Below are 57,671 nucleotides of genomic sequence, written 5' to 3' on the forward strand. Positions count from 1 at the left end.
AGACTCATAAAATCAGCAGGGTTTAGATATAAAGCCTATCCTGAGCAAATAGATTATAATATCAATCGCAACCTTAGCCAAAACAAAATGGAGAGAATACTCTCACTTGATTTTATCAAGCAAGGACGCAATATATTTATTACTGGTTCATCAGGAACTGGTAAAAGTTTTATCGCTACAGCTATAGGCTATCATGCTTGTAAAAATGGTATTAGAACGATGTATGCTAATATGTCAAAATTACTAGGGATACTTAAAGTCGCCAAGAATAAAGGAACGTTAGAAACAGAGCTAAAGAAGATAGAGCGATGTCGCTTGTTAATCCTCGACGATGCCTTCCTTGTACCTGTAGATGCAAAAGAGCGTCCTATATTACTTGATATTATAGAAGATAGGCATGAAAGGAAGTCGATTATCATATCTTCTCAACTTCCTGTGGACAACTGGTACGATGCAATAGGCGACCCTACCGTGGCAGATGCTGTACTAGATAGAATCGTGCATAGCTCATATCAAATAGAACTAACTGGAGAGTGTCTTAGAAAGATAAAAGCAAAGAATATTGGTAGGTAATAGCGAAATAAAATGACCCACCCGACCAGGGCATTTAGTGGGTCAATAATAAATCGTTTTACTGGGTCTAAAATACTTTGTCAGCGTGGGTCAAATTAGTGTGGCTTTTCCAAATGGTATGGTTTCCTCTTCATAGATGCCTTCTATTAAAACATCATCCTCTTCCATATCCTCGTCCGGTGTCTGATTGCCCCGTTTCATGTCCAACATATCCTGCGCGAACTGCCCGGATTCCTTGTCCTTGTACTTCTTGGCATATTTTTCCAGCAGTTCCCAGTCCTGACGGCTCATCGGGCATTTGAAAACGGCTCGTTCCACCTCGTTACAGCGCACCATGTCCGCCTTCACATCATCGGGAAGCGACCGGCATTCCTTGCAGATATGCCGCGAGTGTCCTTTGCCGCTGAATTGCTCGTTGGCTTTGTACTCGCTACAAATCCGACAGTAATGCCCCTGTTGTTTCTTCTTTTTCGCCACCATACCCCGTTATTATATCAACAGTTCTTTTCCTTTATCGGTAAGACGATATTTCTGCCGGGGATGTTTCGGATTTTCCGGGTAAATAGGCTCTACCAAATTCTGCCTTATGGCTGGATACAGATATAGTTCTAAAAAATTACTTTTGTCCTTTAATCCTATCACACACATAATCTCTTTGGTTGAAAGTGTCTGTGTGCCGATTGCAGACAACACCTTTTCCACCTGTGGGGTAACTGTGGGGTGACTGTGGGGTAACTGTCGGGTAATTGTCGGGTCGTGCCCCACAGTTTTTCGGGTATAGCGGAAAATAACCCATACACTATTTCCATCTGTATGAAACTCCGGATCGGGAATGCCGACACGCCGGCATTCGCTTATCATAAGCCCGATGCCTCGTCCCCAGCTTTCCAGAACCTCGCTTTTATACAGAACATTCGCAATAATCAGGTTTTGAGGTTCTGAATTATGCCCGCTCAATAACTTTTCCATTGTTATATCCGGCGGAAAAGTTCCACTGTTCTCAATCTCCACACGGTCATCATAGATGGCAATTCCTACCGAACTGCCGGGACGGTGGTATGAGCGGTGGCAAAGGGCATTTGTGCAGCATTCCCTCAATGCCTTGTAAGGAATCTCAAGCTCTTCCTCCCGATACAAGCCTTCAACTTTGCCCGAAAGGGAAAGATGCTTGAAAAAGAACGACATTGCAGTGTCCAGCAGTGTGTAGATATTGCCAGTGGTACGCTGATTGTCTATAAACTCGTCTTTTGTAGTTCCTTTGAAACGCGCCAACCGAAGCAGGCACTGGGGATAGAAGTAAAAATCACGACCGAACAAGACTGCGGAAGCATTATTCAGTTTTCCGTCATGTAACAGGTTGAATTTTTCGAGTATGGTCGGCAAATCCTCCCTTATGGTGGCTTCGGGTAGGCGACCGCACCGGATGCCTCCACGTACCGCTCCCATAATGGCATGTTCATCAAGGTCAGTAACTTTGATGTCGGGATTCGTCATCGCCTCCCAAGCGTATTTCCCACCTCGCTGCATAAGCAGTTGGTTATATACGTCTTGCGGCATGGAGGATGTCACGCTCTCCAATCGAAGATAAGCCCGTCCCTTATAGGAGAACGGACGCATATAACGTTGGCTGTCCGCAGACAAGGCTATCACACTCTTGTCTGTATTTTGGATACTGATATACGAAACTTCGAGTGTGGCAAATGGTTCAAAACGCCGGATGGCTTCCGCAATATCACGCTTCGTCTTGTCGCTCACTTCCTGCCCGATGATCTTTCCTTTGTCGGTCACACCGAACAACACCGTGCCACCTTCGCTGTTAAGGAAAGCGCAGAGCGTTTCCATGCCGCGCTCCAACTGCCCGGTGGTTTCCTTGAACTCCACCTGCCCGTTTTCCTTTTCGGCTATCAGTTGTTTTACTATATCGAGGTTGTCTATGTTCATATTCAATTCGTAACAATTGTACAAAGATAGCGTTTTTCGCTGAAATTCGGGGCAATAGCGCGCCGAAAACGCCCTTTTTCGTATAGATTTTACTCAAACGGGAGAACAGCATGATACCATTCTCCCGCTTATACCTGATTTTATCTTCTCATACGTTCCAGCTCTTCATCGCGCAGCATTCTCTCGTTCAGTTTCTCCTGCATCTTGTCGAGGAAATAGGTACGGCTTTCGTTTTTCCGACGTTTGATGTCGGTATAGAAGCGGTAGCAATCCTTCGACTCAATACCGAATATCTTGTAGAGAATCGGGGCGAGCTGTTTTAGCGGCATATTGCCGTTGTTGATACAGCCCATCTCGTCTATGCCGTAGATAAGTTCCACGAGGTCGATGGCGTTGCCCGTCCAAAGAAGGCTGGCGGTGGTTTCTGTTGCGTTGTTGGCGGATATTAGTGGTGGCACTTGGGGCGTGGCAAGGAATTTCTGCATCTTTCTTACGAAAGACAGAGCCTTGCTGACGTAGGCGGCAATCTCTCTTCTTTCTTCTGACAGATTACGCACCGGATGGTGCTGCAACTCGATTTCGATGTAGGCAAGCGCGATGACGGTAAGGTTCATGTCCATGCCGCCGTTGCACAGTTCTATTACTTGGGTGGCGAAAGCCGTGTATGCTTTTTCCATATTGCAGTCTCCGGCTTCGTTTATCCGGCGGAAGAACTCGGTTTCCGCCAATAAAAAATAATTCATGTCCTGTCAATTTTGAAATTTTACACTCTGTTTTCGGTATGCGCACATGAATATAATTGGCAAAAAAACGCGGCAGAAAACAAAAAATCCAACGCTCAATTTTACAAAGTGTTGTATTTCAGTGGTATAAAATTCAATATTTTTTCACAGGGACAAATTATCTCCGACTTAAATTGTTTGTAATCAGAACATTTATTCTATTCTTGAAAATAAAAATGTATGCTTGCCGCACATTTTGGCTATCTTGCTTTTTTATCAAGGATGTAGATAATGCGGCATACACCGTTGGGAAAACTTTTCAAAGAGGAAAGCGTCCAGTGTTGCTCTGGCAGAGCCGCCTTAAAAAAATGTCGTCCGCTTCCGGATATGAAAGGAACGGTGTATAGTATGATTTCATCCACAGCGTGCATACGCAGTAGTCCGTTTATATAGTCTGCCGTGTCCGGTGTGGCTTCCGCGAGGTAACGGATGTTTGTGCCGTCTTTTCTCCATTCGTGCAGCATTGAAATGGAATAGTCTGGTGTCACGCGGTAAAGGGCGTTCTTCCTGATTTCATCAAGACCGCAACGGTCAAGGCACAAATCCTGATGTGCTTTATAATATAACTCTGAAGAAAGACATCCGTCCATCGTCAGTACGGCGAGAATCTGAACTTTACCCATAATCGTTACCTTTCATTAGGCAAGGGCAAAAAAGTAGCGTGCAATTCACACTACCTTCAAGCGATGGCTCTGGTAAAGCCTTTACGGAGAGTACGTGAATGCACGCTATGCGTAAGCATAGCATAAGCATCACGCAATCGTCTCCGTAGTTCCAATTTACCAGATTTTCGCTTGAAACGCCTTGCGGTCTTATCCTATATGTTGGCGGCGAAAAGCTCCTGCCAATCGCCGTTTTTCTCAAATGTTATGCAAAGATAGCCAAATTCAGTGAATTACAGGCTATGATTGCTTGAATTTATATTTAAGTCCATACTCTTCAAGTTTGCTGTATAGTGTTGTCCTGCCTATTCCGAGCAGTTCGGCGGCGACACTCCGGTTGCCGTTTGCCTGTTTCAACGCACGCAATATCCGCTCCTTATCCTCCGCGTCATTGCGCAGGGCGAAGTTGACAGTAGAGGTCGGTTTCGTCACGGCAAGTTCCAGATGCTCTTTCATGACAACACCTTCCTGCGCCTGCAATACAGCACCCATAACTTTCTGCCGAAGTTCCCGCACGTTGCCCGGCCATGCGTGTGTCAGCAACGCTTTACGTGCTTCGGAACTGAACCCGCTCACGCTACACTCCAGCTCTCTGTTTGCCATATCACGGAAGAACTCTGCCAGCGGCATGATGTCTTCCTGACAGTCACGCAACGGAGGAACGGTTATCCCGAAGTCGTGCAGGCGGTACAGAAGATCCTGCCGAAAACGCTTTTCACTCACTGCCGCTTCCAGATCCTCGTTGGTGGCGGCGATGATGCGGACATTGAAACTCCTGTCTGCCTTGTCTCCGACCGGGCGATACCGCCTCTCCTGTATGGCGCGGAGCAACATCTGTTGGGTTTCCAACGCGAGGTTTCCTACCTCGTCCAGAAACAGCGTGCCGCCTTCCGCCTCATGGAAATATCCTTTCTTGGCACAATCTGCTCCTGTAAACGCTCCCTTGACGTGTCCGAAGAAGGCCGAGGGCGCAAGCTCTTTGGTGAGTGAACCGCAGTCCACCGCCACGAATGGCTTGACTGCCCGCTTGCTCTTGTCGTGCAGGTGGTGGGCAATATGTTCCTTACCCGTGCCGTTCTCTCCGAATATCATCACGCTCATATCGGTAGCGGCTACCAGCCTTATACGGTGCATGATTTTCTGAAATGCGGAACCGTCACGGGCGAACACAGGCATACGGCGTTGTCCTGCCTGACGTTCTTTCAGTATGGAACGGATCAGGGGGACAAGTTTATCCTCCACAAGCTGTTTGGGAATATAGTCTATCGAGCCGAGTTTCATGCTTTCCACGGCGGTATTAACTTCGGCGTAGTCGGTCATAATGATGAAGGGCTGCATCTTTCCCTCCTTTCGCATCCAGCGCAAAAGGTCAATGCCGTTACCGTCAGGCAGGCGCAGGTCGGCAACCACGATGTCATTATCTGTCGCCTGTTGTAGATGTTTCTTCGCGGTTGAGAGGTGGTAAGCCTTCACGGTGCGGTAGCCCTCCCGCGCCAGCATGTTGCAGACAAACTCGCAGTACACGATATTGTCTTCTACCACAATTATTGTTGTCTTATCCATCTTCGTATTTTCTCCTTTCCTCTTCTGCCAACCGGATTATTTCCGCTCCCTTATCCAGCACGGCAGTCACGGCATGGCTTAACGCTTCACCATCCGGGAGTACATCGCCATGAAGCAATCTGTAAAGTACATTTAGCGGTTGGTCGGCACGTAGCACCTCCCACGAGCTGCGCAGGTGGTGTGTCAGGGAATCCAGCTTTTGCAGGTCTTTTTCTGTTGCCGCTTCCCGTATTGTCTGCATCTCTTTTTCAGTTTCCGTCATCAACTTTTCCAGCATAACGGCTTCATTGCCGTAAGACAGCAAAGCTGAAAAATCCGGTTTCCCGTCCGGTGTTTCTTTTATGGCACACCTGTCGGAAACCTCCATCAACTCCGATATGGAGAACGGCTTGAACAGGCATCCGGCAAAGCCTTTTGCCAATAGTTCCCCTTTGTTACAACTGCCCGAAGCGGTTGCCACAACCACCGGGATTGTTGGTGAATTGCCCACGTTGGACGAACGCAACAGTTCCAGTAATTCGAAACCGTTTATACCGGGCATATTCAAGTCTGTCAGCAACAGGCTGTATTCTTTCTGGCGTATCATTTCCATCAGTTCCGCAGCATCGGTGCAAGTGTCGCAGTGTATTCCTTCTTGGGAGTACATCTCTTTCAGCATCAGAAGTAATACCTCATCATTGTCAATGGCGACAACATCATGGAATTTATTGTTATGATAAACAGGTGTATTGCTTGTATATCCAAGCTGTTCTTCAGCTTCCTGCATAGAAATTTCAACTGTGAAACGACTGCCTTTCCCTTTCTTGCTGTCCAAACGGATTGTTCCGCCAAGCATCGACACAATATTACGCATTATGGCAAGCCCAAGCCCGAAACCCTCCTTTGCGGCGGCATTTGATAGACGTTCAAACGCACCGAACGCTTGTTTCTGTTCCTCTTCTGTCATGCCTGTACCTGTATCTTCAACGACCAGTGTCAGAACTCCATTATCATATTCAGTAATCAAAGAAACACCGCCTTCTTCTGTGAACTTGACTGCGTTTGACAGCAGGTTATTCCCGATTTGTATTATTCGCTCTTTGTCGGTCAATACAATGGCATCGTGTCCAGTCTTCACGGACAAGGACAACCCTTTGTTCACTGCAACAGGAATGAACTCCGTTTCAAGTGTGTGCGTGATTGCAGAAATCCGGCAGGGTGACAGACGGGGCTGTTCCTTGCCGTTGTCCAGGCGGAAGAAGTCAAGCAAAGTGTTGAGCATATCCCGCATACGGTCGGAGGATTGCAGTATATTTCGGATATATTGCCCATTATTACCGCTATTGCATTCTTTCCGCAAAAGTTCGGTATAGCCAGTTATTGCCGTCAGTGGTGTACGCAACTCATGGGTAATAGTATGTACCGCTTTCTTTCGGGAGGTTATGAGTACCTCATTTTGTTGCACGGACTGTTCCAATTGCTCGATCAAATCCGTTGTCTTGCGTTTGTATCGTTTAATGTTCTTTGCATCACGGTGTATGATGATATAGGAAATGACCAACAGCAAAAGAACAAATCCCATCAAGCCGCCTATCTGCATAAATGATTTTTTACGCATCGCTGTTATCTCGCTTTCTCTATTTTGTAAATCAGATTGTACCTTCTTTTCGATTTGGCAAATCAATCCTTGCAGTTGTCTGTTAAGTTCTGCATTACGGGCAGCAAGACTATCGGCTTGTTCTGACAATCGACGGCTCTGCGCTTTCTGTTCGTTGACCATGTTTCTATTGGATGAACGGAGCGTAGTCGTTGTTGTCGTTGGCTTCGTTCCCTCTTTTTTGCCAAAGATGCCCAAGAAACCTTTTCGTTTTGGCTTTTTGGACTGTTCCTGCACACTTTTCTGCACAATAACCGGAATTTGATTGGCTATCTTCTTGTTAATAGATTGTTGTTCATCCATTAACCGGACTATCTGGAACATCTGTCGTTCCTTATCCTCTAAAAGACTGCGCACACTATCGATGCGCTCTGCTGGATAGGTGGCCTTGAAACGGCAGAGCATACTGTCCATTGCCATACGCCGTGCATGGTAATGCTCGATATCTTTATCGTTCCATTCCAGTATTGTTTCACCCAATAGAGAAAATTTTATCATTTGAATATTGATATTGTTTATTTCTTTTCGGAGCTCGTCTATTTTTTTATTGCCAAGTTCTAATGCTTCTATCTCCTGCCATTCATAGAGGCTATTATATGCCATACATCCGATAAGAATGGAGATAAGTATATATCCCAACTGTATTGCCTTATAGAAATTTCCTGACCGCTCCATTATTTTGATGACATTGATTTTTGGAACATGAATAAAAGTTTATCTTTTTCGTTCATGCGGATATTATCAGAATAATCGCCTTTTGTTATTTGATACCCGCATGGCTTGACCATAAAAACGCCTAAGCCCTTAGTGTATGAACTTACTTCTGAGGCGTAGTCTTTACTTGTATTTAATGGAACTTTCCCTTTAATATGACACCACTCATTATTGCAACTGATGTCTTCAATCTCAGACATCATTTTTTGCAAATCTGTAATAGCTTTGGAACTTGCCGCTTGGGGTATCTGCAACTCAAAATAGAGCATCGGTTCGAGAATGTCCACACCTGACTGTTGCAAGGCCAGCCTGAAGACATAAGGGGTCAGCTGTCTGAAATCAGCAGGTGTACTTACCGGGCTATAATACTCGGCTTGAGTAAAAGTTACTTTCAGATCAGTCACTTCCCATCCATGTAAACCAGATTGGCAAGACATACGAATCCCTTCAAAAACGGCATTTTGAAAAGAATGGTTCAGATAACCATAGGAGATGTCACTTTCGATTTGCAACCCTGTCCCTAACGGCAAGGGTTCAAGCGTCAGCCCTATTGTGGCCCAGTAAGGGTTGGGTGGCACTTCGATCTGAATAATCTTATTGACCTTTTTTACAGGTCGTTCTTTGTAGATAGTCTTGATCTCATCAAAATGGACCTTTACGGAAAATCGTTCTTCCAGCAATGTCTGTATGATTTCCTTTTGTGTCAAACCATATAACGAGATTTCCAATTCATCACTATATGAGTTTATGGAAAAGGACAAAGACGGGTCTTCAATCCACAATGTATTCAGAGCGGATATCACCTTGCTTCTCTCTTCGGACCTGTCTGGCCGGACGGAGGATTTGAGAGCGGGATGCTGATGAGATAACCCTTGAATCAAACAAGGTTTAGTACCTAAATAATCTCCGATTCGAAAATCTTCCATATCTTCTACAATCGCGATATCATTGGCCCCCACTTCATCAACATTTATCTCTCTGCCCTGATAAATAGTCTTTAGATTTTTAATCTTGATGAATTTTTCCGAATCGTTGATTCTTACAATGTCTCGAAGTCTCAGACTTCCGTCAATTATTTTTAGAAAACTTCTTTTATGTCCTTTGGGGTCATGCTCTATCTTATAGAGATAAGCTGAAAGTCTGTTTGAGACTGATTCTGGAGGAAGTATAAAAGAAGAGATGGCGTCCAACAACTCATTGATACCGATATTGAACATTGCTGATCCATGTAGTACCGGATAGACTTTGGCTTTTGCCACAAGATCGATTATCGTATTCCAATAATCAGCCGGTGAAATTTCGCTATCCGCCAAATATCGTTCTAATATATTGTCGTCATGGTTGCATACAAATTCTTTGTATTCTTCCTTTATATATGTTTGGGAGCAAATCGGATAAACCAATCCATCGACAACAGTTTGCATAAACAGGACATCTTGAGACAGATTTGTTTTTATATCCAGATACAAACGCTCTAAATTCACACCGTCACGGTCAATTTTATTGATAAATATAATTGTCGGGATTTGCAGTTTTTGTAAAGTATTGAACAGCAACTTTGTTTGCGCTTGTATGCCTTCCTTTGCGGATAAGATGAGGACTGCTCCATCAAGCATTTTGAATGTCCGCTCCACTTCCGCAATAAAATCCATGTGTCCCGGAGTGTCAATGATATTGCATTTCACTCCATTCCAGATAATAGATGTCGTAGAAGCCCGAACAGTAATTCCTCTACGTTTCTCTATATCCATAGAGTCTGTTATGGTGTCACCATTATCCACACGGCCGCACTTTTCCGTTGCTCCACTGGCAAACAGCAGATTCTCGGTTACGGAAGTTTTTCCTGCATCAATGTGAGCAAGAATTCCTAAATTTATAATATTCATTTGGATTAAGCAATAATATACTACAATAGATGCATTGTCGAAACGCACCTTTTAATACCTCCTCGTAGCATGTGAGAACTACAGGATTACTAACTCGTATTAATATGTATATTATTACTGCCGCATAACGATTACAAAATTACACAAAAAAATATATCTAACAAAAGTGGGAGGATTTTTTAACTTTTTACCATAGACATTTTATTAGGGAAGCGTAGGTTCAACTGGTAAGTACAAATAAGTAGAAATGTTTGAACAACAACGTTTTAGGAAGTTGAAAAAAATCAAGTTTCTCTCTCGGTATAACGTTTATTTTGGCCAATATCTTCTTTAGTTTGGCATTTGAGTATTTCCCATTCGTGTTCTATTTAGCTCCTTATTATGAGTATGTAGCAAGTTGCTTATCAAATTCAGCCTCTTTGAGGGTCAAATATGGTTTTGCAAATGGTGACTGACAAGACATAAACAAGGTCAGCAGGATTTTTTACATAAATGGACATGAATGTATATAACCTAAAATAAGAATAAATTTTAATAAGGGCTGCCCAAAAAGAAAAAAAATGCAGTTGCCATCCTACAGATACTTGCAGAAAGGATAAAATTTACTTTTAGACCTTTTGGGATAGCCCTTATTAATACTTCAGATAAAATTCCTAAGGTTATATTTTCAATCCTTTGGACCGGGTTTCCTCCTTGGCATACAGCCCCGGATGCCCAGTTATGGTGTGATTGGCGATAATACTTTCCGATGGATTGCGTATTTGCGGTGATGTATCTTCGGGATATTGCCTGATACCGTTTCGCACACCTTTCGCTTCCGGTTTGACCTGTTGCCCTTCATGCTCCTTTTCGGTGATTTCGGGTGTAGGCGGCGCAAGTTCCAGCTGTATCTTGCGGTCAAGGGCGGCAAGTTCGGACTTCAACTGTTTCAGTTCTTCCTCCTTCTTCCACACCTTGCCTGCTATCTCCTGCAACTGCGGTATCTCACGTTCCAAGACCTCATTCTTCGCTTTATACTGGTCGATGATGGAGGGGATTCTCTCAATCGCGTTGAGGAAGTTGCGGGCGGCGGCCAACGGGTCAGCCAGCGCCAGATGCCCGTTGTTGTAGGTGTACTTGTAGTTCCCCTCGACCACGAAGCGGTTGTCGGTAAACTCCAATCCCTCTTTGAGTATCCTTTCGCTGACCACCTTTATCGGGAAACCGTAAAACTCTCCAACCTGCGTGTACAACCCTCCGGTCGTGGCATTCTTGGCTATCTCCTGCAAACGCTTTCCGATGACTTTCTCATCGGCGGAATCCACTCCGTCCACCTTTATTATATTAAGGTGATTGCCCTCCTTGTCGGTCTGCACCACAGAGAGGAAGCGGTTCCAGTCCTCCGTCATGGCATCTATGAAAGCTGTGTTGTTGCCCAGCTCGCGGGTCTTCGATTCCAGCTTGAACTCCGAATCACGCTTGCCCTTGTTGAACGACTTGCGTTCCCCTTCGAGCGAGGCGATACGTTTTTCCAGTTTCGCCTTGTCCAGCAGGTCGGTGTTGCCGGATAGCAACGCCATATATTCCGAGAAGTTCATGCCCGATTTCTCGTCCATTGCCCCCTCGTCGATGGTACGCGCTTCCATAGCACCGCTTTTAAGCTGGCTGATGAAAGTCTGCTTGCAGTGCAGGAGGTTGAACTTGTAACTGTCCAGTGATTTTTCCACCGCGTAGATTATTACGTCCACGTTGTTCCCGGCGAAATGCTTGGCTATCTCGTTGCCTGCTCTAACTCCCCGTCCGTCACGCTGTTGCAGGTCGGACGGTCGCCACGGCGTATCAAGATGATGAATTGCCACACACCGTTTCTGTGCGTTCACACCCGTTCCGAGCATGGAGGTGGAGCCGAACAGCACACGCACCGTCCCGGCGTTCATGGCATCTATCACCGCCTTCCGAGCCTTGTCGGTCTTGCACTCCTGAATGAAGCGCACCTCGCTTGGCGGTATGCCGTAGTCCTCCGTCAGTTTGCGCTTGATTTCCGAATAGACGTTCCACCCATCGCCCGGCTGGTAAGTCCCCAAGTCAGAGAAAACGAACTGCGTGCCTTTCTGCGCGTCGTATTTTTGATAATACTCCGCGATTATTTTGGCACAGTGGCTCGCCTTGTTGTCGGGGTGGTCTTCGTAATGCGGGTCTATCATGCGCATGTCGAGTGCCATCTTCCGGGCATAATCAGTCATTAAGAATTAAGGGAAACAGAGGGAAACGCAAGGAATGTAACTATTTGAAATATCATCATTTAGCATTTCTCTGCTATTATAAGGGTAAGCGAAAACGAGCATCAAACGGCAGGAGTTCCGTTACCAAATCGTAACCCATCAAGGAAAAAGCAAAAAGGGGTTACGAATTGAAGCTAAACAACTGTTTCATAGGTTTTTATTCCTCATCTTTCATTTTTTTGCATCGCTCAGGAATACTTGTTCATCTGTACCTTTGCAAGCAAAGGAAATTTAGAAAAAACGACAGAAAAATGAAAGAAAACAAACTCAAAGTATCGTTCTTCGTTCAGGCGAAACGAACCGACAAGAAAGGACTTGTGCCTGTCATTGGGCGAATCTCCGTTGGCAGAACCCATTCGGGCTTCTCCACCAAGTGTAAGACTCCGCTCGCTCTTTGGGACAGTCGCAAGCAAAGGCTTATCGGCAAGAGTAGCATGGCTGTGTCCGTCAACCAGAAACTCGGTGAATGCACCGCACTCATCCACGCACGCTTTCATGAACTCAGCGAAAGAGAAGAATCCTTTACCGCCACAGACGTGAGGGATGCCTATCAGGGGCAAATCCACCGTCAGGCCTTGCTCTTGGAGAGTTTTGGGGAGTATCTCACACAGACAAAGGAACGTGTCGGTATCGACCGAGCCTTAAAGACGTTCAAACTCCGTACCTACCAACTCTCCCTGCTCCGTGAGTATGTACAAAAGAAGTACAAGGTAAGCGACATTCCCCTTTCACAGTTGGACAATACCTTTATCGAGGGTTTTGAGTATTATCTTACCATCGACCGCAGACTGAAACGCAGTAGCATATCGAGTACTTTGTCCACCTTGCAGACCATCGTCCGCATGGCGGTGAAGAAAGGCGTGCTGGACTTCTATCCGTTCTTGGGCTACAGTTACGAGCGACCAAAGGGTGAACCGAGAAGCATCACGAAGGAAGAACTTGAGCGCATCATCGACTTGGAGATTGAATGGGAGAACTACCGCATTGTCCGTGATCTCTTTGTCTTTTCCTGCTTCACAGGTCTGGCAATCTCCGACGTCCGTAATCTTCGGGAGGAAAACATCGTTTTGGAAGAAGGCGAACTCTGCATCAAGGGCAGGCGAATGAAAACCAAGACTCCGTATCGTGTACAAGTACTTCCTCCTGCTTGGGCGATAATGGAGCGGTACAGGGGAAAGCGTGCAGGCTTTGTCTTTGACGTTCCAACCACCGACGTTATCCTCAATGGCATGCACTATATACAGCGAAATATCAGTATGGAAACTCCGCTGACCTTTCACATGGCAAGACACACCTTTGCATCGCTTATCACGCTTTCGGCAGGTGTACCTATTGAAACGGTGAGCCGTATGCTCGGACACACAAATTTGAGAACAACACAAATTTATGCAGCTGTTTCCTCCGAGAGAATCCATCGAGATATGCAGAAAGTGCAGCAACGCATACAAGATACATTCACCTTAAAACTTTGACATTATGGCACGAAGCACATTCAAGACACTATTCTATATCAACCGTTCCAAACAAAAGAAAAACGGCAGCTGCCCGATTATGGGACGCATCACCATAGACGGTGAGCAGGTGCAATACAGCACGGGCAAGGAAATCGCTCCCGAACTTTGGGACAGTCGTAAGGGACGGTGCAAAGGAACAGGCGAAGAGACAAAGGAAATCAACCGCTATTTACAAAGCAAAGAGGAACAAGCCACAGCGAAGTATCAAGAATTAGTTTGGCAACGTGGCTATATCACCGCTGAGTTGCTGAAGCGTGAACTCATGGAAGAAGACAAGCCCAAAGGTTTTCTTATGGAGGAAGCACGACTATTTATTGAAGAAAAGCGTCCTTGCGTAGGACTGACGATTGCCAAGCCGACTTTTGCTAATTACATCTATGCAGCGCAGCTCATTAAGTCCTATCTGCGTGAACGCTTAGGTCAGGAAGATATTCGATATGCACAATTGGACTATGCCTTTATTGAGGGATTGGACTTCTACCTTAAATCAGAGCGCAACCTCTCTCTTGCCACTATTCAGATTGTGGTCATCTTTCTGCGGAAACTCGTCGGTATCGGACAGCAGAAGAAATACATCCGCGTCGACCCCTTTGTGGATTACAAGGCAGAACTGCCACACCGCACACGCAGGTATCTCACTACGGAGGAACTGCAACGGGTACTGCAAACTCCCATCATTGACAGGCAGTTCGAGCGAGCAAGACAATTCTTCCTTTTCTGTGCCTTCACTGGTTTGGCTCGTGTGGACATGCAACGGCTCAAACCGAAGCATATCATCCATAATGCAGACGGAACAGAGGAAATCCGCATCAAGCGGCAGAAAACAGACGTGGAAGCCATCATTCCACTCCTGCCCATTGCGGGGCAAATCCTTTCGCTCTATATCAAGGATAAGAAAGCGGACGACTTGATATTCCCCAATCTCACAATAAGGAAAGCATCCTTTGCGTGTGTAAACATCGGTCAGATATGCCGAATAGAGAAAGGCTTGACCTTCCATATGGCACGCCACACATTTTCTACCACGATATGCCTATCCAACGGCATATCAATGGAAACACTCAGCAAGATGCTCGGACACAGCAATATCGGCACGACACAAATTTACGGAAAGATAACTGACCATAAGATACAAGAGGATATGACCGCACTCACTCATAGAGAGCATTCAGCCTTTGAAGGCTATTGTGAGTCGATTGCACGGCAGAATATGCCACTGCAACAAGCATAAGAAAGAAGTAATTATAAAACATATATTATTCACGATTGAGAAACAAACGATTATGAAACAGAATACCAAACAGGAACTGTCTTATTTTCGGTTGAAATTAAGAAGTTATATGAGTGAGCATCACCCCGAAAGATTGCACGACACGGAGTTTATCACCACACGGGCAGACATGGCTCTAACTGCTTACTGCGATGCAGTGGCACAAGGTTTTTCGCACCTCGAAGCAGAGAGCATAGCAAGTGAGGTATTGTATCAAGGTTTGCATTTTTCCAAGTACGACACGCTTGTATCCGTGTTGGAAAACGAGTTTGAGGGGGAACTGCCTGCTCCGCTCCCCGATATGCTCGCACCCATATTGTTGTCGAACAAGGCTATTCAAGCCACATTCGACAAGTTCGGTTTGACGGGCACATTTGCCGCAAGCGGACAATACGACCGTCTTTACACCGAACTCACAGGCACGATTGTGCTGCTCATCGAGAGCAATAACCTGCCAACGGTCAGACTGACGGAGGAAGCAAGCCCGAAGGCGTTGTAAGCAAAGGCGCACGCAAAGTCCCTGATGCCGTTTCTTATCGTGCAAATGTACAACGGCAGCCAATCTGCCCTGAAAGGTCGAGTCCTGCGGATGGAGAGAAGAATCTCCACCGCAGGATTTTTCTTTTTCAAGGTGGTATTACAATTTTCAATAGCCATGCGGTTGTATTCATCTCTCCCAACCTTGCAGGGCAGGGCTGCCGTAGAGAGTATAGGCACGACAAGAATACGGCATACTCAGGCTCTTTGGACGCAAGGCGTAACAACCAACAACAGATAGGAATAACGATAGTATTGTCAATCTGTTGTTTGTACAATTTGTTGTCCTGACTATCTGTTGTCAAAACTATCTGTTGTCATGACTATCTATTGTCAAAACTATATATCGTCAAAATAATCTATCGATAGTTCTACATATCGATTTGTCGAACTATCGAATTATCGATAAAACAACAAAATAATAAAAGGAACGAGCCGGCACCTCTTCTCATTACCGCAATCATACCATTCTTATACAGAACATAAGAGTTTTTCAGCAGCGACTCCAAATCTGATAAGGAAAGCTACCAGCCTTTGGACTTAAAGCTTATGAGCTTTCTATAAAAAGCTTATAAGCAATCTATGAAAAGCTTATAAGTAATCTGACAAAAGCTTATAAGTTATTTACAAAAAGCTTATAAGCTTTTTGCTAAAAGCTTAAGAGCTTTTTTAATGAAAGCTTAAGAGTTTTTCTGACTGACAGACTAACTTCTCTTCTTTTCCTTCTATATCCTTGCTTTTCTGCGTTGCTTTGTTCAATAAAGTTATACGCTTACCTTTGCACACAACAATAGTGGCAACAGACTGTATATGAGTTTGTTTGCCGAGTAACAATAACGTAATCAAAACAAAAAGAATGCAATGAAACTCATCATTATCGATCGCAAGGTATGGGAGCAGCACTGCTCCGACTTTGCAAACTTTATTCATCGTATCGAACAACTCATCGGCAATCCGCCCGAAAAGGACGAATGGCTCGACAACGAAGCTGTATGTCGCAGACTCGGTATCAGCAAGCGTACCCTGCAATCATACCGAGATACGGGAAAAATCCCTTTCTCAATGATTGGACACAAGTGCTATTACAAGGAGAGCGACATCACGGAGTTACTGAACGCAAACAATGAATGAACTATGGAAGAGAAAGAAATCATTACACAGCAAGACTCTCAAATGCAGATGTTTGCACAGTTGATGGAGGGTACTTTGAAGAAACTGGAGCGTTATTGTTCTACAGCCCGTCCGATGCTGGGCGGAGAAGTTTATCTTACAGGCGAAGATGTTTGTAAACTCTTACGGCTGAGTACCCGTACACTTCAGGACTATCGGGACAACGGTACGATTGCCTACTGTAAAATCGGCGGCAAGATACTCTATAGGCAGAGCGACATACAAGCCATGCTCGAAAGACATTATTACCCAATACACAAGAAGCCATGCCGACCATAGATGAAAAGAGAAAAGCCGTTTTAGAGCAAGCCATCAGAGATATGGGAAATTATGGCGTAAAACTCCGCAAGCCCGAGGAATTGCCCGATTTTGACCAGCCCGTAGATTATGAAGAGGAGAAGAAAAGATTTGAGCCTGTTAAAGTTGAGGAACAAAATGACGAGGAGAGTCACAAGGACTATTCTCAACCGTCCTATCAAAAAACAGAGTTGTCACCAACGGAGAGGGCTACTTCTACCGAAGAGAATCATCAACGAATGGGAAAAACAAGGGACAGGAAGCAATTATCCGAGTTTCAGGGGAAATATCTACGGCCCTTTCGCAACAGCCACCGCAAAGCCGTGTATGTATCAGAGGAAACTCAACGAAAGTTGGACTTCGTGGTGAGGAAAATCGGTGAGCAGGGAGCAAGCGTTTCAGGATATGTGGAGCAGGTGCTTCGAGAACATCTCGACCAATACAAAGATGATGTGGAAAGATGGCGGAAACTCTGAAGTACTGCATTCCTCGAATGCAAGCCTACGCTGAGTTACTGTATTCAGTGAATGCAGTAACACGGCATGGGCTTATAATCCCATTTTCTACATCAGCAAGGTGTGTCTTTGTGACACAAACTGCCGTTTGTACCACAAAGACCCTTGCCCCGAAGGGAGATTAAATCACTCCAAAGTCGTGATTAGAAGCACAAAAATAAGAGAATATGGCAAGCGATAAATCAAGGAAAAAAGTAGCGAAAAAGTATGGTGATATGCCCGACAAGTGGGACGATTGGCACGTCCGTTTACCAGACCTGAAAGACCAAATACGAGTGATAGACCTCTATCACAAATCAGGCTCAATGTCCAAGTCAGAGTTCGTGCGTGCAAGGTTATTAGGAGAGCATTTCAAGGTGATAGCGGTGGATAAGTCCGCCGTGGAGTATTATCGCAAGCTCTCTGAACTCACAGCCCAAGTACATAAAATTGGAGTGAACTACAATCAGGTGGTACGACTGATGCGCCTTTATACGGCAGAGAAAAGCATACAGACATTGTTGCGGGAGCTTATCGGTTTGACAAAAGAACTCACTGCCTTGCAAGAAAAAGCAGTGAGTTTAACCATTGACTATCGAGAGAGATAAGGAATGTGCGATGGAATTAGATGTCCCCAAGCATTTTTTGCAGCAGATTGCCCGATGAACTTACTATCTGAAAGTCTACCGTCTGGTTTTCCACAGATTTTATCTCAGTTACCTTGAAACGGCAAATAGCTTTCTGACGTTCCAAAGTGTCTCGGACAGGAGACAGGTCTCGTATCTGTCCTGCAAACGTTCTATAGGGAGATTGCAGATAAATCATTTGTCCGTTTACATTGTCGGGGCGTTTATTCTCGAACTTTAATAAGATGGTTATATCTGTGCTGTCCGCTGGTGTTGCGGTTGTTGCTCCGTGTACGGTAGCCGTACCCGAATATACTTGTTCATAGGGTAGGAAATAGGCTACGGCTAACAGACAAAGCAATACAGCCCCAATGGCGGTGATGCCGTATCGGACAAGTGAAGAGGGTATCTGCCCCACGATGCTGCGTACTTTCTCGCTGCGAAGTTCAAAACTCCGTTCTTGTTTCTTCTCTTCTTCCATATTAGTTGCCAAGTTCTAATTGATTCTTTACTAAGGCAAAATATTTACCACGTTTAGCAGTCAGTTCCTCGTGTGTACCTACCTCTACAATTTTACCTTCATCCAAAACTACAATTTGGTCGGCATCGCGAACAGTGGAAAGGCGGTGTGCCACTACTACAACTGTTTTTCCCTTGTAGAACTCCGAAAGCTTTTCAGTAATGGCTCGTTCATTGTTGGCATCGAGGGCATTGGTCGCTTCGTCCAAGAAGACGAACATTGGATTCTTATAAACTACCCTTGCAATAAGGATGCGTTGTCGTTGCCCTTGACTAATGCCTTGTCCGTCCTGTCCTATCATCGTGTTGTAAGCCAAAGGCAGGGCTTCTATATAGTCGGCTATGTTTGCTACATGGGCAGCATGACGGATACGTTCGATGTCGGGTTCATCATCAGATATGGCGATATTTCTCGCAATGGTATCGGAGAAGAGATATCCCTCCTGCATCACCGCACCGCATTGGCTTCGCCACCAGCCGAGGTTGTATTCACTCAAATTGGCATTGCCTATCTCGATGTTTCCATTCAGTGGCTCATAGAATCCCAAAAGGAGTTTTACGAGCGTGGTCTTTCCGCTTCCGCTTGCCCCCACGATTGCCGTTACCTTGCCGTTGGGAATGGAAAGGTTGATATTCGATAAAATATTTATCGGACTGTATATATCATATTTGAAGGATAAGTCTTTTATCATAAGGGAATGTCCTTTAGTATTTTTGTCCGTATAGGCGGTACGTGTCCGTTCGACATTTTCCTCGTTGGTCTCAGTGTGGATTTCGTTCATGCGGTCAAGGCTGATGCTTACGTCTTGCCATGAGTAGATGAACTGGATGAGCTGCTCCACGGGGCTGTTGAGCTGTCCGATGATGTACTGCACCGCCAGCATCATACCGAGCGTCATGTTTCCGTGTATCACGGCTGTGGCAGCAAGAACGGTGATTAAGATGTTCTTCACCTCATTGATAGTAATACTTCCTGCCTGTTGCACTTGTTGCAGATTGAGCGATTGCAGATTGACCTTAAACAGGTCGGCTTGTACGTCCTCCCATTCCCAACGTTTGCGCTGCTCGCACCCCTGCAACTTGATTTCCTGCATACCTCCTATGAGTTGGTAGGTTACATTACGGTTGCGTCCTGCCTGCTCAAAGTATTTGTAATCGAGCTGTCTGCGCTTTTTGAGAAAAAGGATAACCCAACCTGCATATAGGATTGTGCCGATGAGGAAGACGGCAAAGATTCCGAGGTTATAAACAGCCAAAATTCCCCCAAACACTAAGAAGGTAAAGAATGAAAAAAGTAGGCTCAGGCTACTTGATGTAAGAAATTGTTCTACTCTCCTATGGTCTTCGATACGTTGCAAGATATCACCCATTTGCTTAGTATCAAAGAACTTCATTGGTAATTTCATCAATTTTATAAAAAAATCAGAAACTAATGAAATGTTGATACGGGTTGAAATATGCAGAAGTATCTTGGAACGAATAAATTCATTAGTTGTTCGACTGAACAATAGCATAAGTTCTGCTAATAGAACAAGCCAGATAAAATTTATATCTTTCCCTCCAATTCCCATATCTACAATAGTTTGAGTAAGAAACGGAAAGATTAACTGTAAAAGCGAACCTATTAAAAGACTAATGATTAGCTGAAGAAAATAATATTTATATTTTCCAATATACTTATATAAGAATTTCAGATTCTTTGAATCCCCTTCTTGTACCATGTTATTATTATAAAAGGTGGGAGTAGGTTCAACAGATAGTATAACTCCACAAGGAATACCATTGTTTTCTGTACTTGCCCAATGTCGCTTAAAACTATCTATATCGTATTCGAGTATTCCTTTCCCTGGATCTGCAACAACAACCCCTCTTTTTTTATATTTACATAAGATGACAAAATGATTCTGATCCCAGTGTAGGATACAGGGATTTTTATAAGTCTTTAGTATATCAAGAGATACTATTTTCCCATTACATTTTAATCCTATTTTTTTTGCTAGTTCACTAATATCATACATAGAAACTCCACCTTTTGAACTTTCTAAGCTCTTTGATATTTGTTGTAGAGAATATTTTTTGCCATAGAAATGGCATAACATTACTAAGCATGCTGCTCCACATTGCATAGCGTCATGTTGCTTTATAAAAACAAAACCTGCCATTCTTATTTTGTTAATGAAATAGTAAAAAGCAACTCTCTTCCTCTCATGTGATAACTGTAAGCGTAGGTATTCATCATGTTAAAAATGGTGTAACTATAATACTGTTGATTGAAAATATTTCTCATATCAATACTGAAACGAAATGCTTTGTGTCTGTAACTGACCCCTGCATCGAAGATAGCCATAGTCTTGGTAAGATCTTGATACATTTCCTTTGTTGAAATATCTGCCATTGCCTTGAATTGCAGATTTGTTACAGGCTGTAATACCAAGTTGATATCATGTGTTTGCGACAAGAAAGATTTTGACACGTTTTGTACCTTTGTAAAGTTCTTTGAAAAGCTATAAGTATAATATAACTCCATAAAAGAAACAGGTTTGAATGAAACAGATGGAGCAACATTTAGACTGTTCCACGAATAGCTGTAAATCATACTGTTTTGCATCATCAAGCTCTTGCTGTGCATATAAATTCCGTACAGCGAAAACTTGGTGTTGATAGCTTTTACCTGTTTTGTAATATTGAAATAGGTATTAATATTGTCAGTGCCGTTAGGACTTAGTACCGGACATTCCTTAATCAATGTTTGCGACACATTCTGCGCCGACAATAAATTGTTATGCTGATGTGTGTAGCCTATACCAAAATTAAAAAAACATTTCTATTGGATATTTTAAATCGTAAATAGCATTGAGCGTAACACTCCTATTCTCACTCAAGATCCCTAAACTGTACCTTTGATAGTTCAGACTGGTTTGTATCGGTGCTGTTATAAAATCAGCCAAATCACCTATCTTGTTTGCAAAAGCCCCTTGAAGCCTTATCGTAGCTCTTGGTGTAACATTGTATAGAAAATAAAATGAAGGATTAATTACAAAGCTCCATTTCTGCTTCTTTAATGGAGTTGTTCCCTCGTTTTCAAAATCGATTCTTGTTGTAGCCAATGATACGCTTGCTTTGAAATTATATTTCCGTTGTGGGTGGGTATATTCATATTGTGGAGAGAATGAAAAATCTAATTCATTTCCCTTCACGAGGTTAAAGCCTGAATAGTCATCTGTTATCAAAGCTGAATTAACCCTATCGCTACGATATTGGAATGAAAGAGGAAAATATAATCGTGAGGCTCTTCTTTCATAAGTGGCAGAAATAGTTTCCTGATTCGTAAACTGTTTGCTGTCTGCACTTTGCAGAAAAGAGGCTACTCCTACGTCTGAAACACGAATAGTGCCATTAGGCATAGTAGTATAATTGAGAAGAGAAGAAAGACTCCAGCGAAACTTATTTGTTTTCCAACGTATGGAAAGATTGTTGGAAAACCCTAAATCGTGATATTTCTCATTTTGAAAGACCGAATTGCTATTGTTTTCAACTGTTGGCAATTCCGATTTTAAGAACAAAGCCACTGATGAAAACCGATTGGTGATATATCGTTTATCGCTATTGTCCTTGTATTCGATAGTCAGGGTAGGCTTGTGAAGTGTGAAGGCAGATTGGTATTGATAATCTTGCACTAATTCGTCCAAACCATTACCAAAAACATCTTATGATTGTAAGCATAGTTGCATTGGGAATAAGCATAGCCTACATTTGTTCTTAACGACTTGTTTTCCGACAGTTTGTTGAGTAGATTGAAACTAACAGAATAATCTTTGGGATGGATATACCTTTCTCTTTTGAGTGGTGCACTAGAAGAAGATAAGTTGCCCAATAGTTTTACACCGAAAGATTCTAACTGGTCGTTTAGAAAATGATTGATATTTTCATCGGTAGCAAACTCCCTTATGTTCCCTATCTTAAATGTTCCCAAAAGTTGCATACGCGATTTGAAGAGCATACCAGCTCCATTAGTTTGGTAAAGTCCTCCATTACTGCCTAAACCTCCAATGGCTTCATATGTCCCGACTGGTTTAAACTTGGCGTGCTTTGAAAGTTTTATATTTATTGCCACATCATCAGATAGCACGTCTTTGTCCATTTTGGCATCTTTATGATTATTCAACACCTGCACAGATGTAACGTAGTCTGCTGGGATATTGTTTGTGGCTACATTATATTGTCCACCAAGAAGATCCATTCCCTCAATGTAAAAATTGGAGATATCCTTTCCTAGATATTTTATACTTCCCGAACTAGTTACTTCTATACCGGGCAATCGCTTCATTGCATCTCTAAGCGTGTAATCGCCCTTCCCTGCGAAAGAACTCAACCGATAGGAAAGTGTATCGCCGCGCTGAATTATTTGTGGAGCCTTTACAACAACTTCCCTTAACTGCGTCTTTTTTTCAAGTAAAGTAATGTTCTTTTTTGTTTCTTTACTATCTATTACTAGCTTGGTTTTCTCAAACGAGATATGTCCGATAGAAAGTAGCACCTGCGTTTTAGAACTATTGTAGCTTAAAGCATAGCTTCCCTTCTCATTGGTAAAGCTATAGGCAATGGGCTTGTTATTTTCTAAAATCTGCACATTGGCATTGCTTATTGGCATACCATTAGAGTCCGACACAATTCCAGTTAACGTATAGTTTTTTTGAGCTTGTGCTTGCATCCAAACGAAAAGACAGAGAATATAAAGGAGTAATCTTTTCATCATTATTTAATCTCTAAAGGCACATAGCCATTTGTCCGTAGGCGTACTTGTACCCCATTGATAAAAACAGAGTTGCTTCCACCGTCGCCTTTTTCCACTCTCATGTCCGTAATGCTCTCAGTAGGGATGTTGGCTATCGGGTTTTCTTCAAAGTGATTTTTTGCCTTGATAAATTTTTCACGGCTGGTAGTAATGCTATTAGATATTTTAGGCGCAGTGATTGGCGTAGTACCTTGTCTAAACGTAATAGCTTTAAAGCGGTGGATTTTCTCGGTATCACAAGCATACATTATCAGTCCAGGCAATCCACCAAACTTCCAAGGTCCGAATTGGGATGGAATTTCTGATGAGAACCAGACATTCCAAGTACGTCCGCCATACTCTCCTACCGCTTTATTACATAGATAGCCGCATATAGTATCGATCTCTTCGGTAAGTTGCCATGAAATACCGTTCACCCCCTCTTGATAAAAATAAAGACTTGGAGGGATAACACTATACACGGAGATTGATTTGTCTGCTACATTTACAAAGGTAGTTTGGTCAAAGTAGTAGGCTGTTTTCACCACGCGCTCTTCTGCTTTCTTTACCTGCTCTTCGGTTGCTTGTCCTGTCTGCATCAAAGAGTCTAACTGAAAAGTAGCATAGTCGACAAACTTAGCGTGGATAGCATCAAACTGCAATATCGTTGTAAAAGTTTCTGTTTCGGCATTCGCTGTTTTTACAGTGTATTCGTAAATACATTCATAATTATTATTTGTTTTCTGAGCGAAAACTTGTAAAGGAATGAGTAAAAAGAGGACTAAATAATTCTGTTTCATAACTAACATGCATTAATAATATCTAATATAGTTATTCCTGATGGAAGTTTTTCTCCATTTAGGATATATGTAGGAGTTTCTCCTATATGATTATTTTTAAACCATTTATAATGTGATAATATTATATAATTTTTTGTGCTATCTTTGCTCTTATTTTTTTTGCAATAATGTTTTATAAACTTTTCTCTTCCAAAATAAAACCAATCAAAAATAAGTTTATCAATAGGAAGAGTAGGAGTATGAAGTGATAATAAAATACTGAAATCATATTTTTGCTCTTTTGACCAGCAAGCTACCACAAATTTCGTTTTAACAGTTCGACTAAGTTTTAATAAATTATAAGATTTAATGAATTCAACTCCACAAGAGTGACAATGTAGATTGATAACTATGGTTAAGTTGTTACTGGCACATTCCATTCCAAGTTCAATATCATGAGGAGCTTCGTCATAGATAGGCCCTTGTCGCTTATCATTTAACTTTTGCTTTATTAATTTTGTTTTACAGACATTTAAATTATATGTGTTCTCAAAGAGGGCAACAATATTTTCATAATATGGTCTATATAATGTTTCTATTAGAAGCAATAAGACCATAAAAATAACCGCTATCGCTATAACATCTATGAATCTTATACATCCTCCAAAAGTAAACTCTAAATTATAAAGAGCAAGAAATAAGACTAATATTTGAATAATTGTACAATAAGGGCATATTTTTTTTATCCATATCCACTGATAAAAAATGCTCCATAAACTAAATGGTATTGCTAAAATATAATATACAGAAAGTTCTGGATATAAAGTAGGAAAGAGCAGTGATACGACTATAGCTGTTCCAAAATATGAGATTCCTATATCTGATAAGTCTATCTTAAATATATTCTTTTTCGGTAAGTTACATTGAAATATATTTAAGATAGAACAGATATTAGGTTTCTCAAATGGAATAAAAGACTTATTGAAGAGTGTAATAGACGCATGGCATGCTATGATATTTACCCCAATATTTATTAACGTTTTTATTGAAAAGATAACTAAATGTTGCGCTGCTACTAAAATTAAAGTTAAAATAAAGAAAACAAAAAAAAGTGCGACTTTCTCAAATGCACGTTTCCTGTTTTTTTGATAAAAAGGCTCAATTGCTGTTTCTGTTTTTTTAGTTGTAATACAACTCCGTTCCATTGATTTATAAACTTTGTTCGCGATAGCCTCTTTTTACGAAAACCATCATGAATTAATACATCTGAGTATGTAAAATTTTCAATTAAAACGAACTTATAGTCAGTTAAATATGAAAGGTATGGAAGTTCTTGTTTGTCTATAGAATCTAAACTATCGATTTTTTTTGCATTTATTTTAATCCCATAATAAGATAATATCCTTGCATACCCTAATAGATTATCCCTATCAGGGTGAGTCCAAAAAATTCCTCTCAAATTCTTATTTGTAAAGGGTACTTTCAGTAGTCTAAGAATATAAGCTATTAATGTCACTTTTGAATTTCTTTTATTACAACATTCTTGCACAAGTCAAAGGCATTATTTTCTATTTCCACCTTTGGGGGTAGGATAACTAATCTTAATGAAATGCAACCAATAAAAGCTTGTATCCCTATCTTTTGAATAGATGCAGGTAAGGAAATTTCATCCAAACTTAAACAACGTGCAAAAGCATATTTCTCTATAGTTTGCAGAGAATTGGGAAGTTTTATTTTTTTTAATCCTTTACAACCTGCAAAAGTGCGTTCTTTTATTTCTATGATAGAATCGGGCAATACCAATTCCTGTATGCTTTCACACAATGTGAATGCCTTACCCCCTATATAAGTAACAGTATTTGGTATTTTTGAAATTGTAATCCTGCAACAATCCCAAAATGCCCCATATTCTATCCTTTTAAGATTTGGGGGCAGTGAGTCTAAACGTAAATTTTCGCACATATTAAAAGAATTTTGTCCAATAATTCTCAGAGAATTTGGCAGATATATATGATGTAGATTTTTACAAGTATCAAAAGCTCTTCCTTTGATTATTTCCACCCCTTCGGGAAGTATGACCGTTTTAATGTAATCGTTAAAAACAAAACAGCAATTTCCTATAGCCTTAACCTGTTTTAAATTATCTTCTTTAGTTAAATCCACTATACTATCTTTTCTTTCCCATTTTACAAGTTCAAGGACCCCTGTAGAGTCCGAGACCTCATATCCAAGTTTAGAGGTCTGACCTTTGACAAATTCAAGTGAGAAAAAAAATAACAAAAGGACTATAAATATTTTTTTCATAAAATGTATAAATTGAAAAAAACACGAAAACTGGTCAAAATTTAGTACTGACCAGTTTTCGTTACCTTGTCATTAACCCATTCCTGCAAACTCTAAGCATTCTTGAACGGAAGAAACTTGTTTTGTGCGTGTTGAACCATCTGTCTCTCTTACTGTGCATGGAAAACTTGCTTCACTTTCACGGTTATTACTTGTTAAATTTTCTGCACTTCCACCACGAATTGCACGCAAATCTTCGGGTTGCAAACATAAGTTTTCGGATTGTTTTTTGAATACTTTCATACTATTAATTTTTAGATAGACTCGAATATTATACATTCTCATTGATTCGCCGAGTCTGTTAACCGAAACAACAAGCTTTTATTTTTCTATAAAATAGAACCATTTAATCAATTCTTTTTTTATTCTAATTATATTTTGCAAATATATATATCTATATTGTTTATAACAAGAAAAATCAGTATTATTTTTAAAAAAATGTATTTTATGAGTATTTGCGGTATATTTGTAGTATCGTTTACTATTTACACATTATTTATAGTCTATATGGATACAAAATTAATTTCATTAAAAGATTTTGAAATTTCTCCTAACGAGAATGTCATTGAACGTAGCCAAAACTTCCAAAGTTATATAGACCAGATGGATCAGTTCGGCTGCAAGAGCTATTGGGTTATGGCAAAAACGGGAGTTGGAGCAAAAATGCAGATAGAGGGCTATGATGGTGAAGTTTCCGCATACATTTCCAATGATTACCTTGGTATGTCGCAAAGGACTGAGACCAAGGAGGCTGGCATAAATGCCGTCCTGAAATACGGTACAGGGGCAAGTGCCGCTCAAGCCATAGGAGGCTATTTAGACATCCATCAGCAGTTGGAACAAGGCATTGCAAAGTTCGTTGGTCAGGAAGATGCAATTCTCTTCTCATCTGGATTTGGTGCCAATGCAGGTTTGCTCCGTGCTATATTGGGAAAAAATGATATAGCCTACATTGATTCGTATATCCATACCAGTGCCACAAGTGGTTTAATTGGAACCAATGTAAAGCATATTGGACACAACGACATAGACTATCTTGACATGATCCTTGAACGGGAAACGGGAAAATATCAGACTCGATTGGTCATCATCGATGGGGTCTATTCCCAAAATGGAGATTTGTCAAAACTCCCGGAATACATTACAGTCTGCAAGAAGCACAATTGTCTCCTTATGATGGATGATGCCCACGGTATCGGAGTTATGGGAGAAAGCGGCAGGGGAACTGCCGAATATTATAATTGTCTGGGTCAGGTTGATGTTATTACAGGTACTTTCAGTAAATCCTTCGGGTGTGTCGGCGGTTTCGTTGCCGCGTCAGAAAAACTGATTCAGTATCTGAGATATTATGCTGACAGTAATGTCTTTTCCGCAGCAATGACTCCACAGGTTGCAGCATCTTCACTGAAGGCTTTGGAACTTATACAGACACGTCCTGAAATTCGCAAGAAATTGTGGACCAATGTCAATTATCTGCGCAAACGACTGACAGAGGAAGGCTTTGATATAGGCTGTTCGGTATCAGCAATATTCCCTATTATGGTTAGGGACAATAGAAAAGTATATGAAATAGCACGTGAATTACAAAAAAGATGTATCTTTGTAAGCGGTATCACATATCCTGCGGTAAGAACCAAGGAAGCACGGCTTAGAGTCAGTGTGTTGGCTTCACACGAAATAGTACAGTTGGAGCAATTGGTGACCGCCCTTGTGGAAATTAGAAAATCAACACCTTTTTAGATGGCAGAAGAAGAAAATAAACCCAAAAGATACAGAAGGACAAACGTCGATATACAGGCAGACATTATCAAGGCAGCAGAAAGTCTGATTAAGAAAAAAGGCTTTGCATCAATGTTGGTGACAGAACTCATTAAAAAAGCCAGAATAGAGCCGCTTGTTTTCTATAACAGATATGATAATCTTAGAGAGTTTTATGATGAATTCGTTAAGAGATACGACTATTGGTTTAAGGATATCCTAACTGGTGTTCAATTTCCAACAGATTCAGAATTGGGCTATATCAGTATTTTCAAGGATGTACAGAAAGCACTTCAAGATAAATCAGTGATGTTGGAACTGTTACGCTGGGAGATTGCTGAAGGAAATGAGACCACAGTCCGTACGGCCATGCTCAGAGAAATGCACACTTTACCTCTTGTCAATATCTATGAGGAGAAATTCAAGGACACTGGTATTGATATATCCGCCATATCATCCCTGATAATCGGTGGCATTTATTACCTCAACCTTCACAGAGAGCGTTCCAAATTCTCAGACATTGACTTGAATACGGAGCAAGGGCAGCAACGCATCGAAAAAGCCTTGGATACATTTGGTAAAATGATTTTCCATTTTCACGAACAGGTCAATTATAAGAGAGAAATCGCCAAACGTCTTAAGGAAAAAGGAATAAGTGATGAGATTATAAAAGAGTGCCTGATTTAATGAATACTTTTCATAATATCGCAGATGTGTCAAAACTAAGATATTACTGTCACAGTCTTACAATCTAAAACTAAACCTCTCTTAAAGACAATGAAAAGAGGAAAGAGTCATATCAGCACTTGAATGCAGCGTTTGATATGGCTCTTTTATATTTAACAGTTACAATTAGTATTACCGGGCAGCCCCTATTTTAGTTTTGACGCATTCTCTTTTTGCATCTTTACCTTTTGTACCATCACCGACAGAACTCTTTTCTCATTTTACACATCAAAATGATTAATTATGAGCCTTTTTGATAGCATAATAACAACACTAAAACTTGAATAAATAAGTGCCAATAGAATTAGATGTGAATATTTTAAGGTGTATCTACAATTTATTTCTCTAAAAATACACTGTTTTCATCAGAAAATATTATCTTTGCATTATCAATTTAAGTGCTCTTTGAAGTAATGCAGAATAAAGAAAGGGTAAGAAACTTGCTCGTTTCCAAATCGTAACCCATTTATCCTTTATTCATTCTTATTCTATTGATTATCTGAAAGATATAAATTTATTGAATCTTTTCCTCGCATAGTCCGTGGCGATAAGCATCTTCGCCTTTTCCTCCGTTTCCGAAAGCGGCAGTCTGCCCAACAGGGTGGCGTCGCCCGTCTTGGCGAATTGCATCAGCTTCTGTATGAAGTCCTCCTGCTCCGGCGTGGGCGGTATGTGGTGCAGTATCTCGTTTTTGTTGGGACGGTCCACGCCCACATCCTCCGCCGTGCGGTAGTCCGTGATTTCATTATAGAAGGCGGCAAGCTCCGGCACTTTGATGAAGTAGCGGAAACGCTCCTTCTGCACCACGTTGTTCGTCACGTTGAACTCAAAATCCGTTGTCTTCTTGGCAAATATCGCCGACCACGCATCAAAACATCGAATGTCCTGCCGTTCCAGCTCCTTCGGGCGCAGGTACTTGAACAGCAGGTACAGCTCAGTCAGCGAGTTGCTGATAGTCGTGCCGGAGAGGAAGGTCGCCCCCAAGTCCTTGCCCGTGCGCTCCTGTATGGTGCGGATAGCAAAGAGCATGTTCAGTGCCTTCTGGCTTCCCTCGCTGTTCCCCAATCCCGCCACACGGTCGTGGCGCGTGTTGAAAGTCAGATTCTTGAACTGGTGCGATTCATCAATGAAAATGTGGTCGATGCCCATCTGCTTGAAGTCCACCACGTCGTCCGTGCGTGACTTTATGGCGTGTTCCACCTTCTCCAATTTCGCTTCAAGGTTATGCTTGCGCTTCTCCAGACCTTTCAGCATCGCCCGCGATACGTTCTTTCCCTGCTGGCGCAGCACTTCGAGGTTTTCCTCCACCGTGTCAAGCTCCGCTTGCAGGATGCGCTGCTGCAACTCCGGCGACTGCGGTATCTTGCCGAACTGGTCGTGCGACATAATGACACAATCGTAGTCGTTGTTCTTGATGTTGTTGAAGAAACGCACGCGGTTGGCGGTCGAAAAGTCTTTCTCCGAAGCGTACAGAATCCTCGCGTTGGGATATGCCGCTTGATAGGTGGCGGCAATCTCCGCAACATTGGCTTTCAGCCCGATAATCATCGGCTTGTGCGCCAAGTTCAGACGCTTCATTTCATGCGCGGCGATGCACATTATCAGCGTCTTGCCGGTTCCAACCTCGTGGTCACAAATTCCGCCGCCGTTCTGTTTCAGCATCCAGACGCAATCCATCTGCGAGGGATAGACGCTCCTGATGCCCCGGCTTGCCAGCCCTTTCAGATTGAGGTCGGGAAAAGTCTGATGCGAGCCGTCATACTTCGGGCGCACGAAACAGTTGAACTTGCGGTTATACATCGTCGTCAGCCGCTCCTTGAACTGTGGCGACTGCTCTTCGAGCCATTCGGAGAAGCCGTTTCGTATCTCGTCAATCTTGGCGTTGGCGAGCTGTATTCCCTCGCTGTCGCGCACCTTGATGTCGTTGCCATGCTCGTCCCTGCCGATGGACTTCATCATGTCGGGACAGGTGTTGTGCAGGGCGTGTTTCAGAAGGTGCATGCCGTCATAGTTACGGTAATACCCCTTCACCAGAAACTCGTCCGTGATTTTCATGGTGCGGTAGCCGCACGCCACCGAAAACTCGTCCATGCTTGCAGAGTAGGCGATTTTCACCTCCGTGTCGAACAGCCGGCTCATGTAGGCGGCATAGACACCCGTCGGAATCCAGCGTTCCCCGAAATTGAAATCAAGGTCTTCAAAAGCGATGCGCGGCGGTTCGGCATCTTTCAGAGCCTCCAACGCCTGCTTCACCTCCGGCATACGTTCACTTTCGGGGTTTTCGCCCATCCAAGCCTCTATGCGTTCCGCTTTCTCTATCACGTTTCCGGCAATAAAGCGGTCCTTAATCTCGTAACCGGTTACGAGCGGATTGTAATAGATGCGCCCTTGCAGGGCTGTGAGCAAATCCTCCGCCGTACTGTCGGTTATCTCCCGCATATAGTCGAGATCGACAGTGCCGAACTTGTTGAGCGACGCGGACAGTGCTTCTTCGGGTGAGCCGACGTTGGCATGGCTCTCCACGGAGAAGGAAACGGGACGCTCGAAGATGTCCGCCTTGACAAACTTCCCGTTCTCCGCCCGTTCCAGCGAAAGGATGTCACGCCCGCCCGCGTCCATCATCACTAACTTCACGTTCTGCTTGGCGTTGAGGTTGCCGTAGCGCATGACAAACTCATCGTAACAGGTGTTTAGATGCTCTCGCCACGGGACATTTGCTTCATGCAGGTTCGATTCATAGCGGTACAGCCGCTCGTAGGCGTCACGGAGTAAAACATACTGTAACGCCTTCTCCTTCTGGTAGCCTTTCAGGTCGAGCGGCTGGAATGTCGCCCCGTATGGCGTGATGTCCTTCAGGTAGCCGATGTTATGACGCCCCCTGTCAGCCACCAGCGACCCTTCGCGCAGGTGCATCTCCGGCGTGCGGTGGTAGGCACGCGGCGAAAGGTCCACGACTTCTTCCTTCGGCTTCTCCGCTTCGATGTCGGGGAAAAGGGAGGTCGCCACCGCTTCCGGTGGGGTATCTGTAACGGCAGGTGCGGTGACTGCTTCCGGCTGTGTTTCCTCCTGCCGTGGTTGCTCACGGGGAGTGTCCGGCACGGCTTTCACTTCCATCTTTTCCGCCGCCGCTTGTTTCTCGTTATGCTGCCTTGCCAGTTCCCGAAGTTCCTTCCTGCGTTCCGGCGTCAAATCCATCATCATCTCGTAGAAGCCGTTGATGGGAGGATTGGTATCCCAGTCCAACGTGGCATAGATGTCGTCCGGGTCGGCAGGCTTGGCGGTGTTCTCCGTTTTAGCCTCCTTGTTCTCTGTTACAGTCTTAGGGGTGGTAGCCGTCGGCACAGCCGTAACATTTTGTGTGACATGCACCTGTGGCTTGGGTAGAACGCGCCTTGCCGAGCTTTCCTTTTTCGCCTCCTTTTTCTTTTTGGCGGTTTTCGGTTGTTGGCTGACTTCTTCCGTCATCCCCCAGAGATCGAGCAAGGATAGCTGCACACCGTCAGAATATTTCGGACGTGGCTCTATCTCCGGCTTTTCCTCTGTGGGTTGCGGTTTCTCCGTCGGAGTTTCCACCGCCTGCATCGAAGATGTTGTTTCCATCTTTATGGCAGTACGCTCCACCTCCTTTTGAACGGTAACTTTTTCTTCCGTTCCCGACTGCCGGATTGAACCCGAATACAGACGCATGGCGAGCCTGTAATGGAAATCCTCGTCGAGCATACGGTGCAAATCCCCGGCGATGCCTGCTGCCTTGCCCTCGTGCAGATAGACCATAGCGGGCTTCCCGTATGGGTCGGTGTCAAGTTTCGCCGTCGTATGCACGATGCGTTCCGGGTGGTGGATGAAATAGGCGTTGTCGGTCAGGTCGGTTTTCGTGTCCGTCTGTATTACGGTCATCAGCCGCTCGTCCTGCGACATTTCCTTCTTGCTGAGGTTCTTTTGCAGGACAATCAGGTCACTGCCCACTTCTGTCCCCGCGTTGTCCGTGAACAGGTTGTTGGGCAGGCGTATCGCGGATACCAGATCAGCCTTACTGAACAGCTCGTTACGCACGGAGGTCTTGGTGCTGTTCAATACCCCTTGCGAGGTGATGAACGCCACGATACCGCCGTCACGCACGGCATCCAGTCCTTTGAGAAAGAAATAGTTGTGGATGGCTTTCTGGGCGGAGCGTCTGCCGAATGAGTCGCTCCGCTGAAACTCAGGGTCGAACACGGCTATGTCTCCGAACGGAATGTTGGACACCGCCAAGTCGAAATAATTGTTGAACGGTCTTTCGATTTTCTCAAAACCGCAGGTGCGCGTTTTCTTGCCGGGATAGAGATGCCTCAGGATTGTACCCGTGAGCAGATCCTTCTCGAAAGCCATCACATCCGCATTGGGGTTGTGCCGCAGCATGGAATCCACGAACACGCCAACCCCCGCCGACGGTTCGAGCATACGGGCGGGGCGGACGCTGTAATCTGCCAGCACGTCCGCGATGGTGTCGGTTATCTCTTTGGGGGTGTAGAAAGCGGTCAGCACGGACGCTTTCAGCGAATCCACAAACCGCTTGTACTCTGTTTCGTCCTTGCTGTTCTCACGGATAAGCCTGTGCAACTCCACTGTCGGGGCGAACAGTTCGAGGTCGGATTTCGCCCACCGGACGGCATCCGTCAGTTCCTTTGCAGGGTTGAGGATACATTTCAGACCGCCGAAACCGCAGTACCTTTGAAGTATGGCACGCTCTTCGGTTGTCGCTGTCCTGTTTTCCCTGTCAAGGATGAATGCCGTCCGTATCGCCTCGATGTTGTCCCGCAGTTTCTGTTTGCGGTTAAACGCCATATTCCCCGATGTAAAGGACGGTTGCCCCCGTCAGCTCCGTGTAGAGCAGGTCGTAATCGGAAGACAGGGCGAAGTTGTCGTCCGAAAGGTCATAGACGGAGAACACGTTGCCGACAAGCGGCATGAGTTTCAGAATAAAGGCTTCTTGTTTCTCTTCCGGCACTTCGTCGAAAAACTCGCTCTCCACGACTTCACGGAGAATGGCGTACCGGGAATAGCGCAGCCCGCGCAGCAGCGTGTCCATCGCCTGCTCTTGCGCGCCATCGGCGGGATAGCCTTCGAGCCGCGCCTTTTCATACGTTTCGGCGGCACGGTCGGCCCGTTCCCGTATGAAAGCGGTGTCAGTCGCCTGTTCAAACTTGTTCGTGCGGAGGTAGTCCAGCAGGTACAGACCGTAATAGGAAAAGTCGGTCTGACCCTCGTTTTTCTTCTTGTTGTTCATTACTTTGGAGTTTAGTGGATTGATATTTAACGGGATAATTGATTGGAAAAAGGAAGAAAAAGGCACTCGGTATCCCTCCGAGTGCCACCACTAAATCCAAAGTATGAGTGTAATCCGGTATCGAAGAACAATTCATTACTCTGAACAAGTGGCAAAGTTAGTGCAAATCGAAGACAATACGAAAAAAACTTGTTTGTTTCTATTGTTGAGATGCAGCCTAACTTATCAAAAGTTAGTGATTATTTCCTTTTTTTCGGATAGGAAGACTTGCATTTCTTTTCCGGGAACACGAACGTCGTGTTATATTCCCCGTCAAAGGCGACTATGGCATCGAAGTTCTTGCCCTGCTTGCTCTTGAAGCCTTTGAGCGGCTTGGTGTGCCCGTCGGTGAGCAGGTCTTTGATTTCGTCGTCGGACAGGGTGCGTCCCGCTTTCTGCCGGAACACGGGCAGTCCGCACTCCGTGTTGTCGCAACGTACCACCTTGCCGTAGAACCGCATCCTGCCCGTGCCGCACTTGGGACACGCGCAGCCGGAATCACGGCTGCCGAAGAGCTTGTCGCACGAGAGCAGTTCGGAGGTGATTTCCCGTGTGTACGCCTCTATCTCCTTGCGGAAAGTGTCGGCGGGCAGTTCCCCGCGCTCGATACGTGCCAGTTCCTTTTCCCATTCGCCCGTCATGGCTACATCGGCGATGCGCATCGTCTTCACCACGGAATTGAGGGCGAGTCCCTTTTCGGTGGGAACAAGCGACTTCTTGCAGCGTTCCATGTAACCGCGCTTGAAAAGCGTTTCGATGATGGACGCTCGTGTGGCGGGAGTGCCGATGCCGCAGTCCTTCATCGCCTGCCGCAGCGCGTCGTCCTCAATTTCCTTGCCCGCTGTTTCCATTGCCGAGAGCAGGGTGGCTTCGGTATGCAGCGGCTTGGGTTTGGTCTTTCCTTCGGTGATGGAGGTGGCTTTCAGCGTGAGCGTGTCGCCATCCTGCCAGCCGGGGATGGTAGTTTCCTCCTTTTCCTCGCCATAGACGGCACGCCATCCGGCTTGCTTCACGACACTGCCTTTCACGGTGAACTCCACTCCGGCACATTCTGCCGTGACAGCAGTCACGTCCTTGACGCATTTTTCGGAGAATGCCTCTATCATTCGTCCGGCAATCATCTGATAAATGGTGCTGTCCTCTTTGGAGAGGAAGAGCGGTTTCTCTCCCGTGACGAGCAGGGCATGGTGGTCTGTTACCTTGCCGTCATCCACGCTACGGCGTGTCGGGATGGCTTTTGCCCGCACCTTGTCTTTCCATTCGGGCTGCGTGCCGATAAAGGCGAGTAGCTTGGGGATTTCAGCGAACACGTCTTCGGGGATGTAGCGGCTTCCCGTTCTCGGATAGGTTATCAACTTCTTCTCGTAGAGCTTCTGCGCGATTTCAAGCGTCTGTTCCGCCGTGAAGCCGTGCTTGGCGTTGGCTTCTTTTTGGAGCGTGGTCAGGTCGTACAGCAAGGGAGTTTCCTCCGTCTTCTCCTTACGCTCTGCTTTCGTTACCGTTGCGCTGCCTGCCGCCTTTACCTTATTATATAGCTCCGTTGCCGGTTCTTTCGACTTCCATTTCTCGGAGGATGAGAGTTTCACGACCTCGCCGTCGCAACCGTCTGTTGCGATATGGAGCTGCCAGAATGCTTCGGACGTAAAACGGCGGTTCTCCCAATAGCGTTCACACACCATCGCCAGCGTGGGTGTCTGCACACGCCCCACCGAATACGTGCCATGTCCGGCGGCTATGGATAACGCCTGAGTGCCGTTGATGCCCACGAGCCAGTCGGATTCGCTCCGCGCTTTGGCGGCGAGGTATAGGTTGTCGTACCTGCTGCCGTCTTCGAGGTTGCGCAGTCCCTCACGGATAGCCTTGTCGGTGAGCGAGCTGATCCACAGACGCACGAAAGGAGTGGTGCAACCCGTATAGTGGTAGAGGTAGCGGAAGATAAGCTCTCCCTCGCGTCCGGCATCGGTCGCCACGATGATTTGTTCGCTTGTGTCGAACAGTCTTTTGATGACTTTTATCTGCGACACCACGCCGCTGTCGGGCTTGTAACCTTTCTCCGTCCTGACCTGACGGGGGACGAGCGTGAATGTGTCGGGAATAATCGGGAGGTTGTCACGGACAAATCCGCGCACGCCGTAGCCGTCGGGCATGGCAAGCTGAACGAGGTGTCCGAATGCCCATGTCACGGCATAGCCGCCTCCTTCGAAATATCCTTCCTCTCTCTTTGTCGCGCCCACGATGCGGGCGATTTCACGTGCCACGGAGGGCTTTTCTGCAATGATTGTCTTCATGTTTTCTTGCTTTTTTGTTGATACTTTGGATTTTATTTTGGATTCAGTGGCGGACACGGGATTACATTTTCATGCCTTTGTTGTTCTTCTTTTTCGGCTTCTCCTGCTGCTGTTGCTGGCGGTCGTCCTTTGGGGCGGTCTGACCTTTCTGCAAAGGCTCTTTCAGGTTCTTTGTCGCCTCGTTGGTTTTGCCCTCGTTGTTCACCGCCACCTGTGTGCGGCTCTCGTTGGACGGGGCGACCTGCTGGGCGTTGTCGGGGTTCGTTTCGTAGCGGTACGGGCGGCCCTTCTCCGGGTTGAACTTGATATACATCGTGGCATGGAAGCCCTGCTTGTCGGTCACGTTCTCCAGTTTCACGGCTTTACCCGCCACGTAGTCGGCTTTCTGCTTGTCGGTGAAGTTCACGCCGCTCCATTTGCTGATGGGGCGGATGCTGCCGTCCTCGTTCATCCACGTGTTGCGGCGTTGCTCCTTCTTGGTCTGTGCGGCATTTTCCCCGCCTTGCGCCTGACTTTTCGAGGTGTCACCTTTGGCTTCCTGCGTCTGTGCGGTACGGGGCGACCTTCCGGTTCCCGGCACGAACTCCACGCCGCGCTGCTCCACGTTCACTTGAAGGGTGGTGACGAACTTCCTGCCGTCGTTGCGCTCGATGAGCTTGTCGCGCACGGGCAGTCCGGCGCGGAGCATGTCCTGCTCCTGTTTGGTGATTTCCGTCTTGCCGATGCGCTCCGGGATGCGCACCTTGTTTGCCGGAATGTCCGTGATTTCATTCGTCTTGCGGTCGATGCTGATGTAGGAGGGGATGATTTCGCCCGTTTCCCTGTCCACAATGTCCACGACCCTGCCGAGGTTGCCCGTTTCGCGCAGGTTCTTCCGGTCATCGTCGGAGAATTTGTGTTCCTTGTACTCATCTAACTTCTGCTCCTTGCGGATGAAGTGCGGCACGAGGCTGACATTTCCCTCGCCGTCCTTCTTGAAGGAGAGGCGGGCGTCCAGCTCGAATGATTCGCCGCCGAAGGTGGGCTTGACCTTTACCAAGTCGGACTTGCCGTAGTGGAGCATCTTCGTAAGGTCTCCGGACTTTTCAAGGTCGTCACGCTTCACGCCCCATCTGTCCTCCAGCTCCTGCCAGTTGATTTTGCTCTCGTTGATGGGTTGGTAGCCCTGTCTGCCCTGCGTCTGTTGCGGGCTTTCCTGCTGTTCTTTCTGTTGTTCCATGTTTTCCTGTTTTTGAGGTTCTTGTTTCTCTGTCTTTTGTGCCGCCATCTCTTCCTGCACCTGCTGTTGATAAGGGAAGGTGTCGATTTTGTGCGGTGCAAGGATTTGTTTGTTCTGGTACGGATGCTGAAGCAGGTCTTTCATCACGCCAAGCATGGAATCCACTTGGTCTGCCGCGATGCGGTAGAAACCGAAGCGGCTGGGTTCCTTGCACTGCCGGAAGAAGTTCTTGAAGAAGTTGTCCAGCACGTCGCCGTGTCGGTCGAATTGCAGGAAACTCTGCGCGTTCTCAGCTTTCGCAGGGGTACGCTTGGGTGTGTCGTCTGCATTCAGCCCGGCTACCACGCTGATCTCGCCCGTCTTCTCGTCACGGACTACCAGCACGTCCTTTTCGTCTTTTTTCTTTGCCATTTGAAAAATGTTTTAATGGGTTATTTATGAAAGAAATTATGGATACGAGCCTTGTAGAAGGCTATATCTTCTTTTTTGAAGTCCTTGATATGGTTGGAAAGGAATGTCAGCACATCCTCCTCGCTGTAATAGGTTTTCTTGCCCAGTGTCTTGTAGGGCAATGCGCCGACACTGCGGTAGCGTTGCAGTGTGCGCTTGCTTATCTGGAGCAGCATGCACAAATCCTGATTGTCGAAAAGGCGGATGCTTTCCGTGATAGTAGGCTGTTTCCCCTCAGCCTTCATCGCCAGCAGCAGTTCGTCCTGACGGTCGAGCCGTTCCATCAGCTTCTGCATCCAGCCCTCGAAGTTGTTTCGTGTGAGCAGTTCCATGACCTATGTCCTCCTTCCTTTTGGTTTGCCGCCAGTGCGCAGCGTGTGGTTGCGTTTCAATTCCTGCGGTGTCGCCGCGTCCTCGTTGACGGCACACGCTTCAAGCAGGCGGTCTATTTCCGACTGCCGGTAGCGGCATTTACCGCGAAGCACGACATAACCGATGCGTTGCTCGCTGCGCATACGCTGGAGGGTGCGGGTACTCACGTTAAGCAGGTGCGCCGCCTCGCGTGTGGTGAGCAACCTGTCGGGCGATGCCGCTTTCTTGTCGCCGGAGGCGGCACGGACGTGTGCCGCAATCTCCGCTATCTGTTCCGTCAATGACCGGAAGGCAGAACTTTCCATCGTTATCACTTTCATATTCAGTCCTTTATTTTTGTTTATTTTCATGAACATAGGCTGCGCCTCGGCATACCGTTCAAGCAAGTTTGACGCTCTACACTCGGCTTGCTCTATGTTTCTGCGACAAAATTCGGCAATAAACAAAAGGGGCTTTAACAACTCACTACGTGACTCACGTAAGATTTTTACGGAAGATGGCTCCGTAACCCGGTCAAACGGTGCAACAGGCAGCCTTTCAGCGGAAAACGGTACGTGTTAAGGGCTGCATCGTTACCTTTGCGGGCAAACCGATAATTGCATGAATATGGAAATAGTATCTATCGAGAAAAAGACTTTCGAGATGATGGTGGCGGCATTCGGCGCACTCTCGGAGAAGGTCGCCGCCCTAAGGCGCAAAAGCGACACGGGGCGCATGGAAAGATGGCTCACGGGCGAGGAGGTCTGCGGGCAGTTGAGAATAAGCCCGCGCACGTTGCAGACGCTGCGCGACAGGCGGCTTATCGGCTACTCGCAGATAAACCGCAGGTTCTATTACAAGCCGGAGGAGGTTAAGAGGTTGATACCGCTTATCGGCACGCTCTATTCGCACGGCAGATGATTTGATTTATTCACCCACTGAATCCGAAGTTATGATGAACGAGACCAACGATGTTTTTACGATGGAAGACGAGCCGATAGCCTCTGTGATGCAGGATATGCGCAAAGGCTCGAAATGGCTGTCTGTATTTCTGGAAAGTTACCGCCCTCCGCTGGACGGGGAACGTTACCTGACTGACGGTGAGGTGGCGGAACTGCTCCGTGTCAGCCGACGCACCTTGCAGGAATACCGCAACAACCGCGTGTTGTCCTTCATACTTTTGGGAGGGAAGGTGCTTTACCCGGAAACGGGGCTGCGCGAGGTGCTGGAAGCGAACTACCGCAAGCCGCTGGAGTGAGGCGGCCAACATGAAAAAGGAAACGGGCGACATTTTGTGGTGCTGCCCGTTTACTTTTTATATACTTGGGTGTTTTAATGACCTTAAAACCAGTTTTTTGATTGATCCAACCAATTTCTATCGTTAGAAATTCATATAGTTAATAAAAAGTTGTAACTTTGCATTTAACGCAATCTAAAAATTAATTGTAATGGCAATTTTAAACAACATTAAAAATGTACTATCAGAAAAAGGAGTTATGAGCAAATGGTTGGCAAAACAATTACAGAAAGATCCTGCAACAGTATCTAAATGGTGTAATAATCATTCTCAACCTGATTTGTACACATTTGTTCGTATTGCAAATTTGCTTGATGTTGATGTTCATGAACTTATTTGTCATACAAAAAAATAGTATCTAAAGGAATATAGATGTTTCACCATTTTTAAGCATGTAAATAAAGTGTATGAGCAATAAAATTTGGAATTTTGATATATTAGTTGATGATTGTTTTGTTAATTTTAATACAAAAAAGCAAGAAATAAATCCAGATCATAATGACAGGTTATTATCAGTTGCTAATGGCTTTGAAGATGGCAGTTGGAGATATCGTCAATTCAAAGAATTTGTTTTCAGTAATATTGCAGAAACAGCTTTGTCTGCACAAGAACGAGAGAAATTAATAGATAATGATTACGGTAGGCTTATTGAGGCTGCCAAACATTTACGACTTGTTGACAAAGAGCAGAATGGAAAGGGAAGTGAAATAGCGGAAATTATTCTATATGGCATAATGAAGAACCATTATAAAGCCTTATCTGCAATACCTAAAATTTTTTATAAACAGAATGATAATGATAATGCAAAGGGCTCTGATTCTGTACACATTGTAATTGACCCAAATGGAGGCTTTCAACTTTGGTTAGGAGAAGCTAAATTTTATAATTCTCTTGAGGATGCGCGATTATACGAACCAATAAATTCTGTTGAACAAATGTTGCGCAAACCTATTATGAAAAAGGAATGCGGAATAATGACCAATCTCAATGAACTTGATAAACAAATTGAAAACCAAACATTACTTAAAAAGATAAAAGAATGTTTCGATGAGAATACTTCCATTGACGAAATAAAACCCAAACTACATATACCTATTCTTTTATTACATGAATGCCAGATAACAGCAAGTACTACTGAAATGAGTGATGAGTATAAAAATAGTATTATTTCTTTTCATAGAGATCGTGCTCATTCGTTTTTTAAGAAGCAGATCAACAAGCTTAGTTCTGTTCATAAGTATTCGGAAATAAACTTTCATTTGATTCTTTTTCCTGTTCCTGATAAAACAAAAATAGTAAACTGGTTTATTTCACAAGCAAAAAAATCTCAAAAATGATGCAGACGAATGATATATATAATACATGTTTAGATATAAGTAATGTTCTAAATGCTGGTGATATAAGTAATGCAAGATCCAAAGTAATTACATTACTTCATGAGATTAATGGTACTAACAATAATTCATATATGGAATTAGTCAACCATCTTATTCGTGAAGTGGGGCTTTTACCGTATATTGATACATATACTGCATCTTGGGAAGATCGGTTTGTATGTGAAGTTTTTAAAGTTAATATTGGAGAAAGAAAACCTTGTGTCTTACATACTGCTCAATCACAGGTATTAAAGAAGTTATTAGAAGGGAAAAGCGTTGCGGTGAGTGCTCCTACAAGTTTTGGTAAAAGTTTTGTTATTGATGCATTTATTGCGATTAAACAACCAATTAATGTTGTAATATTAGTACCTACGGTTGCTCTTGCAGATGAAACAAGAAGACGAATTTGCCGAAAATTCTCTCATCAATATAAAATAATTACAACAACAGATGTAGAACTTGCGGAGAAAAACATATTGGTATTTCCGCAAGAAAGAGCTTTTGCCTATATAGATAAACTTCCTTCAATTGATATTCTAATCGTTGATGAGTTTTATAAGGCAAGTACAAATTTTGATCTTGAAAGAAGCTCCACTTTACTCAGTTCAATGGTAGAACTCGGAAAGAAAGCTAAACAAAGATATTATCTTGCCCCAAATATCCATGAAATAGAAGAAAATGTATTCACTGAAGGGATGACATTTCTGCGTATGGATTTTAAGACCGTTGTAACGCATGCATGGCGGTTATATAAAAGCAGACCAAAGAATGAAGATAAACAGAGTTTTAAGACACGTAAACTTATTGAATTAATAAATACAGGTATAGGTAAAGCTTTGATATATACCGGCACATATAAGGGAATTGAAGAAGTAACAACAATTCTTAACAGAAATTTATATAATAAAGACTCTGAACTGCTTGCTAATTTTTCTGATTGGCTGGAATGCAATTATGGAGAAAAGTATATTCTTAAAGATTTAGTCAAACATGGTATTGGTATTCATAATGGTCAGCTACATCGTTCTCTTAGTCAAATTCAAATAAAACTATTTGAAGAACAGAATGGGTTAGATTATTTGGTATCGACCTCGTCTATAATTGAAGGAGTAAATACTCAAGCAGAGAGTGTCGTTTTATGGTCAAATAAGAACGGGGCTCATAAGATTGATTATTTTACCTTTCGCAACATCATTGGACGCGCAGGCAGAATGTTTCGTTATTTTGTAGGTCGTGTCTATATGCTTGAAGAGCCACCAAGTCAAGAAAATACTAAATTGAGATTAGAGTTTCCTGATGATGTAGTAAAAAAACTTGATGGAAATGACCCCGGTATAAAATTGAATAATGAACAATATGTAAAAATTCAACGATATCAAGATGAAATGATAGAACTTCTTGGAACGGATATTTGGCATAGAATTGAAAGAATACCACAAATCAGAAGTTGTAAACCATCAATGTTAAAGATAATTGCGGAAAAATTGAAAACTGATTCCAATTGGCCAACAAATTGCGATGCTTTACAAAACAATAATACATGGGAATGGAGGGATGCTTTAGGAGATATCATAGAAATTTTGGAATATCATCGAAAAGGACATTTACGGTATTATGCATGTGCATGTAGTAATGGATGGAAAATGACTATAAAAGAGCTATATAACACAGTAAAAGATTATGGTATTACATATGAGGATATATTTACATTTGAAAGATATGTATCCTTTAATCTCTCATCTATTATTGCGGTAATTAATATTATACGTCAAGAACTTTATCCTAATTCCTCAAATATCGCCAATTTTGTATATAAAGCATCAAATGCCTTTTTACCTAAAATTGTATTTCAACTTGAAGAATACGGATTACCGAGGATGATTAGTAAAAAGATACAAAATGCAGGTCTTATAAATCTTGAAGACGATTCTAAAGAGATTACAATCGTTATACAGGAATTTAACACGATAGGAATTGAATACCTTGAACAAAAAATACCTAATCTCCATTCATTTGACAAATATATATTAAAACATTTTATGAACGGAATTCGTTGCATAACGACAAATCAAAAGAATTAAATAATAGCCATATTATTACCTCTATATTTTTTGAGATATGATATGGCTATTTAGATAAGGATCCATATAGAAATTCTTTCGTATAATTTTCATTTGATATCTTCAACAGTACGCAGTTTTTCCGTTCTGTATAAACATCACGTATGTTTGCCGCTTCTCTTGTGAGAGAACCTTTCCTACCAGCCACATGCGGAACAGGTAGGTGTTGTAGGTGTTCAGCCGAAAAGCAATCAGAATAATGATTTCAGGCGCGTACACGTCCGCGTACAGCCCGTTTTCAAGCTGCATGTAGCGGCACACCTTGTAGTCGTTCAGCACGTCAGACTTGCGGACGGCTTTGATGACGGCGTTCACTGCCGGGACGGTCGTATGGAACAGTCCGGCTATTTCGGTGGCGGTCATCCACACATCGTTACCGGTTACGCTGACCGCCTTGTCCTCTATGATGATTATGTCACGTTTCATGGCTCCTCTTTTTTAGATGGTGCAACCTGCAAATTCCTCGACGTTGTTTAACCTTGCGGCAAGGTTTTCCATATCCTGATTGAGTTTTTCTTTGGTTATCTTCGCGTAAATCTGCGTCGTCTTTATGCTCTTGTGTCCAAGCATGGAGCTGACCGTTTCGATGGGTACGCCGTTGGAAAGGAAAACTGTCGTGGCTGCCGTGTGGCGGCTTTGATGCCACGTGATATGCTTGGTGATGCCGCAACGCTTGGCGACGGCACGGATACCGGCAAGGCACGTGTTATAATGCGGAACGGGGAATATCCTGCCGTTCTCGCATAGCCCACGGTATTTGCCGATTATGCGGTTGGCGATGTCAAGCAGGCGGATGTTGGACACCACGCCCGTTTTCTTGCGGTTGATGTTTATCCACTCGTGTTCGTCGAAATAGGTACGGATATTCTCTTCCGTGAGGTTGCGCATATCCGCGAACGACAATCCGGTGAACGCACAGAACAGGTAGAGGTCGCGGTACAGTTCCTGTTTGGCGTTTTTCAGTTTCCCCTCCATCAGCAGGCGTATTTCGTCTTTGGTCAGGAAACTGCGTGTCGTTTCCTCCTTCTTGATTTCATACTCGCGGAACGGGTCGCGTGTCAGCCACTCGTTGTTGATGGCTATGAACACCATTGTCCGTAGCGGGCAGACGTACAGCCACACGGTATTGGTGCAGCAGTGCTTGTCCGTGCGCAGGAACATCTCGAAGTCGGAGATGAAAGCGGGAGTAAGCTCTTTTAGGGCGATGTCCTTCACATGGTAGCGGATGTCGAGGAACTCTTGCAGGTGCTTGTAAACGACACGGTACTTTTCCAGTGTACCTTTTGCTTTCATGCCTGCTTCCACCTGTTTCTCATAGTTCTCGTTGTGCCGACGGAACACCTGCATCAGCGTGTGGTAGCGGTGTTCCAGTCCGAGAAAGGCGTTCTTTACCTTCTCCGCCGTGACGAAGTTGTCACGCTCCATGATTTCCTGATAGTGTCTGTTGATGCGCACCCGCATCTTGTCAAGCATACGGTTCGTTTCGAGTGCCGCCGCGCTTCTGCCCGTGACACGTCCCCCTTTGGTGTCCCACAGCTTCGGATCGACACTCAACTTGCAACTGAACTGCGTCTGGCTGCCGTCCACCGTGATGCGTCCCATGACGGGAACCGTCCCGTCCTTTTTCACTACCTGACGCTTGAGGTAGTAGATTACTGAAAATGTACTCTTCATCGTTCTTAATTTTTGGATTTCAAAATTAGTTGGTGAAGAGTCCGGTGTCGGTACGCAAAACGGGGAGGAACGGCGCAATCTTTTTTCCGTAACCGTATTTGTTACGTGAGTTGTGGGTAACTCACTATAACATAGTGTCTTGTTTCGCCATTCGTACCCGTTTGTCGCATTTTCGGACATGGTTACGAACAAGTAACGTTGCGGCGTCAAGATTTGGCTTCGGCAAGGATTGTAATGGCTTCACGAATTATCGCCACTTTAACTAAAACCCTTGTAACTCAATTCTATCACTATATCTTTCCGCATTTCACTTTTTTGTAGTAACTTTGCGTCTGTAAACAGCATATTTACTATTATATATGAAAAGATATATCAAATACTTAGGTATTGCAGCGATAATTATCGGTATTCTGCTATTTGTTCTCCATGTCGTCCTGAATTATCATGGGAATGCACTCCTGTTCAGTGGCCTCACACTGGTTTTAGGTGGTATCGTCTTATTTGTAAAGGGTGAGGGTACTACTGCTATCCAACCCTCTAACGAGGACAAAGACAAGAAGTAACTATCGTTGTTATCATCACCTGAAAGCAGCCTTAGCAACTCCCCACATCATAACAAGCTCTAACTCGCTTATTCTACATCAGAGAAAAGAATCATACAAGCGAAGGAGTAGTAAAGACAGCTAAGCAGGAAAGAGACTTATCACCCCTTTATAACAAGAAAAATGTTTATTTCATTTTGCTGTCACTTTTAACATTTCGAGTCAACATCCTATTGGTCAACGAATTAGCAAGCCATAATATGTGACAGAAATGACAGGAAACTTCGTTTTAAAAAATCGTACATTACTTGTGTCCTATTCCTCTGAACAGGATTTTTCAACCGCTAAGCCTTATCTTGTCACCCAAGTTTTAGGATTTTCACCAAGTACTTCTGTCTGTTTTAACTTCGTTTTCACCCACCTTATTCATACAGTTTATCGGCAGTGAGAGAGCCTACGAAAAGTCAAATAAACTAAAAAGAAAGAGCACACAACGCCTATCTCTTCACATTACCTTCATGAAAAGAAATAATTATTTACGTGATAAGAAAGATTTTTCTTCATGAAAAGAAACGTTTCCTATCACGTAAATAATTCAAAATCATTGATTGAGTCGAGTCGACCAAACCTACTTTGTCACCGCCTTAAAGCTCATATCAAGTCCTTTAACACTGTGTGTCAATGCACCAAAGGAGATGAAGTCGACCCCAGCCTGTGCGTATGGAATCATCGTATCGAAGGTGATACCACCACTTGACTCCGTCTCACAGCGTCCTCCAACCATCTCAACAGCCTTACGAGTGTCCTCTGGTGTGAAGTTATCAAACATGATTCTGTCGCATCCTTCATGCAAGGCTTGCTCCAACTCATCGAAGTTTCTGACCTCACATTCTATCTTTAAGTCCTCCTTTCCATGTTCCTTACAATATTGCTTGGCCTTAGAGATAGCATTATGAATCCCTCCGCAAAAGTCGACATGATTGTCTTTTAGGAGTATCATATCAAACAATCCAATGCGATGATTCATGCCACCACCAATCTTAACGGCCTCCTTCTCCAACATTCTCATCCCCGGTGTCGTCTTACGAGTGTCGAGGACTCGCGTCTTCGTACCGGCATCTATCAGGGCTTGTTGGTACATGTGCGTCATTGTGGCTATACCACTCATACGCTGCAAGATATTGAGCATGAGTCGTTCGGTCTGTAACAGACTTTGTATCCTACCCTTTACTATCATCACCACATCCCCTGGCTTCACCCATGCACCATCTTCTATAAACACCTCAACTTGAAGTTCAGGGTCGAAGCGATAGAACACTCGTTTAGCAATCTCAACTCCTGCTAAGACTCCTTCTTCCTTTATTAGCAACTTGCTTTCGCCTATTGCGTCTGCAGGAATACAACAAAGCGTTGTGTGATCACCATCTCCAATATCCTCACTGAAAGCAAGTTCGATAAGTTTATCGTTAAGTTCTTCTACTGACAACATAATTATTTGATTAAATTATAAACCTAAACTCTTTGATATCTCCAACATCTTATGAATAGACTTCACGGCCTTCTTGCCCATCTCTGGCTCTACCTCGATAGCAGGCCACTCGTATTTCAGACAGTTATACAACTTATTCAACGTGACAAGTTTCATATACTCACATTCGTTACAAGTGTTATCACTGTCCTCCGCAGGGGCAGGAATGAATGTCTTATGCGGTGCCAATCGTTGCATCTCAACAAGAATACCACTCTCCGTCACCACGATGAACTCTTGAGCCTCATCTGTTACGCTATACTTCAGCAAGGCTGCTGTACTCCCCACCTTGTCTGCCAGACTGATTACGGCTGGTGGACACTCCGGATGAACGAGTACCTTAGCAGCAGGATGCTCGCTTTTCAGTTGTTGTATCTTCGTTGCAGAGAACTTCTCATGAACCTGACAAGCTCCGTCCCAAAGCAACATCTTACGCCCTGTCTGCTCGCTGATATAATGTCCTAAGTTCTTATCTGGCCCAAAGATAATCGGTGTCTCTTTTGGTAAAGACTCTACTATCTGTTTGGCATTACTACTTGTTACCACAACATCCGTCAAAGCCTTCGTTGCAGCCGTCGTGTTTACATAACTGATAACCGTGTGATCAGGATGCGCCTTAACAAACTTCTCAAACTCATCAGCGGGACAACTCTCTGCTAAAGAACAAGAGGCATTAAGGTCGGGAACAAGTATCGTCTTCTCAGGACAGAGTATCTTATTCGTCTCACCCATAAAATGCACACCACACATCACAATGATGTCGGCATCTGTCGATGCTGCCTTCTGTGCCAAGGCCAGACTATCTCCGACGAAATCAGCCAACTCCTGGATGACTCCCTCTGTATAATAATGTGCCATGATAAGTGCATTCTTCTCCTTACACAACCTACGTATCTCTGCCTTAACATCTACCCCTTCTGGGATAGCCTCGTCGATAAAGCCTTGCTCCAACCACTTTTCTTTTATCATCTGATTCTTAGTTATATGTTGAATAAACTATGGTATCTGTGTTTCTCCTTATTATTTATCTATCTTTTCTTCGCTCCTCTTGTCGTAAGCATGCTTCGGATAATCTACCGTATAATGCAGTCCTCGACTCTCTTTCCGCTCTATCGCTTGTCGTGTTATCAGATAACCAACATTAATCATATTACGGAGTTCGCATATATCCTTCGTTGCTTTAACACGCTTAAAGAGGTTCTCCGTCTCCTCATAGAGTAAGTCGAGCCTGTCCCACGCACGTTTCAAGCGTAAGTCACTACGAACGATACCGACATAATTACTCATGATTTCGCCCACCTCTCGAACACTTTGTGTTATCAAGACATGCTCTTCATTGGTCATTGTACCCTCGTCGTTCCATTCAGGGACATCCGTATTGAAGTCATACTTATCAATCATCTCGAGAGAATGAGCTGCTGCCGACTTAGCATAGACGGCCGCTTCTATCAGCGAGTTACTGGCAAGGCGGTTCCCTCCATGCAGTCCTGTGCACGAACATTCGCCCACAGCATAAAGCCGATGAATAGAACTCTCCCCATTTAAGTCTACCTTTATACCACCGCACATATAATGAGCACTGGGACAGACGGGTATGTAGTCTTTCGTAATATCTATCCCAACGCTCATACACTTCTCGTAGATATGTGGGAAATGACGCTTTGTCTCTTCCGCATCCTTGTGTGTCAAGTCAAGACAAACATGGTTGAGTCCGTGTATCTTCATCTCATGGTCGATTGCTCTTGCCACAATATCACGTGGCGCAAGAGAAAGTCGTTCATCATACTTCTGCATGAATTCCTGACCATCTGGCAGTCGTAACACCCCTCCATAACCCCTCATAGCCTCAGTAATCAGGAATGCTGGATGGGTCTCAGAAGGGTTATAAAGAACCGTAGGGTGGAACTGCACGAACTCCATATCCTTCACTGTACCCTTTGCACGATAAACCATTGCAATGCCATCTCCTGTCGCTATCACCGGATTAGACGTCATTGCATAGACAGCCCCAACGCCTCCTGTAGCCATGAGTGTCACCTTACTTAAGAAAGTATCAACTTTCTGTGTATCGGGATTAAGGATATATGCACCATAACATTCTATGTCTTGCGTCCTTCGCGTCACCTTTCTCCCTAAGTGATGTTGCGTGATAATCTCCACAGCATAGTGATTTTCAAACACCGTGATATGCGGGTTAGCCCTCACAGCCTCCATCAGTCCACGTTGAATCTCAAACCCTGTATCATCAGCATGATGAAGTATGCGAAAGTCACTATGTCCTCCCTCACGATGAAGGTCGTATGTTCCGTCATGGCTCTTATCGAAGTTAATACCCCAGTCAACGAGCGTTTGAATTGCTGAAGGCGCATTACAAACGACCTGTCTGACTGCTAAAGGGTCAGAGATATAGTCCCCTGCCACCATAGTGTCATGGATATGCTTTTCAAAATTGTCAACGGCAAGATTGGTAACAGACGCTATTCCTCCCTGTGCCTTAGCTGTGTTTGCTTCGTCCAAAGAGGTTTTACAAATCAATGCAACCCTACCCTTTCCACGATTGGCCACACTGAGCGCATAACTCATACCAGCTATACCACCACCGATAACCAAGAAATCGAATTTATGTATCATTTGTTTGTTAGTAAGATGTCTCTCTTTTAGTTGGTACAAAAGTAATAAAAAATACCATAACATAGGTAAGAAATGAGCATATATATTTACCTTTGCGTGTTAAAAGTTCCCCATCGCCTATTGACTATCACCGAGATAACTTATAAGAACGTTGAGAAAAGAAAAAGAAAGAACACCTAACACGCACACTGTAAATGTAAACATATTTCACCAATAACACCCTTCTTCTTTCGAGAGAGGGCCGAGAATGAGACAAGAAGAGGCCCTTCTACATTCGAGAACATGCCCTTCTTGCACATTGAAGACGCCCTTCTTGAAGCAAGAAAGGCGTCTTCTTCAACGCTGCAGATAACATACTGGTATCATGTATGTTATATTATTAATTACAACTAACATCATACTACTCTTTTGAGGGTACTTAGCTTAACACCCTGTAAGGGTTTTTCATGATTCTACAGATTTATCCAAAGATTGCGAAGGGATAAGTTCTATGCTTGTAAAGAATGTGTAGAACATTACTCAGAAAGTCGGATAGGCTTCTTATTGAGGTCCGGCCCTTATCATTCCACGACTTTATAAAGCAAGAAAAAACGCTATTCAATCTCCTAATCGAAGATAGAATAGCGTTATGTTTATAATGTTCCGTCTAATGATTTAAGCCGAAACAGGAATCTTACTCCTCGTCTGGCACAATGAGTTTATAGCCTTTACCATGGATATTGATAATCTCTATCTGTGGATCTGGCTTCAAGTGCTTACGCAACTTAGTAATATAAACATCCATAGAGCGGGCATTGAAGTAGTTATCATCAATCCAAATAGTCTTCAAAGCATAGTCACGTTGAAGAATCTCGTTAGAGTGTGCGCACAGTAAAGCGAGCAACTCATTCTCCTTTGTAGTAAGCTTTGTGGCCTTCTCTGGGTCGTTATCCAATGTAAGCAACTGTTTCTGTGTGTCGAAAGTAAAGCGACCAATATTGTACATGGTAGACTCCTTGGTCTTTTTACCCCTTACTCTACGCAGGATAGCCTCAATACGGAATACCAGTTCTTCCATTGAGAAAGGCTTTGTAATATAGTCATCAGCACCAATCTTAAAGCCTTCTAAGATATCTTCTTTCAGCTGCTTTGCAGTAAGGAAGATGATAGGAATCTCCGCATTAGCCTGACGCATTTCCTGTGCAAGGGTAAAACCATCTTTCTTAGGCATCATAACATCAAGTACACAGATATCATACTTGCTCTTTAAAAAGGTTCTGTAACCTACTTCACCATCAGGGCAAAGTTCGGCTTGGAAGCCTTTTGCCTGCAGATACTCACTCAATAGTGTTCCAAGGTTCTCATCATCTTCACACAAGAGAATTTTCAACTTATCGTCCATAATCTATACGTATTAAATTGTTTATATACTTTTATTTATGTTTCTTCGTCCTCCTCGTCACGTATAACGGGAAGTTTTATAACGAACTTAGTTCCTTTTCCGTACTCACTCAACACCTTTATCTCTCCTTCATGTAGGTCGACCATCTTCTTCACGTAGGCTAAGCCTAATCCAAACCCTTTCACATCGTGAAGGTTACCAGTGTGAACTCGATAGAACTTATCAAAGATCTTCTTCAGATTCTCCTTCTTTATTCCCTGTCCAGTGTCCCGTATAGAGAGGTAAAGGTTCTCGTTTGTATTCCATGTCTTCAAATAGACGTCTAATGGCTCATCTGGTTTAGCATACTTCACAGCGTTATCTAAGAGATTGAAGATAACATTCTGAAAGTGCATCTCGTCTACATACATGAGGGAATCGACGGCTTCTATCTCTGTGTACACCTTACCTCCCGTATGCTCAACACGCAGACTGAAAGAGTGGGCAATCGTCTCCACCATCTCATTAAGGTCTGTGTATTTCTTCTTTAGCACAGCCTTCTTGCGGTCGTACATACTCATCTGTAGCACCTTCTCAACCAGGAAACGCAGTCGTTTGGACTCATCATTGATGACGCCACCCAAGTGGTCAATCATCTTTGGACTCTTTACGAGTGTCTTATCATTCAACATCTGCGCAGCAAGAGATATACTTGCGATAGGCGTCTTGAGCTCATGCGTCATGTTATTGATAAAGTCGTTCTTTATCTCACTGTATCGTTTCTGTCGGAAGATAGTAACGATTGTAAAGATAAAGGTGACCAACAGTACGAAGGTGAAGATGATTGACGGTATCATAAACCGTACACTGGAGAAGATGTAGTTGTTCATTTGTGGGAAATGAACCTTTACTACGCCCATTCTATTTACTGGGTCGTTACGGAACAACACCTGAGAATAAGTATTCTCCTCGCCATCACTCACATAATCTGGACATCTATAGACTTCGCGTCCATCCTGTGTTGTCACCGTGAAGTGGTAAGGGATGTTGATACCATTGTTCATCATCTCTGCCTTTAAGTCCTGGTCTAAGAGCTTAAAGTTTATTCTATTGCGTAAAGGCTTGTCTGAAGCAGAATAGAGAATATTATAGATAACCTCCTCTAACATAGCTTTCTGATAGACATAACGATTACGAACAATCTCTTGCATATTCTTCTTTGTAGCAGACAACGTACTACTATCACTCCGTAAAATAGAACCTTTCGGGACCAAGGAAGGCTTTGATTGCTTTAGTTTTGCTTCAAAAGAAGTATAGACATCACCCTGGTTGTCTGTCGAAGGGGCTTGATGGGCCGGTGTAGCAGCAGCCTTATCAGCAGCTTGAGCATCGTTGTGTAAACGCTCAGTCTTGTTCACATCGTCCTCTAAATAACGAAGAGTCTCATTCAACTCCATGTTGCGAGATGCCTGATAGAGGGCACGGTTGACGGATTCGTCAAACTGTTCCTTCTTCATCTCAGCCATTTCTTCAATGTAGTTGAGCTGGAGCAGCAGCAAACCAAGGAACGAAAGTCCCATGATTATAGCTATTATCCATATCGTTTTCTTCTTCATTACTCACTGACTTATATGTAAACTGCTCATAAAGAAACTCTATTCACAGCACTATATCTTTATTTTCCGACTGCAAAGATAGGATTTCCTTAAATGTTTAACATCTAAAAGTTAAGAAATAACTCATAATTGATTTTAGTTAACTAAATACTACTTTTTAGATTAATAATTATCAAGTATAAACTTTTACATACTGTTTTGATTACTCCAAAAGATATACAAGAAAGTAAAAGAGCTAATAAAACATTTGTTTAGATTCACAAAACAAAAGTAAGTAAGTCTTTCTATAAATCAATAAAAAGCATTAGCTGAAAACAAAACGTTTATTCTTTATACAAAAAACACCTAAGAAAAATATTATTTTATTATCTTTGTAGAATCATTAAACCTATTGCCTATAAACAAAAATAAATTAATATGCTATCCAGTAAACATCTCTCACATAAGTTAATCTTTCATGTATTACAATATTATAATGATAATAATAACCTAACTTCTCATATTTTACCGATGTGTTGATGCCCAGCACGAGTGGTGATGATGGTAAACACCAAGCGTGTTGAGTGCTTAGTATACTATAAAAATAGCTATAAATATAACAAACCTCATGACAATTCAAAGATTACAAACAAGACCTTTCGCAACACACATCATCTTAGTTATAACTCTATTGTTACTGAACCTATCTAATCTTATGGCTCAACAGACCGTAACCTTTAGTATCCAACAACAAACAAAGGAACCTATTGATGCAGCAACAATTATCATTTCTGATCAGAAGACAGGAAAAGTAATTGCCAATGGACTAACTGAGACGGACGGAAAGTTTAATTACGCCCTTATTGATGGTAGTTATCAACTATACTGCGGAGCTATCGGATGCCGTGATACTACTATTCTTTTCTCCATTCCAAATAACCATTCCATTTATAACATCTATTTATATCCTGACGGTACAGAGCTGAAAGACGTTATTGTCACAGCTCGCAAACAACGCTCACTCATTAAAATGGAAAGTGGGAAGATAAGCATTTCTATTGCAGAATCCTATCTTGCTAACCTTGGCAACTCTTTAGATGTTCTGCGCCACACCCCAAGTGTAAGGCTTGATAATAAAGGAAATCTATCGCTTTCTGCCCTTGGTAATGCCGCCGTTTACGTGAACGGAAAACGCATACGACTTCAAGGTGAAACGCTTACAGCCTATCTGCGTACTATTCCATCTTCTAACATTGCAAGCATAACTACTTCAACCAACCCTGATGCAAGTTATGATTCAGAAGGAGCAAGTGGTATTATTGACATAAAACTAAAAGACAACAGCGAACAGGGACTTTACATCTCGACTTCTAATGGCATATCATTTTGGAATCACATACGACAAAGTTCTGATTTCAGTATGTCTTATAACAAACGAACATGGCAGTTAGGTTTCAACTATAGTCATAACATTGGACACTATGACATGGAATATGGTACTGATAGAATACAAGAAGGAGACCGAAACTTCTCAGAGACCGATGATACAGACAAGCGTAACACTTACGCAGGGGGACTAGCTTTTGTATTCCAACCTAACAAGAAACACAAACTTATGCTAAATGCATCAGTTGATGCCTTAACAGGTCCCGGAGTGACAGCAACAACTACTTGGATATATAAAGGTAGAGACACGCTTCATGAAATTCTTAAAGCAAGGAATGATTATACCAAACAAGAGAATACAAAATATACGACAGGCATAGGCTATCTGTTCAATATTACAGAACAGCAGACCATCACTGCAAATGCAGACTGGATTCACGTTGATGTTGTAAGTAATAACAATCAGCCTAATACGTTTTACTCTCCAAATGGAACATTACTAAGGGAAGACAACTATCCAGCTAAATCCAAGAAGAATATAAACATCATATCATCTGCTATTGACTATAAACTGAAGAATAGCCATGACGGAGAGCTCCTTACAGGTATTAAAGCTGCCAAGGTAGAAAGTAACAATCGCTTTGGCTTCTATGCAAAAGGTGTGCTTGACAACACAAGATCTAACAGGTTTACCTACCAAGAGTCAAATCTTGAAGGCTATATACAATATGCCCAGAAATGGAAACATATACAGGCAACTGCAGGTATGCGGATTGAATATATGCAGACTATCGGGACTTTAGAATCCTATTTGGACGGAAAACTGATGGAGGAGAATAAGAACAATCACACAAGACTCTTTCCTAATCTTTCTATCAGTTATAATCTTAACAACAAAGCAAAGCTCACACTTGCCTACAGTAAACGGCAAGACAAAGCAAGATACGAAGACCTTAACCCCATTGAATATCTGTTAGATGAACTAACCTATTGGAAAGGGAATCCATTTATTCAGCCACAAATAAATCATAGGATATCTTTAGATTACACAAAGAATAATCTTAGTGTAATGCTCTCTTACAATCAGCTAAACAATTATTTTACGCAACTTCCCGATGCATACAAGAAAGACTGCATAGTCATGACAACCAAGAATATTGGTAAACAGAAACAGCTGGCACTTGACCTTATCTATAACAAACGTCTCACCTCATGGTGGGATGTAAGTGCAAACATCGGTGCTTACTACTTTATCAACCATCTTGATTATGAATCTTATAGAGAAGACTACCGGCGCCCCTCATGCAATCTTTCACTTTCAAACGACATACAACTACCTGCAAAAGTTCGTATGGAACTGTCAGCAAGATACGCAAGTAAACGACAAGGCAGAAGTTATGAGGTTTTCAAACCAAGTGGAAGTATAGATATCGGACTGAGTAAACGATTACTCCGAGACAAGCTCTCCCTATCTTTGATGATTACCGACCTACTTCACACTGAGCGTTGGGACAGCTATGGACGCAAAGGAACATTAGAGTTAGACATTTGGGGACATAGTGAAAGCCGTCAAATTATCTTCCGTGTGCATTACAACTTCGGAAGTAGAAAATTTGAAACAAATAAGAACAAAGTAAAGGAGGCAGAACGTCTGTAATTATCTGCTAATTAAATCCCTTATGAGAAAGCTATCAACCCCTTTTGAAGAAACAGTCGACTGTTTTTAAAGAAATGGTCGACCGTTTTTAAAGAAATGCTCGACCGTTTTGCTTATGAACATTTTAAGACTATCTAATCACTACACAAGTAGATAAAAATTAGAATAGACAGAAAACTCTTCTACACTACAAAATCTCAATCCGTAGGCAAGATGTGCTCTGTGGGGTCAACTTAAAATGGTCATTGATACGAAGACCAAGGACCCAAAGGATGGTACCTGTGGCATCAAGGAGTACCAGTTGGTTACGTTTCTCAAAGCGGTTACGTTTGAGATTAGTGAGGAAATCACTCACAAGTTGGCTTCCTCGCATCCCAAGAGGAGTAAAGCGGTCGCCCTCCGCAACACGTCGTAAGGTCAAAGGGAAACGTATAGAAGAGGCATCAAGGTCGACGATTGTAGGATTCTTAGAGAAAGAAACGGTTGAAGATGGGGCCAACGTCCGCTCTGTCAGTCGAAGAGAAAGTTGCTCATCATAGACATAACGCCCCGTCTCGGGGATAACAAGCGTGCGAGGCTCACCTTCTTCACGAGGTAGAACCATAAAGAAACCACGGTCATGGGTGAGTTCATGCGTTGAAGAATACCATAACTGCCCCGTCTGCCCATCAAGGTGTGAGACCATCTCCGTTATCTGAGAAGATGAAAAACCGAGTGGCTTAAGAATATAAAAAAGGAGGTAAGCGGGCGAAGGAAATGCTCGAACAGTTGTCAAATCAAGTTGGAAAGGATGCTTACTCAGACTACTTTGACTTACAGAAGTCTCTGAACAGAAAAAGTGAACAGCTTTCCCCAAAGCCGCATGAAGCGACTCCTGCACAATAGCCTCTACATCCGAGAGATGATTAGCAGTAGTAAGAATAGCCTCCGTAACCGACGGATTAATCTCAGCCAACTGTGGAAGAATATTCAACCTAATCTTATTTCGCACCACATCATCCATAAGGTTAGTGCTATCGGTTACAAATGTAGATGCGTGTCGACGAAGATAATCCTCAATCTCATGGCGTGTCACGCAAAGCAAGGGACGTATAATGTCATTCTTCCGAGGACGAATACCCATCAAACCACTTAGTCCAGTGCCCCGAACAAGGTTGATAAGAATTGTCTCTACAGAGTCTTCTTTATGATGACCTACGCAGATACCTTCAGCTTTTAATGCTTCTTTCAATTGAAAGAAATAACGATAACGCAATTCACGCGCTGCCATCTCAATGCTCACCTTATGTAAGTCAGCATAAGACTGCGTATCAAAATGGACTTTATGGAGCGGTATATTCTCACGTTGACATAGTTCTTCACAGAACCGTTCATCCCTCATGCTCTCCTCACCACGCAGTCGAAAATTGCAATGAATAGCCTCAACACGATAACCTAACTCCTTGAGACATAGCAGAAGAGCAACACTATCGGCACCACCAGACAGCGCTACTAAATAAAGAGCATCTACCCGAAGCAGATGCTCAGAAGCTATGAATCGTTTTATCTTATTCAACATAAAGGACCAAACCCTTCAAATATTCGCCTTCTGGATGATAAATATTAATTGGGTGATCAGCAGGCTGATGAAGCTGATGGAGGATGCGCACCTTACGACCAGCTTGTGCGGCAGCCGTGAAGACAGCCTGTCTAAAATTGTCCTTTGTGACTACCTGCGAGCAACTAAAGGTAAACAAGATTCCTCCGGGCTTAATCTTTTCAAATCCTTTGACGTTCAATCGTGTATAACCACGCAATCCATTCTTCAACGCACTACGGTGTTTTGCAAAGGCAGGAGGGTCGAGAATGATAAGATCATACTTACCATCATGGTCGTCAAGATATTTGAAAGCATCCTCACAGATAGCCTCATGGCGTGAATCACGAGGGAAATTGAGTTCGACATTCTTGTTAGTTAGCTCGATAGCCTTCGCTGAACTGTCAACAGAATGTACCACTTCTGCCCCACCACGCATAGCATAAACAGAGAAGCCACCCGTGTAACAGAACATATTCAACACACTTCTT

The 57,671-nt window shown here is 43.6% G+C and carries 49 protein-coding genes and 1 pseudogene (2 of these 50 cut by a window edge); 17 read left to right on the plus strand and 33 right to left on the minus strand.

Annotated elements, in window-relative coordinates:
- A protein-coding gene (gene istB, locus HMPREF0666_RS09135) for an IS21-like element helper ATPase IstB (RefSeq protein ID WP_009012095.1) crosses the window boundary here: on the plus strand, positions 1 to 573 show its 3' portion. The gene continues 216 nt to the left of window position 1, outside the view; 573 of the gene's 789 nt are visible here — the last part of the coding sequence; its start codon lies off the left edge, out of view; it ends in the stop codon at positions 571 to 573.
- A 90-nt stretch (positions 574 to 663) separates the two neighbouring features.
- Here istB and HMPREF0666_RS09140 read toward each other — a convergent pair whose 3' ends face one another.
- The 8 genes and pseudogenes from HMPREF0666_RS09140 to HMPREF0666_RS09175 all read right to left on the minus strand — a co-directional run.
- On the minus strand, positions 664 to 1,053 hold the full coding sequence (locus HMPREF0666_RS09140; protein ID WP_009012096.1) for a hypothetical protein: 390 nt from the start codon (positions 1,051 to 1,053) through the stop codon (positions 664 to 666).
- A gap of 9 nt (positions 1,054 to 1,062) precedes the next feature.
- Positions 1,063 to 2,514 carry an ATP-binding protein gene (locus tag HMPREF0666_RS09145; RefSeq protein WP_002560993.1) on the minus strand — a complete coding sequence of 484 codons (1,452 nt, stop codon included), beginning with the start codon at positions 2,512 to 2,514 and terminating at the stop codon, positions 1,063 to 1,065.
- Between the two features lie 140 nt (positions 2,515 to 2,654).
- Complete coding sequence (locus tag HMPREF0666_RS09150) at positions 2,655 to 3,257, minus strand: RteC domain-containing protein (RefSeq protein WP_002560994.1); 603 nt, start codon at positions 3,255 to 3,257, stop codon at positions 2,655 to 2,657.
- A 239-nt stretch (positions 3,258 to 3,496) separates the two neighbouring features.
- Positions 3,497 to 3,919, minus strand: coding sequence for a dihydrofolate reductase family protein (locus HMPREF0666_RS09155; protein ID WP_009012097.1), 423 nt, complete (start codon positions 3,917 to 3,919; stop codon positions 3,497 to 3,499).
- Between the two features lie 279 nt (positions 3,920 to 4,198).
- Positions 4,199 to 5,521, minus strand: coding sequence for a sigma-54 dependent transcriptional regulator (locus tag HMPREF0666_RS09160; protein ID WP_002560996.1), 1,323 nt, complete (start codon positions 5,519 to 5,521; stop codon positions 4,199 to 4,201).
- Positions 5,514 to 7,832 carry an ATP-binding protein gene (locus tag HMPREF0666_RS09165; RefSeq protein WP_002560997.1) on the minus strand — a complete coding sequence of 773 codons (2,319 nt, stop codon included), beginning with the start codon at positions 7,830 to 7,832 and terminating at the stop codon, positions 5,514 to 5,516. The genes HMPREF0666_RS09160 and HMPREF0666_RS09165 overlap by 8 nt, the downstream gene beginning before the upstream one ends.
- Positions 7,832 to 9,757, minus strand: a complete 1,926-nt coding sequence (gene tet(Q), locus HMPREF0666_RS09170) for a tetracycline resistance ribosomal protection protein Tet(Q) (RefSeq protein ID WP_002560998.1) — start codon at positions 9,755 to 9,757, stop codon at positions 7,832 to 7,834. The genes HMPREF0666_RS09165 and tet(Q) overlap by 1 nt, the downstream gene beginning before the upstream one ends.
- Before the next feature lie 659 nt (positions 9,758 to 10,416).
- A pseudogene (locus tag HMPREF0666_RS09175) lies at positions 10,417 to 11,982 on the minus strand (helicase-related protein); the annotation flags it as partial.
- 287 nt (positions 11,983 to 12,269) lie between these two features.
- Here HMPREF0666_RS09175 and HMPREF0666_RS09180 point away from each other — a divergent pair.
- From HMPREF0666_RS09180 to HMPREF0666_RS09210, 7 genes are all read left to right on the plus strand, one after another.
- On the plus strand, positions 12,270 to 13,490 hold the full coding sequence (locus tag HMPREF0666_RS09180) for a site-specific integrase (RefSeq protein WP_009012098.1): 1,221 nt from the start codon (positions 12,270 to 12,272) through the stop codon (positions 13,488 to 13,490).
- A gap of 4 nt (positions 13,491 to 13,494) precedes the next feature.
- Positions 13,495 to 14,763, plus strand: coding sequence for a site-specific integrase (locus HMPREF0666_RS09185; RefSeq protein WP_009012099.1), 1,269 nt, complete (start codon positions 13,495 to 13,497; stop codon positions 14,761 to 14,763).
- A gap of 52 nt (positions 14,764 to 14,815) precedes the next feature.
- The gene (locus HMPREF0666_RS09190) at positions 14,816 to 15,301 is read left to right on the plus strand and encodes a DUF1896 domain-containing protein (RefSeq protein ID WP_009012100.1); all 486 of its coding nucleotides are present in this window, start codon (positions 14,816 to 14,818) and stop codon (positions 15,299 to 15,301) included.
- Positions 15,302 to 16,200: 899 nt separating this feature from the next.
- On the plus strand, positions 16,201 to 16,470 hold the full coding sequence (locus tag HMPREF0666_RS09195) for a helix-turn-helix domain-containing protein (RefSeq protein ID WP_009012101.1): 270 nt from the start codon (positions 16,201 to 16,203) through the stop codon (positions 16,468 to 16,470).
- Positions 16,471 to 16,473: 3 nt separating this feature from the next.
- Positions 16,474 to 16,788 (plus strand): helix-turn-helix domain-containing protein, encoded by a 315-nt coding sequence (locus HMPREF0666_RS09200; protein WP_009012102.1) that lies wholly within the window; start codon positions 16,474 to 16,476, stop codon positions 16,786 to 16,788.
- A complete protein-coding gene (locus HMPREF0666_RS09205) occupies positions 16,776 to 17,282 on the plus strand; it encodes a DUF3408 domain-containing protein (RefSeq protein WP_009012103.1) in 507 nt (168 codons plus the stop codon). The genes HMPREF0666_RS09200 and HMPREF0666_RS09205 overlap by 13 nt, the downstream gene beginning before the upstream one ends.
- Before the next feature lie 206 nt (positions 17,283 to 17,488).
- Positions 17,489 to 17,908 carry a hypothetical protein gene (locus HMPREF0666_RS09210; RefSeq protein ID WP_009012104.1) on the plus strand — a complete coding sequence of 140 codons (420 nt, stop codon included), beginning with the start codon at positions 17,489 to 17,491 and terminating at the stop codon, positions 17,906 to 17,908.
- A gap of 16 nt (positions 17,909 to 17,924) precedes the next feature.
- Here the strand turns inward: HMPREF0666_RS09210 and HMPREF0666_RS09215 are convergent, their stop codons facing one another.
- From HMPREF0666_RS09215 to HMPREF0666_RS09250, 10 genes are all read right to left on the minus strand, one after another.
- On the minus strand, positions 17,925 to 18,407 hold the full coding sequence (locus tag HMPREF0666_RS09215) for a hypothetical protein (protein WP_009012105.1): 483 nt from the start codon (positions 18,405 to 18,407) through the stop codon (positions 17,925 to 17,927).
- 1 nt (position 18,408) lies between these two features.
- Positions 18,409 to 20,607 carry a peptidase domain-containing ABC transporter gene (locus tag HMPREF0666_RS09220; protein WP_009012106.1) on the minus strand — a complete coding sequence of 733 codons (2,199 nt, stop codon included), beginning with the start codon at positions 20,605 to 20,607 and terminating at the stop codon, positions 18,409 to 18,411.
- A gap of 2 nt (positions 20,608 to 20,609) precedes the next feature.
- Positions 20,610 to 21,218, minus strand: a complete 609-nt coding sequence (locus HMPREF0666_RS18105; RefSeq protein WP_009012107.1) for a TonB-dependent receptor — start codon at positions 21,216 to 21,218, stop codon at positions 20,610 to 20,612.
- A 37-nt stretch (positions 21,219 to 21,255) separates the two neighbouring features.
- Positions 21,256 to 22,134: a hypothetical protein gene (locus HMPREF0666_RS18110; RefSeq protein ID WP_232214090.1), complete on the minus strand. Its 879-nt coding sequence runs from the start codon at positions 22,132 to 22,134 to the stop codon at positions 21,256 to 21,258.
- A complete protein-coding gene (locus tag HMPREF0666_RS18115; RefSeq protein ID WP_232214091.1) occupies positions 22,122 to 23,201 on the minus strand; it encodes a carboxypeptidase-like regulatory domain-containing protein in 1,080 nt (359 codons plus the stop codon). The genes HMPREF0666_RS18110 and HMPREF0666_RS18115 overlap by 13 nt, the downstream gene beginning before the upstream one ends.
- On the minus strand, positions 23,201 to 24,019 hold the full coding sequence (locus HMPREF0666_RS09235; RefSeq protein ID WP_009012110.1) for a GLPGLI family protein: 819 nt from the start codon (positions 24,017 to 24,019) through the stop codon (positions 23,201 to 23,203). The genes HMPREF0666_RS18115 and HMPREF0666_RS09235 overlap by 1 nt, the downstream gene beginning before the upstream one ends.
- A 2-nt stretch (positions 24,020 to 24,021) precedes the next feature.
- Positions 24,022 to 25,203, minus strand: a complete 1,182-nt coding sequence (locus HMPREF0666_RS09240) for a vitamin K epoxide reductase family protein (RefSeq protein WP_009012111.1) — start codon at positions 25,201 to 25,203, stop codon at positions 24,022 to 24,024.
- Positions 25,086 to 25,547 (minus strand): cysteine peptidase family C39 domain-containing protein, encoded by a 462-nt coding sequence (locus HMPREF0666_RS18680; RefSeq protein WP_083822538.1) that lies wholly within the window; start codon positions 25,545 to 25,547, stop codon positions 25,086 to 25,088. Before HMPREF0666_RS18680 ends, HMPREF0666_RS09240 begins: the two co-directional genes overlap by 118 nt.
- Positions 25,511 to 26,302, minus strand: coding sequence for a leucine-rich repeat domain-containing protein (locus tag HMPREF0666_RS09245; RefSeq protein ID WP_042856241.1), 792 nt, complete (start codon positions 26,300 to 26,302; stop codon positions 25,511 to 25,513). The genes HMPREF0666_RS18680 and HMPREF0666_RS09245 overlap by 37 nt, the downstream gene beginning before the upstream one ends.
- Before the next feature lie 72 nt (positions 26,303 to 26,374).
- Positions 26,375 to 26,584, minus strand: a complete 210-nt coding sequence (locus HMPREF0666_RS09250; RefSeq protein ID WP_009012113.1) for a hypothetical protein — start codon at positions 26,582 to 26,584, stop codon at positions 26,375 to 26,377.
- 264 nt (positions 26,585 to 26,848) lie between these two features.
- Between HMPREF0666_RS09250 and HMPREF0666_RS09255 the strand changes: the two genes are divergently transcribed.
- Both HMPREF0666_RS09255 and HMPREF0666_RS09260 read left to right on the plus strand, forming a co-directional pair.
- On the plus strand, positions 26,849 to 28,081 hold the full coding sequence (locus HMPREF0666_RS09255) for an aminotransferase class I/II-fold pyridoxal phosphate-dependent enzyme (RefSeq protein WP_042856247.1): 1,233 nt from the start codon (positions 26,849 to 26,851) through the stop codon (positions 28,079 to 28,081).
- Positions 28,082 to 28,786, plus strand: a complete 705-nt coding sequence (locus tag HMPREF0666_RS09260; RefSeq protein WP_009012115.1) for a TetR/AcrR family transcriptional regulator — start codon at positions 28,082 to 28,084, stop codon at positions 28,784 to 28,786.
- A gap of 534 nt (positions 28,787 to 29,320) precedes the next feature.
- Here HMPREF0666_RS09260 and HMPREF0666_RS09265 read toward each other — a convergent pair.
- From HMPREF0666_RS09265 to HMPREF0666_RS09290, 6 genes are all read right to left on the minus strand, one after another.
- Positions 29,321 to 33,649 carry an N-6 DNA methylase gene (locus HMPREF0666_RS09265; protein ID WP_009012116.1) on the minus strand — a complete coding sequence of 1,443 codons (4,329 nt, stop codon included), beginning with the start codon at positions 33,647 to 33,649 and terminating at the stop codon, positions 29,321 to 29,323.
- The gene (locus tag HMPREF0666_RS09270; protein WP_002561000.1) at positions 33,639 to 34,091 is read right to left on the minus strand and encodes a DUF1896 domain-containing protein; all 453 of its coding nucleotides are present in this window, start codon (positions 34,089 to 34,091) and stop codon (positions 33,639 to 33,641) included. Before HMPREF0666_RS09270 ends, HMPREF0666_RS09265 begins: the two co-directional genes overlap by 11 nt.
- Before the next feature lie 239 nt (positions 34,092 to 34,330).
- Positions 34,331 to 36,418, minus strand: a complete 2,088-nt coding sequence (gene topB, locus HMPREF0666_RS09275) for a type IA DNA topoisomerase (RefSeq protein WP_002561001.1) — start codon at positions 36,416 to 36,418, stop codon at positions 34,331 to 34,333.
- 61 nt (positions 36,419 to 36,479) lie between these two features.
- Positions 36,480 to 38,048, minus strand: a complete 1,569-nt coding sequence (locus HMPREF0666_RS09280) for a DUF3945 domain-containing protein (RefSeq protein ID WP_002561002.1) — start codon at positions 38,046 to 38,048, stop codon at positions 36,480 to 36,482.
- Positions 38,049 to 38,068: 20 nt separating this feature from the next.
- Positions 38,069 to 38,419, minus strand: a complete 351-nt coding sequence (locus HMPREF0666_RS09285) for a helix-turn-helix domain-containing protein (protein WP_004291454.1) — start codon at positions 38,417 to 38,419, stop codon at positions 38,069 to 38,071.
- 3 nt (positions 38,420 to 38,422) lie between these two features.
- Positions 38,423 to 38,779, minus strand: a complete 357-nt coding sequence (locus HMPREF0666_RS09290) for a helix-turn-helix domain-containing protein (RefSeq protein WP_002561004.1) — start codon at positions 38,777 to 38,779, stop codon at positions 38,423 to 38,425.
- A gap of 280 nt (positions 38,780 to 39,059) precedes the next feature.
- Here HMPREF0666_RS09290 and HMPREF0666_RS16665 point away from each other — a divergent pair, with 280 nt between their 5' ends.
- From HMPREF0666_RS16665 to HMPREF0666_RS09315, 5 genes are all read left to right on the plus strand, one after another.
- Positions 39,060 to 39,359: a helix-turn-helix domain-containing protein gene (locus HMPREF0666_RS16665; protein ID WP_019131010.1), complete on the plus strand. Its 300-nt coding sequence runs from the start codon at positions 39,060 to 39,062 to the stop codon at positions 39,357 to 39,359.
- Between the two features lie 31 nt (positions 39,360 to 39,390).
- Positions 39,391 to 39,696 carry a helix-turn-helix domain-containing protein gene (locus HMPREF0666_RS09300; protein ID WP_002561005.1) on the plus strand — a complete coding sequence of 102 codons (306 nt, stop codon included), beginning with the start codon at positions 39,391 to 39,393 and terminating at the stop codon, positions 39,694 to 39,696.
- A gap of 190 nt (positions 39,697 to 39,886) precedes the next feature.
- On the plus strand, positions 39,887 to 40,090 hold the full coding sequence (locus tag HMPREF0666_RS09305) for a helix-turn-helix transcriptional regulator (RefSeq protein WP_002561006.1): 204 nt from the start codon (positions 39,887 to 39,889) through the stop codon (positions 40,088 to 40,090).
- Between the two features lie 52 nt (positions 40,091 to 40,142).
- A complete protein-coding gene (locus HMPREF0666_RS09310; protein ID WP_009012118.1) occupies positions 40,143 to 41,072 on the plus strand; it encodes a DUF1837 domain-containing protein in 930 nt (309 codons plus the stop codon).
- Positions 41,069 to 43,192 carry a DEAD/DEAH box helicase gene (locus tag HMPREF0666_RS09315; protein WP_004355287.1) on the plus strand — a complete coding sequence of 708 codons (2,124 nt, stop codon included), beginning with the start codon at positions 41,069 to 41,071 and terminating at the stop codon, positions 43,190 to 43,192. Before HMPREF0666_RS09310 ends, HMPREF0666_RS09315 begins: the two co-directional genes overlap by 4 nt.
- A 102-nt stretch (positions 43,193 to 43,294) precedes the next feature.
- Here HMPREF0666_RS09315 and HMPREF0666_RS09320 read toward each other — a convergent pair whose 3' ends face one another.
- Both HMPREF0666_RS09320 and HMPREF0666_RS09325 read right to left on the minus strand, forming a co-directional pair.
- Positions 43,295 to 43,657 (minus strand): hypothetical protein, encoded by a 363-nt coding sequence (locus tag HMPREF0666_RS09320; RefSeq protein ID WP_002561010.1) that lies wholly within the window; start codon positions 43,655 to 43,657, stop codon positions 43,295 to 43,297.
- 12 nt (positions 43,658 to 43,669) lie between these two features.
- A complete protein-coding gene (locus HMPREF0666_RS09325) occupies positions 43,670 to 44,905 on the minus strand; it encodes a site-specific integrase (RefSeq protein WP_002561011.1) in 1,236 nt (411 codons plus the stop codon).
- 359 nt (positions 44,906 to 45,264) lie between these two features.
- On the opposite strand from HMPREF0666_RS09325, the gene HMPREF0666_RS09330 reads away from it, so the two are divergent.
- The gene (locus HMPREF0666_RS09330; RefSeq protein WP_009012119.1) at positions 45,265 to 45,468 is read left to right on the plus strand and encodes a hypothetical protein; all 204 of its coding nucleotides are present in this window, start codon (positions 45,265 to 45,267) and stop codon (positions 45,466 to 45,468) included.
- Positions 45,469 to 46,075: 607 nt separating this feature from the next.
- Here the strand turns inward: HMPREF0666_RS09330 and nadC are convergent.
- The 5 genes from nadC to HMPREF0666_RS09355 form a co-directional block, all read right to left on the minus strand.
- Positions 46,076 to 46,936 (minus strand): carboxylating nicotinate-nucleotide diphosphorylase, encoded by an 861-nt coding sequence (gene nadC / locus HMPREF0666_RS09335; protein ID WP_009012121.1) that lies wholly within the window; start codon positions 46,934 to 46,936, stop codon positions 46,076 to 46,078.
- A gap of 15 nt (positions 46,937 to 46,951) precedes the next feature.
- The gene (gene nadA / locus HMPREF0666_RS09340; protein WP_009012122.1) at positions 46,952 to 47,944 is read right to left on the minus strand and encodes a quinolinate synthase NadA; all 993 of its coding nucleotides are present in this window, start codon (positions 47,942 to 47,944) and stop codon (positions 46,952 to 46,954) included.
- A gap of 51 nt (positions 47,945 to 47,995) precedes the next feature.
- On the minus strand, positions 47,996 to 49,606 hold the full coding sequence (nadB, locus tag HMPREF0666_RS09345) for an L-aspartate oxidase (protein ID WP_009012123.1): 1,611 nt from the start codon (positions 49,604 to 49,606) through the stop codon (positions 47,996 to 47,998).
- A gap of 673 nt (positions 49,607 to 50,279) precedes the next feature.
- Positions 50,280 to 50,987 (minus strand): response regulator transcription factor, encoded by a 708-nt coding sequence (locus tag HMPREF0666_RS09350; RefSeq protein ID WP_009012124.1) that lies wholly within the window; start codon positions 50,985 to 50,987, stop codon positions 50,280 to 50,282.
- A 35-nt stretch (positions 50,988 to 51,022) separates the two neighbouring features.
- Positions 51,023 to 52,582 carry a sensor histidine kinase KdpD gene (locus HMPREF0666_RS09355; RefSeq protein WP_009012125.1) on the minus strand — a complete coding sequence of 520 codons (1,560 nt, stop codon included), beginning with the start codon at positions 52,580 to 52,582 and terminating at the stop codon, positions 51,023 to 51,025.
- Positions 52,583 to 53,189: 607 nt separating this feature from the next.
- Here HMPREF0666_RS09355 and HMPREF0666_RS09360 point away from each other — a divergent pair.
- Positions 53,190 to 55,604 (plus strand): outer membrane beta-barrel family protein, encoded by a 2,415-nt coding sequence (locus HMPREF0666_RS09360; protein ID WP_009012126.1) that lies wholly within the window; start codon positions 53,190 to 53,192, stop codon positions 55,602 to 55,604.
- A gap of 187 nt (positions 55,605 to 55,791) precedes the next feature.
- Here HMPREF0666_RS09360 and tilS read toward each other — a convergent pair whose 3' ends face one another.
- On the minus strand, positions 55,792 to 57,162 hold the full coding sequence (tilS, locus tag HMPREF0666_RS09365) for a tRNA lysidine(34) synthetase TilS (protein WP_009012127.1): 1,371 nt from the start codon (positions 57,160 to 57,162) through the stop codon (positions 55,792 to 55,794).
- Positions 57,152 to 57,671 carry the end of a class I SAM-dependent rRNA methyltransferase gene (locus tag HMPREF0666_RS09370; protein ID WP_009012128.1) on the minus strand. The gene runs 683 nt beyond the window's last position, so only the last 520 of its 1,203 coding nucleotides appear in the window; the start codon falls outside the window, past its right edge; it ends in the stop codon at positions 57,152 to 57,154. Before HMPREF0666_RS09370 ends, tilS begins: the two co-directional genes overlap by 11 nt.

This window comes from Prevotella sp. C561, assembly GCF_000224595.1.
Taxonomy (GTDB): Bacteria; Bacteroidota; Bacteroidia; order Bacteroidales; family Bacteroidaceae; genus Prevotella; species Prevotella jejuni.

What these genes read in the sequence shown, in the direction of transcription:
- HMPREF0666_RS09140 (WP_009012096.1), bottom strand. Translation starts at nt 1,053, where the DNA reads ATGGTGGCGAAAAAGAAGAAACAACAGGGGCATTACTGTCGGATTTGT.
- HMPREF0666_RS09145 (WP_002560993.1), bottom strand. Translation starts at nt 2,514, where the DNA reads ATGAACATAGACAACCTCGATATAGTAAAACAACTGATAGCCGAAAAG.
- HMPREF0666_RS09150 (WP_002560994.1), bottom strand. Translation starts at nt 3,257, where the DNA reads ATGAATTATTTTTTATTGGCGGAAACCGAGTTCTTCCGCCGGATAAAC.
- HMPREF0666_RS09155 (WP_009012097.1), bottom strand. Translation starts at nt 3,919, where the DNA reads ATGGGTAAAGTTCAGATTCTCGCCGTACTGACGATGGACGGATGTCTT.
- HMPREF0666_RS09160 (WP_002560996.1), bottom strand. Translation starts at nt 5,521, where the DNA reads ATGGATAAGACAACAATAATTGTGGTAGAAGACAATATCGTGTACTGC.
- HMPREF0666_RS09165 (WP_002560997.1), bottom strand. Translation starts at nt 7,832, where the DNA reads ATGGAGCGGTCAGGAAATTTCTATAAGGCAATACAGTTGGGATATATA.
- HMPREF0666_RS09180 (WP_009012098.1), top strand. Translation starts at nt 12,270, where the DNA reads ATGAAAGAAAACAAACTCAAAGTATCGTTCTTCGTTCAGGCGAAACGA.
- HMPREF0666_RS09185 (WP_009012099.1), top strand. Translation starts at nt 13,495, where the DNA reads ATGGCACGAAGCACATTCAAGACACTATTCTATATCAACCGTTCCAAA.
- HMPREF0666_RS09190 (WP_009012100.1), top strand. Translation starts at nt 14,816, where the DNA reads ATGAAACAGAATACCAAACAGGAACTGTCTTATTTTCGGTTGAAATTA.
- HMPREF0666_RS09195 (WP_009012101.1), top strand. Translation starts at nt 16,201, where the DNA reads ATGAAACTCATCATTATCGATCGCAAGGTATGGGAGCAGCACTGCTCC.
- HMPREF0666_RS09200 (WP_009012102.1), top strand. Translation starts at nt 16,474, where the DNA reads ATGGAAGAGAAAGAAATCATTACACAGCAAGACTCTCAAATGCAGATG.
- HMPREF0666_RS09205 (WP_009012103.1), top strand. Translation starts at nt 16,776, where the DNA reads ATGCCGACCATAGATGAAAAGAGAAAAGCCGTTTTAGAGCAAGCCATC.
- HMPREF0666_RS09210 (WP_009012104.1), top strand. Translation starts at nt 17,489, where the DNA reads ATGGCAAGCGATAAATCAAGGAAAAAAGTAGCGAAAAAGTATGGTGAT.
- HMPREF0666_RS09215 (WP_009012105.1), bottom strand. Translation starts at nt 18,407, where the DNA reads ATGGAAGAAGAGAAGAAACAAGAACGGAGTTTTGAACTTCGCAGCGAG.
- HMPREF0666_RS09220 (WP_009012106.1), bottom strand. Translation starts at nt 20,607, where the DNA reads ATGGCAGGTTTTGTTTTTATAAAGCAACATGACGCTATGCAATGTGGA.
- HMPREF0666_RS18115 (WP_232214091.1), bottom strand. Translation starts at nt 23,201, where the DNA reads ATGATGAAAAGATTACTCCTTTATATTCTCTGTCTTTTCGTTTGGATG.
- HMPREF0666_RS09235 (WP_009012110.1), bottom strand. Translation starts at nt 24,019, where the DNA reads ATGAAACAGAATTATTTAGTCCTCTTTTTACTCATTCCTTTACAAGTT.
- HMPREF0666_RS09240 (WP_009012111.1), bottom strand. Translation starts at nt 25,203, where the DNA reads ATGGAACGGAGTTGTATTACAACTAAAAAAACAGAAACAGCAATTGAG.
- HMPREF0666_RS09245 (WP_042856241.1), bottom strand. Translation starts at nt 26,302, where the DNA reads ATGAAAAAAATATTTATAGTCCTTTTGTTATTTTTTTTCTCACTTGAA.
- HMPREF0666_RS09250 (WP_009012113.1), bottom strand. Translation starts at nt 26,584, where the DNA reads ATGAAAGTATTCAAAAAACAATCCGAAAACTTATGTTTGCAACCCGAA.
- HMPREF0666_RS09255 (WP_042856247.1), top strand. Translation starts at nt 26,849, where the DNA reads ATGGATACAAAATTAATTTCATTAAAAGATTTTGAAATTTCTCCTAAC.
- HMPREF0666_RS09260 (WP_009012115.1), top strand. Translation starts at nt 28,082, where the DNA reads ATGGCAGAAGAAGAAAATAAACCCAAAAGATACAGAAGGACAAACGTC.
- HMPREF0666_RS09265 (WP_009012116.1), bottom strand. Translation starts at nt 33,649, where the DNA reads ATGGCGTTTAACCGCAAACAGAAACTGCGGGACAACATCGAGGCGATA.
- HMPREF0666_RS09270 (WP_002561000.1), bottom strand. Translation starts at nt 34,091, where the DNA reads ATGAACAACAAGAAGAAAAACGAGGGTCAGACCGACTTTTCCTATTAC.
- topB (WP_002561001.1), bottom strand. Translation starts at nt 36,418, where the DNA reads ATGAAGACAATCATTGCAGAAAAGCCCTCCGTGGCACGTGAAATCGCC.
- HMPREF0666_RS09280 (WP_002561002.1), bottom strand. Translation starts at nt 38,048, where the DNA reads ATGGCAAAGAAAAAAGACGAAAAGGACGTGCTGGTAGTCCGTGACGAG.
- HMPREF0666_RS09285 (WP_004291454.1), bottom strand. Translation starts at nt 38,419, where the DNA reads ATGGAACTGCTCACACGAAACAACTTCGAGGGCTGGATGCAGAAGCTG.
- HMPREF0666_RS09290 (WP_002561004.1), bottom strand. Translation starts at nt 38,779, where the DNA reads ATGAAAGTGATAACGATGGAAAGTTCTGCCTTCCGGTCATTGACGGAA.
- HMPREF0666_RS16665 (WP_019131010.1), top strand. Translation starts at nt 39,060, where the DNA reads ATGAATATGGAAATAGTATCTATCGAGAAAAAGACTTTCGAGATGATG.
- HMPREF0666_RS09300 (WP_002561005.1), top strand. Translation starts at nt 39,391, where the DNA reads ATGATGAACGAGACCAACGATGTTTTTACGATGGAAGACGAGCCGATA.
- HMPREF0666_RS09305 (WP_002561006.1), top strand. Translation starts at nt 39,887, where the DNA reads ATGGCAATTTTAAACAACATTAAAAATGTACTATCAGAAAAAGGAGTT.
- HMPREF0666_RS09310 (WP_009012118.1), top strand. Translation starts at nt 40,143, where the DNA reads ATGAGCAATAAAATTTGGAATTTTGATATATTAGTTGATGATTGTTTT.
- HMPREF0666_RS09315 (WP_004355287.1), top strand. Translation starts at nt 41,069, where the DNA reads ATGATGCAGACGAATGATATATATAATACATGTTTAGATATAAGTAAT.
- HMPREF0666_RS09320 (WP_002561010.1), bottom strand. Translation starts at nt 43,657, where the DNA reads ATGAAACGTGACATAATCATCATAGAGGACAAGGCGGTCAGCGTAACC.
- HMPREF0666_RS09325 (WP_002561011.1), bottom strand. Translation starts at nt 44,905, where the DNA reads ATGAAGAGTACATTTTCAGTAATCTACTACCTCAAGCGTCAGGTAGTG.
- HMPREF0666_RS09330 (WP_009012119.1), top strand. Translation starts at nt 45,265, where the DNA reads ATGAAAAGATATATCAAATACTTAGGTATTGCAGCGATAATTATCGGT.
- nadC (WP_009012121.1), bottom strand. Translation starts at nt 46,936, where the DNA reads ATGTTGTCAGTAGAAGAACTTAACGATAAACTTATCGAACTTGCTTTC.
- nadA (WP_009012122.1), bottom strand. Translation starts at nt 47,944, where the DNA reads ATGATAAAAGAAAAGTGGTTGGAGCAAGGCTTTATCGACGAGGCTATC.
- nadB (WP_009012123.1), bottom strand. Translation starts at nt 49,606, where the DNA reads ATGATACATAAATTCGATTTCTTGGTTATCGGTGGTGGTATAGCTGGT.
- HMPREF0666_RS09350 (WP_009012124.1), bottom strand. Translation starts at nt 50,987, where the DNA reads ATGGACGATAAGTTGAAAATTCTCTTGTGTGAAGATGATGAGAACCTT.
- HMPREF0666_RS09355 (WP_009012125.1), bottom strand. Translation starts at nt 52,582, where the DNA reads ATGAAGAAGAAAACGATATGGATAATAGCTATAATCATGGGACTTTCG.
- HMPREF0666_RS09360 (WP_009012126.1), top strand. Translation starts at nt 53,190, where the DNA reads ATGACAATTCAAAGATTACAAACAAGACCTTTCGCAACACACATCATC.
- tilS (WP_009012127.1), bottom strand. Translation starts at nt 57,162, where the DNA reads ATGTTGAATAAGATAAAACGATTCATAGCTTCTGAGCATCTGCTTCGG.